Source organism: Sphingomonas chlorellae (assembly GCF_056485145.1).
Genome location: NZ_JBQXXM010000007.1, coordinates 54,089 through 111,759, shown reverse-complemented (window position 1 = coordinate 111,759; position 57,671 = coordinate 54,089). Strand labels below are relative to the sequence as shown.

General features: G+C 66.7%; 50 protein-coding genes (2 of these 50 running past the window's edge). 37 read left to right on the top strand and 13 right to left on the bottom strand.

Annotation, left to right across the window (positions count from 1 at the left end; translation table 11 throughout):
* From ACT3CF_RS16585 to ACT3CF_RS16560, 6 genes are all read left to right on the top strand, one after another.
* Positions 1-431, top strand: the 3' portion of a protein-coding gene (locus ACT3CF_RS16585) for a DedA family protein (RefSeq protein WP_478424655.1). It extends 166 nt beyond the left edge of the window; 431 of the gene's 597 nt are visible here — the last part of the coding sequence; its start codon lies off the left edge, out of view; its stop codon occupies positions 429-431.
* Positions 428-1,075, top strand: coding sequence for a phosphatase PAP2 family protein (locus tag ACT3CF_RS16580; protein ID WP_478424653.1), 648 nt, complete (start codon positions 428-430; stop codon positions 1,073-1,075). The genes ACT3CF_RS16585 and ACT3CF_RS16580 overlap by 4 nt, the downstream gene beginning before the upstream one ends.
* A 109-nt stretch (positions 1,076-1,184) precedes the next feature.
* Complete coding sequence (locus ACT3CF_RS16575; protein ID WP_478424651.1) at positions 1,185-1,637, top strand: DUF2946 family protein; 453 nt, start codon at positions 1,185-1,187, stop codon at positions 1,635-1,637.
* Between the two features lie 93 nt (positions 1,638-1,730).
* A complete protein-coding gene (locus tag ACT3CF_RS16570; protein WP_478424649.1) occupies positions 1,731-3,914 on the top strand; it encodes a TonB-dependent receptor in 2,184 nt (727 codons plus the stop codon).
* Between the two features lie 78 nt (positions 3,915-3,992).
* Entirely contained in the window at positions 3,993-4,400 is a 408-nt protein-coding gene (locus ACT3CF_RS16565) for a MerC domain-containing protein (protein WP_478424647.1), read from the top strand.
* A complete protein-coding gene (locus tag ACT3CF_RS16560; RefSeq protein WP_478424645.1) occupies positions 4,354-4,794 on the top strand; it encodes a hypothetical protein in 441 nt (146 codons plus the stop codon). The genes ACT3CF_RS16565 and ACT3CF_RS16560 overlap by 47 nt, the downstream gene beginning before the upstream one ends.
* Here the strand turns inward: ACT3CF_RS16560 and ACT3CF_RS16555 are convergent.
* From ACT3CF_RS16555 to ACT3CF_RS16500, 12 genes are all read right to left on the bottom strand, one after another.
* Positions 4,791-6,128, bottom strand: a complete 1,338-nt coding sequence (locus ACT3CF_RS16555) for a sensor histidine kinase (RefSeq protein ID WP_478424643.1) — start codon at positions 6,126-6,128, stop codon at positions 4,791-4,793. The genes ACT3CF_RS16560 and ACT3CF_RS16555 overlap by 4 nt on opposite strands.
* Positions 6,125-6,802 carry a response regulator transcription factor gene (locus ACT3CF_RS16550; protein WP_478424641.1) on the bottom strand — a complete coding sequence of 226 codons (678 nt, stop codon included), beginning with the start codon at positions 6,800-6,802 and terminating at the stop codon, positions 6,125-6,127. The genes ACT3CF_RS16555 and ACT3CF_RS16550 overlap by 4 nt, the downstream gene beginning before the upstream one ends.
* Positions 6,802-8,178 carry an efflux transporter outer membrane subunit gene (locus ACT3CF_RS16545; RefSeq protein WP_478424639.1) on the bottom strand — a complete coding sequence of 459 codons (1,377 nt, stop codon included), beginning with the start codon at positions 8,176-8,178 and terminating at the stop codon, positions 6,802-6,804. Before ACT3CF_RS16545 ends, ACT3CF_RS16550 begins: the two co-directional genes overlap by 1 nt.
* Complete coding sequence (locus ACT3CF_RS16540; protein ID WP_478424637.1) at positions 8,175-11,279, bottom strand: efflux RND transporter permease subunit; 3,105 nt, start codon at positions 11,277-11,279, stop codon at positions 8,175-8,177. The genes ACT3CF_RS16545 and ACT3CF_RS16540 overlap by 4 nt, the downstream gene beginning before the upstream one ends.
* 1 nt (position 11,280) lies before the next feature.
* Entirely contained in the window at positions 11,281-12,273 is a 993-nt protein-coding gene (locus tag ACT3CF_RS16535; protein ID WP_478424635.1) for an efflux RND transporter periplasmic adaptor subunit, read from the bottom strand.
* A gap of 104 nt (positions 12,274-12,377) precedes the next feature.
* A complete protein-coding gene (locus ACT3CF_RS16530; RefSeq protein ID WP_478424634.1) occupies positions 12,378-13,214 on the bottom strand; it encodes a protein-L-isoaspartate(D-aspartate) O-methyltransferase in 837 nt (278 codons plus the stop codon).
* Positions 13,211-14,146, bottom strand: coding sequence for a hypothetical protein (locus ACT3CF_RS16525; protein WP_478424632.1), 936 nt, complete (start codon positions 14,144-14,146; stop codon positions 13,211-13,213). Before ACT3CF_RS16525 ends, ACT3CF_RS16530 begins: the two co-directional genes overlap by 4 nt.
* The gene (locus ACT3CF_RS16520; RefSeq protein ID WP_478424630.1) at positions 14,122-15,276 is read right to left on the bottom strand and encodes a glycosyltransferase; all 1,155 of its coding nucleotides are present in this window, start codon (positions 15,274-15,276) and stop codon (positions 14,122-14,124) included. Before ACT3CF_RS16520 ends, ACT3CF_RS16525 begins: the two co-directional genes overlap by 25 nt.
* Positions 15,264-16,031 carry a DUF2334 domain-containing protein gene (locus ACT3CF_RS16515; RefSeq protein ID WP_478424628.1) on the bottom strand — a complete coding sequence of 256 codons (768 nt, stop codon included), beginning with the start codon at positions 16,029-16,031 and terminating at the stop codon, positions 15,264-15,266. Before ACT3CF_RS16515 ends, ACT3CF_RS16520 begins: the two co-directional genes overlap by 13 nt.
* 51 nt (positions 16,032-16,082) lie before the next feature.
* Positions 16,083-18,422, bottom strand: coding sequence for a TonB-dependent receptor (locus tag ACT3CF_RS16510; RefSeq protein ID WP_478424626.1), 2,340 nt, complete (start codon positions 18,420-18,422; stop codon positions 16,083-16,085).
* On the bottom strand, positions 18,382-19,314 hold the full coding sequence (locus ACT3CF_RS16505; protein WP_478424624.1) for a FecR family protein: 933 nt from the start codon (positions 19,312-19,314) through the stop codon (positions 18,382-18,384). Before ACT3CF_RS16505 ends, ACT3CF_RS16510 begins: the two co-directional genes overlap by 41 nt.
* Positions 19,315-19,389: 75 nt before the next feature.
* Complete coding sequence (locus tag ACT3CF_RS16500; protein ID WP_478424622.1) at positions 19,390-19,959, bottom strand: RNA polymerase sigma factor; 570 nt, start codon at positions 19,957-19,959, stop codon at positions 19,390-19,392.
* A gap of 158 nt (positions 19,960-20,117) precedes the next feature.
* Here ACT3CF_RS16500 and ACT3CF_RS16495 point away from each other — a divergent pair, with 158 nt between their 5' ends.
* The 17 genes from ACT3CF_RS16495 to ACT3CF_RS16415 all read left to right on the top strand — a co-directional run bounded on the left by ACT3CF_RS16495 (position 20,118) and on the right by ACT3CF_RS16415 (position 44,065).
* Positions 20,118-21,284, top strand: a complete 1,167-nt coding sequence (locus ACT3CF_RS16495) for a glycosyltransferase (RefSeq protein WP_478424620.1) — start codon at positions 20,118-20,120, stop codon at positions 21,282-21,284.
* Between the two features lie 3 nt (positions 21,285-21,287).
* Positions 21,288-22,415 (top strand): LptF/LptG family permease, encoded by a 1,128-nt coding sequence (locus ACT3CF_RS16490; RefSeq protein WP_478424619.1) that lies wholly within the window; start codon positions 21,288-21,290, stop codon positions 22,413-22,415.
* 113 nt (positions 22,416-22,528) lie between these two features.
* The gene (locus ACT3CF_RS16485; protein ID WP_478424617.1) at positions 22,529-23,440 is read left to right on the top strand and encodes an MlaA family lipoprotein; all 912 of its coding nucleotides are present in this window, start codon (positions 22,529-22,531) and stop codon (positions 23,438-23,440) included.
* A 145-nt stretch (positions 23,441-23,585) separates the two neighbouring features.
* A complete protein-coding gene (locus ACT3CF_RS16480; RefSeq protein WP_478424615.1) occupies positions 23,586-24,968 on the top strand; it encodes a glycosyltransferase in 1,383 nt (460 codons plus the stop codon).
* Positions 24,969-25,136: 168 nt separating this feature from the next.
* Positions 25,137-26,375 carry a phosphoribosyltransferase-like protein gene (locus ACT3CF_RS16475; protein ID WP_478424613.1) on the top strand — a complete coding sequence of 413 codons (1,239 nt, stop codon included), beginning with the start codon at positions 25,137-25,139 and terminating at the stop codon, positions 26,373-26,375.
* Positions 26,376-26,568: 193 nt separating this feature from the next.
* Positions 26,569-27,846, top strand: coding sequence for a reverse transcriptase family protein (locus ACT3CF_RS16470; RefSeq protein ID WP_478424612.1), 1,278 nt, complete (start codon positions 26,569-26,571; stop codon positions 27,844-27,846).
* 203 nt (positions 27,847-28,049) lie between these two features.
* A complete protein-coding gene (locus ACT3CF_RS16465) occupies positions 28,050-29,243 on the top strand; it encodes a DUF932 domain-containing protein (RefSeq protein ID WP_478424610.1) in 1,194 nt (397 codons plus the stop codon).
* A 117-nt stretch (positions 29,244-29,360) separates the two neighbouring features.
* Positions 29,361-31,466 (top strand): ParB/RepB/Spo0J family partition protein, encoded by a 2,106-nt coding sequence (locus tag ACT3CF_RS16460; protein ID WP_478424608.1) that lies wholly within the window; start codon positions 29,361-29,363, stop codon positions 31,464-31,466.
* 52 nt (positions 31,467-31,518) lie between these two features.
* Positions 31,519-31,743: a DUF6117 family protein gene (locus tag ACT3CF_RS16455; RefSeq protein ID WP_478424606.1), complete on the top strand. Its 225-nt coding sequence runs from the start codon at positions 31,519-31,521 to the stop codon at positions 31,741-31,743.
* Between the two features lie 7 nt (positions 31,744-31,750).
* Positions 31,751-32,776, top strand: coding sequence for a DUF7146 domain-containing protein (locus tag ACT3CF_RS16450; RefSeq protein ID WP_478424604.1), 1,026 nt, complete (start codon positions 31,751-31,753; stop codon positions 32,774-32,776).
* Positions 32,777-33,078: 302 nt separating this feature from the next.
* Positions 33,079-34,002, top strand: coding sequence for a DUF2493 domain-containing protein (locus tag ACT3CF_RS16445; protein WP_478424603.1), 924 nt, complete (start codon positions 33,079-33,081; stop codon positions 34,000-34,002).
* 47 nt (positions 34,003-34,049) lie between these two features.
* Positions 34,050-34,241 (top strand): sigma factor-like helix-turn-helix DNA-binding protein, encoded by a 192-nt coding sequence (locus tag ACT3CF_RS16440; RefSeq protein ID WP_478424601.1) that lies wholly within the window; start codon positions 34,050-34,052, stop codon positions 34,239-34,241.
* Positions 34,242-34,290: 49 nt separating this feature from the next.
* Positions 34,291-35,244 (top strand): HEPN domain-containing protein, encoded by a 954-nt coding sequence (locus ACT3CF_RS16435; protein ID WP_478424599.1) that lies wholly within the window; start codon positions 34,291-34,293, stop codon positions 35,242-35,244.
* A gap of 146 nt (positions 35,245-35,390) precedes the next feature.
* Positions 35,391-41,711: a hypothetical protein gene (locus tag ACT3CF_RS16430; RefSeq protein WP_478424597.1), complete on the top strand. Its 6,321-nt coding sequence runs from the start codon at positions 35,391-35,393 to the stop codon at positions 41,709-41,711.
* An 82-nt stretch (positions 41,712-41,793) separates the two neighbouring features.
* On the top strand, positions 41,794-42,333 hold the full coding sequence (locus tag ACT3CF_RS16425; RefSeq protein ID WP_478424596.1) for a hypothetical protein: 540 nt from the start codon (positions 41,794-41,796) through the stop codon (positions 42,331-42,333).
* A 90-nt stretch (positions 42,334-42,423) separates the two neighbouring features.
* Positions 42,424-43,677 (top strand): SIR2 family protein, encoded by a 1,254-nt coding sequence (locus tag ACT3CF_RS16420; RefSeq protein WP_478424594.1) that lies wholly within the window; start codon positions 42,424-42,426, stop codon positions 43,675-43,677.
* A gap of 220 nt (positions 43,678-43,897) precedes the next feature.
* A complete protein-coding gene (locus ACT3CF_RS16415) occupies positions 43,898-44,065 on the top strand; it encodes a hypothetical protein (RefSeq protein ID WP_478424592.1) in 168 nt (55 codons plus the stop codon).
* A gap of 18 nt (positions 44,066-44,083) precedes the next feature.
* Here ACT3CF_RS16415 and ACT3CF_RS16410 read toward each other — a convergent pair whose 3' ends face one another.
* A complete protein-coding gene (locus ACT3CF_RS16410) occupies positions 44,084-44,824 on the bottom strand; it encodes a hypothetical protein (protein ID WP_478424590.1) in 741 nt (246 codons plus the stop codon).
* A 486-nt stretch (positions 44,825-45,310) separates the two neighbouring features.
* On the opposite strand from ACT3CF_RS16410, the gene ACT3CF_RS16405 reads away from it, so the two are divergent.
* The 14 genes from ACT3CF_RS16405 to ACT3CF_RS16340 all read left to right on the top strand — a co-directional run.
* On the top strand, positions 45,311-46,051 hold the full coding sequence (locus ACT3CF_RS16405) for a helix-turn-helix domain-containing protein (protein ID WP_478424588.1): 741 nt from the start codon (positions 45,311-45,313) through the stop codon (positions 46,049-46,051).
* Complete coding sequence (locus ACT3CF_RS16400; RefSeq protein WP_478424586.1) at positions 46,044-46,994, top strand: TIR domain-containing protein; 951 nt, start codon at positions 46,044-46,046, stop codon at positions 46,992-46,994. Before ACT3CF_RS16405 ends, ACT3CF_RS16400 begins: the two co-directional genes overlap by 8 nt.
* Complete coding sequence (locus ACT3CF_RS16395) at positions 46,991-47,581, top strand: hypothetical protein (RefSeq protein ID WP_478424585.1); 591 nt, start codon at positions 46,991-46,993, stop codon at positions 47,579-47,581. The genes ACT3CF_RS16400 and ACT3CF_RS16395 overlap by 4 nt, the downstream gene beginning before the upstream one ends.
* 471 nt (positions 47,582-48,052) lie before the next feature.
* Positions 48,053-48,376, top strand: a complete 324-nt coding sequence (locus tag ACT3CF_RS16390; protein WP_478424583.1) for a DUF736 domain-containing protein — start codon at positions 48,053-48,055, stop codon at positions 48,374-48,376.
* A gap of 154 nt (positions 48,377-48,530) precedes the next feature.
* Positions 48,531-49,298: a DNA -binding domain-containing protein gene (locus ACT3CF_RS16385; protein WP_478424581.1), complete on the top strand. Its 768-nt coding sequence runs from the start codon at positions 48,531-48,533 to the stop codon at positions 49,296-49,298.
* Positions 49,299-49,419: 121 nt separating this feature from the next.
* Positions 49,420-49,695: a helix-turn-helix transcriptional regulator gene (locus tag ACT3CF_RS16380; RefSeq protein ID WP_478424578.1), complete on the top strand. Its 276-nt coding sequence runs from the start codon at positions 49,420-49,422 to the stop codon at positions 49,693-49,695.
* On the top strand, positions 49,692-50,222 hold the full coding sequence (locus tag ACT3CF_RS16375) for a DUF2840 domain-containing protein (protein WP_478424576.1): 531 nt from the start codon (positions 49,692-49,694) through the stop codon (positions 50,220-50,222). Before ACT3CF_RS16380 ends, ACT3CF_RS16375 begins: the two co-directional genes overlap by 4 nt.
* Complete coding sequence (locus ACT3CF_RS16370) at positions 50,219-50,791, top strand: S26 family signal peptidase (protein WP_478424575.1); 573 nt, start codon at positions 50,219-50,221, stop codon at positions 50,789-50,791. Before ACT3CF_RS16375 ends, ACT3CF_RS16370 begins: the two co-directional genes overlap by 4 nt.
* On the top strand, positions 50,788-51,126 hold the full coding sequence (locus tag ACT3CF_RS16365) for a DUF736 domain-containing protein (RefSeq protein ID WP_478424573.1): 339 nt from the start codon (positions 50,788-50,790) through the stop codon (positions 51,124-51,126). The genes ACT3CF_RS16370 and ACT3CF_RS16365 overlap by 4 nt, the downstream gene beginning before the upstream one ends.
* 5 nt (positions 51,127-51,131) lie before the next feature.
* Positions 51,132-51,839: a lytic transglycosylase domain-containing protein gene (locus tag ACT3CF_RS16360; protein WP_478424571.1), complete on the top strand. Its 708-nt coding sequence runs from the start codon at positions 51,132-51,134 to the stop codon at positions 51,837-51,839.
* A 244-nt stretch (positions 51,840-52,083) separates the two neighbouring features.
* Positions 52,084-53,823 (top strand): relaxase/mobilization nuclease domain-containing protein, encoded by a 1,740-nt coding sequence (locus ACT3CF_RS16355; protein ID WP_478424569.1) that lies wholly within the window; start codon positions 52,084-52,086, stop codon positions 53,821-53,823.
* A 12-nt stretch (positions 53,824-53,835) separates the two neighbouring features.
* Positions 53,836-55,812: a conjugal transfer protein TraG gene (locus tag ACT3CF_RS16350; protein WP_478424568.1), complete on the top strand. Its 1,977-nt coding sequence runs from the start codon at positions 53,836-53,838 to the stop codon at positions 55,810-55,812.
* Entirely contained in the window at positions 55,809-56,249 is a 441-nt protein-coding gene (locus ACT3CF_RS16345) for a CopG family transcriptional regulator (protein ID WP_478424566.1), read from the top strand. Before ACT3CF_RS16350 ends, ACT3CF_RS16345 begins: the two co-directional genes overlap by 4 nt.
* A 615-nt stretch (positions 56,250-56,864) precedes the next feature.
* Positions 56,865-57,671, top strand: partial view of a DUF6615 family protein gene (locus ACT3CF_RS16340; RefSeq protein WP_478424564.1) — the 5' portion only. It continues 105 nt past the right edge of the window; the window shows 807 of its 912 coding nt (coding positions 1-807); its start codon is at positions 56,865-56,867; its stop codon lies off the right edge, out of view.

Genomic DNA, 57,671 nt, shown 5'->3' with positions numbered 1-57,671 from the left:
CGGGCACCACGGGCGCCATGGCGGGCAATATCGCCTGGTATCTGTTGGCCCGTGCTTTGGGCGCCGATCGCCTGCGCGGCCTTGTCGAGCGGCATGGTCGCTGGCTGACGCTGCGTTGGCCGGACGTCGAGGCTGCCCGCCGGCGCTTTCGTAGGCATGGGGTGCTCTATGCCTGCCTGGCCCGGCTGGTTCCTACGGTGCGTTCGATCGTGTCGATCCCGGCGGGACTGTTGGCGATGCCGCTGCCCGCGTTTCTAGGCTGGTCGTTTCTCGGGACACTCGCCTGGACCAGTATGCTGACGTTCGCTGGCGCTTTCCTTGGACGACGATTTCCCGAAGTGCAGACACTGGTTGGCTGGGGTTCGATTGCCGTGATCGGGGCGCTGCTCGGCTGGTATCTGTGGCGGGTTGCGCGATGGCACCGTTCATGAGCGGCTGGAGGGGTCGGCCGCAGCTCGTCATCGCGGCCGTCATCGCGGTCGCTGCCGCCGCGCTGCTTGTCTTGCTGAAGCTGGCCTCGGAAATCCTGGAAGGCGAATTCGACGCCTATGATCGCGCGGCACTGATCTGGATCCGCGATCATCTCGGCGGCGTCGCCGGACTACGCGCCGTGATGCTCGATCTGACGGCGCTTGGCGACACGGCCACACTCCTTTTGGTGATGGCGTTCGCTGCGGGGCTTTGGGCCATGCTGGGCGCAAAGCGCATCGCCTTGATCCTGTGCGGGCAGGCCATCCTCGGGACGCTGATGGTCCAGGGCGTGAAGGCCGTCGCCGATCGCGCGCGGCCGGACGCCGTTCCGCACTGGACATCGTTTAGCGCGGCGAGCTTTCCGAGCGGGCATGCCGCGCTGTCGGCAATCGTGTACCTCACGCTCGCCGTTGTTGCCGCGGACCGGCTGCCGGACGTGAAAAGTAAGCGCTATCTGATGACCTGCGCGGTGCTGCTGGTCGTCGCCATCGGCATCTCCCGGCTGTATCTGGGGGTTCACTGGCCGACGGACGTCCTTGCGGGCTGGGCGTTGGGCGGAGGCTGGGCGATCCTAACCGCGTGGCTCTGCCGCCGTGTTGCCTAGGCGCTCGATGCGGAGACACGCTAAAGAGGAGCTGGCTCCCGGCATCTTCGAACGCCCGCGATCGGCTATTGACAATGATATGGTGTAACATATCAAGAAATTCTGAGCTGTGAGGGAAGGTTCGGTGAGCGGCGTTTGTCGAGACGGGGGTACGGAGCGGCGATCTAGCCGCTTGTCCGTGCGCGCGCGCGTCGCCGATCGGGCAGGTGCTGGACCTTGGCGCGCGATATTCCTGGCATTGCTGCTGGCTTTCACATGGCAAAGCATTGTTGCCCAGACCCATCGACATTTCGATGCCGTTCGCAGCTCCGCCGGCCTTGAACGCGCTCCCGATGACTTGCGGGAACGCGGGAGGCATGGGCCGGCTGAGCAGCCTGGCAATTGTCCCATCTGCAGGGAGATCGCGCACGCAGGTGCCTATCTGGTGCCAACGCCTCCCGCCATCGGGGCGCCGGTCGCCGCCAGCTTCCATGTAATTCCACCCGCATTCAACGTCCTGACCCTTACGCCGCCGGCCCAAGGCTGGCAGAGCCGCGCACCCCCGCTCCGATTCCAAGCCTGAGGACTTCGCTCACAAAGAGAGGCGCGTATTCGCGCGCCCGTGCGCCGTGGAGTCCCTGATCCCCGAAGACCAAGGTTCCTGGAGCAATTCATCATGCGTCATCTGTTTCTGCTGAGCGCCGCCACGATCGCGCTTGCCCTTCCTGCCGTCGCCTATGCCGCCGGCCCCGACACCACCGCACCGGCTGACACCGCAAAGGCCGCTCCGGCCGATGCACCCGGCGACGGGCAAAGCACCACCGGCAATCATGGCGACGAGATCGTCGTCACCGGCCTGCTCAACCAGAGCGAGAAGGACGTGCTGTCCGGCACTTCGATCGTCTCGGGCGAAAACCTGACCCGCGAGCTGCGCCCGAGCATCGGTGAGACGCTGGCACGTCTGCCCGGTGTCTCTGCCAGCTCCTTCGGCCCGACCGCCTCGCGCCCGATCCTGCGCGGTTTTCAGGGCGAACGCATCCGCGTACTGACCGACGGCATCGGCTCGATCGACGTGTCGAACACCTCGGTCGACCATGCGGTGGTGATCGACCCGCTCCTCGCCGAGCGCGTCGAGGTGCTGCGCGGCCCGTCCGCCCTGCTCTACGGCTCCTCGGCGATCGGCGGCGTGGTCAATGTGATCGACACGCGTATCCCGCGCAGCGTGCCGGAGAATGGCTACCGGTTCGACGCGATCGGTAGCTATGGCTCGGCGGCCAAGGAGCGCTCGATCGGCGGCGCCGGTGACGTCGCGGTTACCGACAAGCTCGTACTCCATGCCGACGGTTCGTACCTGAAGAGCGACGACCTGCATGTCGGCGGCTATGTGCTGACCCCGGCTGCGCGCGCCCAGGCCTTGGCGGCGGCGGCAGGTCCGACCACGCCGGACGATCCCGACTTCGCCGCGACCGCCGCGCTGAAGAACACCTTGCCGAACAGCGCCGCCAAGACCTGGACCGCCGGCGTGGGCGCATCGATTATCACCGACACCGGCAGCCTTGGCATCTCTTATAGCCATTATGACAGTCTTTATGGCGTGCCGATCCGCTATGCGCTCGAGTCTGGCGCTGGCCAGGAAGCACCGCGCCTCAGCCTGATCCAGAACCGCTTCGACCTGCGCGGCGAAGTCGATACCGGCGGCGGCTTCCTCAAGCAGATCCGCCTGCGCGCCGGATACGCAAACTATCGCCACTTCGAGCTTGGCGAGGACGGTTCGATTGGTACCGCCTTCTACAACAAGGGCCTGGAAGGCCGGCTCGAGCTGGTTCAGGCCAATCGCGGCGGCTGGAGCGGCGCTTCCGGCGTGCAGTTCTTCAACCGAGACTTCAACGTGGTCGGGGACGAGGCTTTCCTGCCCAAGAACTCCACCCAGCAGATCGGCTTCTTCACGCTGCAGCAATTCGATTTCGGCGCGCTCAGAGCCGAGGGTGGGCTGCGCTACGAGATGACCACTCAGCAGGCCAATCCGATCGATGGCGACCTGCGCTTCTTCTCGGGCAAGCGCGACTTCGATGCGCTCTCCGGCTCGGCAGGCGTGTCCTATGCGCTGGGCGACGGGGTGCGGATCGGCGTGAACCTGTCGCGCACCGAGCGCGCACCTTCGGCCGAGGAGCTGTTCGCCCGCGGTGGTCATGCCGGCACGCAGAGCTGGGAGCTGGGCAGCCCGGACTTCGCGCTGGAGAAGTCCTGGGGCCTGGAAGGCTCGCTGCACGTCCACAAGGACGGCTTCAGCCTCGACGCCTCAGCTTACTACAACTGGTTCTCCAACTACATCTCCGAGAACCAGGTCGATCCGGCGATCTGCCAGGCCGCCGCAGCGCCGAGCGGGCGCGACGTCGACCTGCCCTGCTTCCAGTTCCAGCAGGCGGCGGCGCGCTATTACGGGTTCGAGGCCGATGCCTCGGTCCGCGTCGCCAAGATCGGCGGCACCTCGATCAACCTCGACGCGCTGGGCGACTATGTCCACGCCAGCATCGTCGACGAGGGCCCCGTGCCCCGCATCCCGCCGATGCGCGTGCTCGGCGGGATCGAGGCGCATTCGGACCGGGTGACCGGCCGCGTGGAAGCCGAGCATGTGTTCGAGCAGAACCGGATCGCCGCGTTCGAGACGCCAACCAGCGACTATACGATGGTCAACGCCTCGATCGCCTTCCGGCCAATCCCGGGCAACCAGAAGATCTCGCTGCTGCTCAGCGCCAACAACATCTTCGATGTCGATGCACGGCGCCATTCGAGCTTCCTGAAGGACTTCGCCCCGCTGGCGGGACGCGACCTGCGCGCGACGGTGCGCGTCGGCTTCTAAGGCCGGGAAGCGGGAGCGGCGGCGCCGGGGAACCGCGCCGCCGCTTCCCCGCGATTGTGAGACTATTGGAGTAAAGACATGCGCTGCGGACAACCGGCGGCCGAGCCTTCCGCGATCGACTGGGTCGAGCGGATGGCGGTCGGCGCCTCGGTCCTGTGCCTCATCCACTGCGCCGGCCTGCCGCTGCTGCTTGCGGCGCTGCCCGCTTTGTCGCGGCTGGTCGCCCTGCCTGAGACGCTGCACCTGTGGATCCTGGTGCTGGCGGTGCCCAGCTCGGGGCTCGCCCTGCTGGTCGGGACCTGGGGGCATCGCCTGTGGCAGCCGCTCGTCGCCGGCGCCATCGGCCTTGCCCTGCTCGCGGCGGGGGCGCTGGCCTTCGCCGAGACGCCGCAGGAAGTGCCGCTGACCATCGCGGGCAGCCTGTTCCTGGTGTTCGGCCATGTCCGCAACTGGCGGCTGCGGCACCGCCACCACCGCCATGGCTGAGCAGCGGCGCCCTGCCGGGCAGCTGAACGAGGCGATCCTTCGCCTGCTCAAGGATGCAGGGCGGCCGCTCCGGGTGGTGGAGATTCGCAAGACGCTCGAGCTGGGCGGCGAACCTCTGGCGGCCAGCCAAGTCTTCCGCGCGATCCGCCAGCTTGCCGACCGCCGGGAGATCCAGAAGGTGGAAACTGCCCGCGGCTACGCGATGGGCAACAGCGACAGAGAGATACTCCTCTATTGCCGTTCCTGTGGGGCGGTGACGCGCATAGCCTGTACGGAGGCATTTGAGCGGCTCGACCGCCTTGCCGGACAGCATGGACTGGCGGACCCTAGGCTCGTGATTGAGGTTCCTGGTCGGTGTGGCCGGTGCGCCGAGGCAACGATCATGGAGCGCTAGCCGGGTGGGGGACCAAGCGACACCTCAACTCCGAAGCCCGGCCCAGCGAGCAGCTTCGCTTCGCCGCGGTGCGCCGCGGCAATCGCCGCGACGAGCGCAAGGCCCAGCCCGTGCCCGACCGAGGAGCGGCTCTGTTCGGCGCGGCTGAATCGCTCGAAGAGCCGGTCGCGTGCGGCCTCGGCGACCCCCGGGCCATCGTCGATCACCCGCAGCCGGACGACGCCGCCCTCACGGGCCAGCACTACTCGGACGAGGGTCCCCGGGGGGGTGTGGCGAAGGGCATTGTCGAACAGATTGGTAGCGAGCTGGAGAAGCAAGCGGCGATCGCCAAGCACCTGGATGGCCGGGTCGATGTCGGTCTCGAGGAGATGCGCGCTCGCTTCCGCGTCGGGGCGATAGGTCTCCACGAACTCCAGCAGCGCTGCGCCCAGCGCCACGGGGCGAAATTGCTTGCGCACGCCGAGCCCCTCGACCTCGGAGATGCGAAGGAGCGCCGCGAAGATCTCGAGCAACTCGTCGGCCTGAACGATGGCGGCCTCTATCGCAGCGCCGCGTTGCGTGTCGGCACCATTTTGGGCTTCGTCCAGCCGGTTGCGCAATCGGGTGAGCGGCGTGCGCAGATCGTGCGCGACATCGCTGGAGACCTGGCGCAAATTGGTCATCAGCGCCGCGATCCGATCAAGCATGCGGTTGAGCGTTTCCGAGAGACGGTCGAATTCGCTGTCCGAGGCGTCGACCGGCATCCGTCGCGACAGGTCGCCCCCGATGATCGCCAGCGCCGCGCGGTCCATACCCCGCAGCCTTGCCCTGGTGACCGCGCCGAGCGTCCACGCGCCGCCAAGGCCGAGCAGCAACATCGCTCCGAACGCACAGGTGAAGAGCAGCAGCAGGCGCCGATCGGTCTCGTCGAGCACGGCGCGGTCCGCGGACACGACGAGCAGGGCGCCGTCGTCGAGCCGCGTCGTCAGCGCCTGCCCGATGCGGCCGTCCCGGTAGGGAAGAAACTCCAGATATCCGGGCTGAGCTGGCGCGTCCGCCGCAAGCCGTCCGGCGCGGTGGCGGCCCGCGGCGTCGACGAGCAGATAGTCGAGATGCTCGGGACCGGGGATCGCTTCGCGCCGGGCAATGCCCGTGGCGATCGCCGTGGTGCGGTCCTTGCCGGGTTCGGCGAGCAGGGCGCGGGTCTCGGTGGCGGTGCGGTGGTCGAGCTGCTGCTCCAGCGCCTCATGGGTGACCTCATAGGAGAGAGCGCCGATACCGACCGCGCCCAGGGTAAGCGCGAGGCTGACCAGCAGGGCGATGCCGAAGGTCGAATTGCCGACCCGGCGCATCATCCGCCCCGGATCATGTAGCCGGCGCCGCGGATGGTCTCGATGGCGTCTTCGTCAAAGCCGGCATTGAGCTTGGCGCGCAGCCGGCTGAGATGGGTCTCGACGATATTGGTCTTGGGCTCGAAATCGAGATCCCAGACCCGCTCGAGCAGCATGGTCCGGGTAACGACCCGGTGCGGGTTTCGCATGAGTTCGGCAAGCAGGAGGAATTCGCGCGGCTGCAAGGTAATCCGCCGGCCGGCGCGCCGGACTGCACGGCGCTCGAAATCCAGCTCGATATCCCCGACAGTAAGGCGATTGGGTTCGGCAAGGCTCGCGGGCAGGCGGCGGCCCAGCGCCAGCAACCGAGCGCTCAATTCGGAAAAGGCGAACGGCTTGACCAGATAGTCGTCCGCGCCGCTTTCCAGCCCCTCGACCCGGTCCTCGATGCTGCCCATCGCGGTCAGGATGAGAATGGGAATAGTGCAGCTGCCGGCACGCAGCATCCGGATCGCCGACAGTCCATCGATGACCGGCAGCATGCGGTCGATCACCAGGACGTCGAAGCTGCCCTCGGTCGCCTGGAAAAGCCCGTCGCGTCCATCGATGGCAATCGCCACCGAATGGCCCGCCTCGCTCAGCCCGCGGGCGATGAAGTCCCTGGTTTCCTGGTCATCCTCGACGATCAGGATACGCATCAGCGTGCCTCCATGCCGGGGCCTTGCCAGCCGCCGCCGAGCGCCCGGAACAACAGGACCTGGTTGCGCGCGACCAGGAGGTCCGATCGCGCCCGTGCGAGCCGCGCAGTGGCAAGGCTGCGCTCGGCATCGATGCGGAGCAACGGGGCGGCGTCGCCCAGCCTCACGCGCGCGGCGCTGCGCCGCGCATAGAGCGCGCCGGCCGCTTCGGCATCGGCAAGGCGGCGGTTGCGTGCAACCTCGGCATCCATCTCGGCCAGCGCCGTCTCGACCTCGCGCAGCGCCCGCAACACTGCGATGTCCCAGCTCGCGAGCGCGCCGGCTTCGGTGGCGCGTGCCTGGGCGAGCTTGGCTCGCCCGGGGACGTTGGGAAGCGCCCAGCTGATCAGGGGCGAGAGCGCGGCGGAGAAATCGCCCCGCAACAGCCCGACCGCGCCGCCGAGATTGATCCGGGGGTAGAGCTCGGCATGGGCGACGCCGACCCGCGCCGCGGCGGCCGCCAGCCTGCGTTCGGCCTCGCGGATATCGGGACGCCTGAGAAATAGCGCGGTGCCGTCGCCGATCGGTGCCGCGCCATGCAGGCGGGGCACGGCGGTGCAGGCCAGCGACCAGCCGCGCGCCGCCGCGGGCGCGAGACCTTGCAGCGTGGCCAGGCGATAGAGCGCATTGTCGCGCTGCGCGGCGAAGCCGGGGACATCCGCCTCGGCGGCGGCAAGCAGGGTTTCCGCCTGCGAGACTTCGAGCGGCGAGACCTCGCCGGCCCGGAGCTGATCGCGCAGGGTCTCGACCGCGCGCGCCTGCGCGGCCGCGATCTCGCGCGCGACTGCCTCGCCGCGCCTTGCCCCGCATAGATCGACATAGGCGAGAACCGTGTCGGCCGCGACCGCGACCCGGACGCCGTCTGCGGCCGCCTCGGCGGCCGCCGCATCCGCCCGGGCGGCGAGTGCGCCGCTGCGGAGCCGACCGAACAGGTCGGCATCCCAGTTGACCGTCGCGGCGATATCATAGTCGGAGGAGGACACGGTCGCCGCGCTGGGCTGGTCTGCCGGATTGTCGATGCCGAGGCTGCTCTCGAGCGTCGCCTGGGGCAGGCGCTGGGCGCGGGCTTGGCGGAGCGCCGCACGCGCCGCGTCCAGATTGGCATAGGCAAGGCGCAGATCGGCATTTGCAGCGAGGCTAGCCGCGACGAGCCGGTCCAGCTCGGGATCGTCGAACATCCGCCACCAATGATCCGGCACCGCCGCGATCGACGCCGAAGGTAGCGCGGCAAAGGGCGCTTCGGCGCCGGCGGGCGGGATGGTGCGCGGTGCCTGGGCGCCAGGCGTGGCGCAACCGGCGGCCGCAAGCATCAGGAGCGAGGTGAAGCGGCGCATCATGCGGGCGCTCCTTGGCGGGGGGTGGAGGGACCGGCGGCGCGTGGCTCGCCGAACCGGGCGTAGAGGCTCGGCATCAGGAAGAGGTTGAGCAGCGTCGAGGAGACCAGCCCCCCCAGGATGACGATTGCCATCGGGTGCTCGATCTCATGCCCCGGCGCGTTCCCCGCCACGATCAGCGGTACCAGCGCGAGGCCGGCACAGGCGGCGGTCATCAGGATCGGGACGAGCCGCTCCTCGGCGCCGCGGCGGATAAGGGCAGGACCAAAGGCCTCGCCCTCGACATGGCGAAGATGGGCATAATGCGAGAGCAGCATGATCCCATTGCGCGCCGAGATGCCGAGCACGGTCACGAAGCCCACCAGCGAGCCCAGCGACATCGTCCCACCCGTCAGCGCCACGGCGACGACGCCACCGACCAGGGCGAAGGGCAGGCTCGCCGCCACCAGCGCGGTGATCCTGAGCGACCGGAATTCCAGCCAGACCAGCAGCAGCACGCCGACCAGGCAGAGAAGGCCGGTGGTCCAGAGCCGCTGGCGCGATTCCTTGAGCGCGGCATATTCGCCGAGCACCTTGGCGTGATAGCCCTGCGCGAAGGACAGGCCGGCGACTTTCTGCTCGACCGCGCGTGCGACGGAGCCCAGGTCCGCGCCTTTCACGTTCAACGTGACATCGATGCGGCGCACCCCATTCTCGCGCTTCACTTCGTTGGGCGCGGGCGCGATGCGGATTTCCGCGACATCGCCGAGCCGGACTTGGCTGCCATCGGGCGCCTGGAGTGCGAGGCCGGCAAGCGCGTGGAGATCGTCGCGGACAGCAGGCTCGCCCCAGAGCGCGACGTCGAAGGACTTCTGGTCGCGGTAGATCTCGCCGACCTTCTCGGCAGCGACCAAGGTGGCTGCCTGGCGCCGGACCTCCCCGGCGGTGAGCCCTAGCCGAGCCATCTCCACCGGCCGCGGGCGGATCTGGATCTGGGGGACGAGAACCTGCTGCTCCACCTTGAGGTCTGCAACGCCCTCGATCCCGGCAACGCCGGTGCGCACCCGCTCGGCTGCGGCACGCAGCTCGTTTTGGTCGGGGCCGAAGATCCGCACGACCACCGAGGCGCCGGCACCCGTCAGCACTTCCTTGATCCGCTCGCGCAGATAGGTGAGCACGTCGCGGAACAGGCCGGGATAGCCATCGATCACCTGCTGGATCTTGCCGACGCTGGCGTCATAATCGGCCGTCTCGTCGAGGCTGATCCACAGCTCGGTGAAATTGGGGCCGACCACCTCGTCGGCCGCCTCGGCCCGTCCGATATGCGCGCCAAAATTGCGTATGCCGGGGATCGCGCGCAGCTCCTTCGAGACGCGGATCGTGATGCGGTCCATCGCCTCGATCGACGTGCCCGGCTTCTCGACCCAGTGCATCAGGAAGTCGGTCTCGCGGAAATGCGGAAGGAATTCGTCCTTGAAGCTCGCATAGCCGATCGCCGCGACCGCGAGCCCGGCGGCAACCACGCTCATCGCGACGCGCGGGCGATCGGTCAGGCGGGGCAGCAGCCCGGCATAGCCGCGCTTCAGCATCCGGACGAAGCGGGTGTCGCGATGTTCGCCGAGCGGGGCCTTGGGCAGCAGCATCAGGCTAAGCGCCGGGGTGACGGTGAGCGCGACGAGCAGCGAGGCGGCGATGGCCAGGATATAGGCGATCGCGAGCGGCTGGAAAAACGTGCCGGCGAGGCCGCCGAGGAAGAAGATCGGCAGGAACACGAGCATCACGATCAGCGAGGCGAAAACCACCGCGCTGCGCACTTCGATCGAGGCGTCGAACACCACTTCGAGTGCCGGGCGGGGATGCTCGGCCTCGCCGTTAAGCCGCAGGCGGCGGGCGATATTCTCGACATCGATGATCGCATCGTCGACGACCTCGCCGAGCGCGATCACCAGTCCGGCGATCACCATGGTGTTGATGGTGACGCCGCTCCACAGCAGCACCAGTCCAGCGCCGACGAGCGAGAGCGGGATCGCGACCAGGCTGATCGCCGCCTGGCGCCAGTCCCGGGTGAACAGGATCAGCACCCCGGCAACCAGGATGCAGCCGATCGCGAGCGCGCGGGTGAGGTTGTCGATCGAGCGCTCGATGAAGGTGGCGGGACGGAAGATCGAGGTGTCGATCTCGACTCCCTTCAGCCCCGGCTTGATCTCGGCGAGCGCGGCTTCGACGCCCTTGGTGAGATCGAGCGTGTTGGCGGTGGGCTGCTTCTCGACGATCAGCATGATGCCGGGACCGTCGTTGATGATCGCATTGCCGATCGGAGCGGCATGATCCTCGGTCACGCGGGCCACGTCCCCGATGCGGATGGGTGCCCCGCCCGAAAGCTTGATAAGGGTGCGCGACAGGTCCTCGGCGGTCTGGATCGCTCCGACCTGCTGGACGGCAAGGCGCTGGTTGGGCGTGTCGACGAAGCCGCCACCGCCCACCGGCACCGCGTCGCCTGCCGCGGCGCGCAGCTCGGCGAGGGTGACGCCGGCCGTGCGCAGCCGGTCGGGATCGACCAGGATCTGGAGCTGGCGGTCGCGCTGGCCCCAGGAAGCGACATTGGCCACGCCGGACACGGCCATGAGGCGGGGACGGATCGTCCAGCGGACAAGCTCGGACAGCTGCATCTGGTCGAGGGTCTTCGAGCTGATGCCGATCTTCATCGCCCGGCTGGTCGAGGAGAGCGGCGGCAGCAGCGTCGGTGCGCGGGCGGCGGCGGGCAGGCGCGCCTGGACCTGCGCGACGCGCTCCTGGACCAGCTGGCGCGCGCGGATGACATCGGTGCCGGGCGCGAACAATATGACGACCGAGGACAGGCCGAGCACCGACTTCGAACGCAGGGTCGTGCGTCCCGGCACGCCATTGACTGCGACCTCGAGGGGTACGGTGATCAGGCTTTCGACTTCCTCGGTCGAGAGCCCCGGCGCTTCGGTCTGGATCTCGACGATCGGCGGCGCGAACTCGGGAAAGACGTCGAGGGGAACGTCGCTCGAGGCGCGCAGGCCGAGAAGGACGAGCAGGACGGCGAGCGCGAGCACCAGGACCCGCTGGGTGAGCGAATTGCGGACGATCCAGCTGAGCATGTCAGTGCGCCACGCCGAACTCGGTGCCGAACAATTCGGCGGCCCCATCGGTCACTACATGGTCACCCTGGGCCAGTCCGCGCGTCACAAGCGCGAAGCCGCCTTCGCTGGAGGCGATCTCGACCCGGCGGCGGACGTAACTATGGGGGGCGGTCCGCACATAGACCCATTCGCCGCCATAGATGTCGCGCAGGATCGCTGCCGCCGGAACGGAGAGCCCCTGTAGCGGGCCCGAGGCCATCGGCAGTGAGACCGAGACGCGCTGTCCCACACGCCAGGCGCGGTCCCGGTTGTCGAGTGCGTAATAGAGGTCGACGGTCGCGCCCAATGCATTGGCCGAAGGGGGTGCCTCGACAGGCACCGCCATGCGGGGCGAACCCTGGCCGCCAAGCGGTCGCACCTGCACCGCCGTGCGGCGGCCGAGGCCGCTCAGGTCGGAGGCCGGCACGATCACCCGCACCCAGAGGCGCGGCTGCGCGTCGAGCGATGCGATGGACGGCCCGAGCATCGCGCGCTGGCGCCGCGCGGTCACCTCGGCGGCGCGGGCGGTCGCAAGCGCGGCGGCAGCCTCGTCGCGGCCCCGGGCGCTGCCGGCCTCTTCCCGGACCAGTGCCTCGGCGCGCGCCAGGGCTATTCGCGCCAGGCGAGTCTGGGCTGCGGCGCGCAGGACCTCGCCGTCCGCGGCGACTTGCTGTGCACCGAGCTGGCCGAGATTGGTCCCGGACCCTGCCGGCACGCCGCCGCCGGAGGCGGGTGCGACGATCTCGCCTGCGGTCTCGCGCCTGGACTGGGCGTTTCCGGTGCCGACCTGCGCCGTCGCGATGCCGAGCCGCGCCTCTGCCGCCGGCGCCAGGGTCAGCTTGAGAAGCTCGGCCTCATGCGCGACCGGTTCGGCGTGCACGGCCTTGGCCGGTGAAGTGCCTGGGGACTCGGCACCGCATGCGCCAAGCGCGAAAGCAGCGAGGAACGGGAAGGGGACAAAGGCGCGATGCATGGCAGACCCGGACAGTTGACCGGGCGGGAGTAGCGAAGCGCCGTTGGGTGCAGGTCCCGCCGACTATACAATTCGTCCATCTCGGAGCGCGAGGCTTCCTGCCGCTATTTGGGCGAGGGAGCCTGGAAGTCCGGATGGGCCACCTCGTCCTCGAAGCAGAGCGGCACCTTCTCGAACAGCCCCGTCGAATTCTCCGGCCGCCTGCCTTGTCCGGTCAACGGCACGAACATGGACCAGCCGAGCGAGCATCGCGTATATTTGGCGGGTCCCGTGCGCGTCACGACCAGGATCTGCTCGGTGGCCCAGCTGAGGCCGACCGGCATCACCAGCCTTCCGCCGATCTTCAGCTGGTCCAGAAGCGGTTGCGGTACGCGGGCGGCGCCGGCCGCCACCACGATCGCGTCGAAGGGGGCGCGCTCGGGCCAGCCGGCATAGCCGTCGCCCGCGCGAACCTCGACATTCGCATAGCCGAGCGCATGCAGCCGTGTGCGCGCCGTCTCGGCGAGCTGCGGCACGATTTCGATCGAGGCGACCCGATCGGCCATCGTCGCGAGCACGGCCGCCTGATAGCCCGACCCCGTCCCGACATCGAGGACGTTGGCGCCCCGTCCCGGATCGGCTGCGGCCGTCATGATCGCGACGATATAGGCGTCCGAGATCGTCTGCTCATAGCCGATGGGCAGCGGAGTCTCGCGATAGGCGTCGGCCCTCAGGTCCGCGGGCACAAAGGCTTCCCTCGGCACCGAACCGATGGCGGCCAGCGCGCGCGCCAGCGCTGCATTGTCCGCGCTCGGTGCGGCGGCCCGAACCGCTGTCCGGATATGCCCCACCATGGCGGCGCGCGCCGCTGCGAAATTCTGGTCCTGGGCTGCCGCTGCGGTCGCCAGGAGCAGGGCGGCGATGCAGGCGAGTCCCGGCCTCCATCCTCGAACAGGGATCATGGCGCTGCGCGCCGGGCCGGGAGGAAGGAGGCCGCCGCCGTGACGCCGCCGACCACGACATGCGTCACCAGGGTCAGCGCCGCGACGAGCATGGTGGCCGCAGCCAGCCCCGAACCCGCGCCGAGTAAGGCCAGCACCAGCGGGGCGAGCAGCGCATCACGCGCCGGCACCAAAGGAAGGCGATGGACCATCATGCGCAAGGTCGCCACCGCGACGAGGATCATGGCCGGGAGGCCCGGCAGCAGCAGCTTCCAGAGCAAAGCCGTCAGCACCAGGCTGAGGACGATCCGCAGGCTGTGGAGCCCGAAGGTGATGAGGAGATCGCGGCGCGACAGTGTCAGCAGTGCCGCCGCGCGCCGCAGGACAAGGATCACGAGCGAGGACAGGATGATGACCGCGACCGAAGCGGCGAAGCTGTTGAGGAGCGCGCCGCCGGCGACCCGGTAGAGCAGCGGCGCGTTGAGCGCCATCATCACCAGCGTGGCGAGATTGCCCGCCAGCGCCGAGAGCACGGCGACGTCGCGCAGCGTCCCGAACACCGAACCCTGGAGCGGCTGGTGCCGGCGCGCCCAGAGATAGAATTGCGCATCGCCCGAATAGCCAAAGACGATCTCATTCGCGACCTGCTTGCGGAACAGCGCCGGCAAGGCGTCCGCGCGCAGCTGCCATAGCCGGCGCAGGATCAGCCATTCCATCAAGGGCCCGACGGCATAGACCAGGGCGAAGCACAGCCAGAACCAGGGGCTCGCCGGTGCCGCCTTGAAGCGTGAGGGATCGATCCCGCCCAGCTGGGAGAAGACCGCAAGGAGGATCGCGGCGGAAAGACCCAGTCCGGCCAGGGTCATCAGCCACTCGCGGGCGGAGGCGGAGACGGGCGGCAGGGGCGGCGTCTGAACGGCGAGCGTGTTCATCGGGTGGGCGGCACCGGCCATGCGAGCGCGTCGCCTTGGTCAGCGGAGGCGCCACCGCGCGCGCGGGCCTCTGCCGCTTCGGCAAAGGTGTCGAGATAGATCTGGCCGGAATGCTCGAGCGTGAAGCGGTGCACATGGGCCAGGCGGGTCGCGTCGGGCATCGGCGCGGCATCGGCCCGGGCGATTGCGGCGGCGAGCGCGTCTTCATCGCGCGGCACGATCATCCCGTACCGCCCGCCCCCGAGAAGGCTGCGCACCCCGGAGCCGCTGTCGGTAGAGATGATCGAAAGCCCGGCCGCAAGCGCCTCGACCAGCACCGCCGGCACGCCTTCGTAGCGCGACGACAGCAGCAAGGTGTCGAAGCCGTCCAGATGCGAGGCGGCATCGGGGACATGGCCGAGAAAGACGATGCGGTCCGAGATGCCGAGCGTGCTGGCAAGCGCCTCGAGCGTTTCGCGCTCCGGGCCATCGCCATAGATGGTCAGCGTCTGGTCAGGGTGCGCGCCGCGCGCGAATGCGCGCAGCATCAGTGCATAGTTCTTCTGGGAGGTGAGGCGTCCGATCGCAACGAAGTGCCTGGCGCCATCCTCCCGCTGCGGCGCCGGGCAGCAAATCCGGGCCGCCTCGATCGCCGGGTCGTGGATCACCCGGAACCTGGGGCGCATGCCGGGCGGGAGATCGCCTGCGATCGCCTCGTCCATGATCACCCAGGTCCAGCCGAAGCGCGCCTGGACGCCGAGCCAGAACCGCCAGAAGAAGCGCGCGACCGGCGGCAGGTCGTCGCGCGCGAGGTCGTTGCTGATCTTCACCACGATCGCCGGGCAGTGCCTGCCGAAGCGCAGCGCCATGGCGGCGGCGACGACCGTGTAGGTGCTTCCGGAGACGAAGAGGACATCGGGCCGGGTGCGGCGGATCTCGGCGGGCAGCCGCGCGATCATCCAGAAGGTCTCCCACCAGGCGGTACCGAAGGAAGGCTGGGGAGGGACAGTGTAGGTGAGGTCCCCCGCCAGCTCTGCCCGCAGCGGCCCGTCCTCGCGCCCGAGGAAGAGGGGCGCGTCAACGCCCAGCCTGCGCCAGTACCGCACGAGCCGCAGCGCGACGCGCTCGACGCCGCCCAGCTCGAAGCTGTGCAGAAAGGTCAGGACGCGCATGCCAGGTCCCCGACCATGTCGCGATAGTGGCTGGGGAGATGGCTCCGGGCGATCTTGCCGACGGTCCGGCGGATGCTCGACAGGGTCGCGGGCACCGTGACATCGCCGGGATGGACACCGATACGCACGATCCTCGGCAAGGGAATGACGCGCGCGACGCTCGCGACCGCGAGCGAGGAGAGCATGCGGGCCCGGGTCCGCGTCGCCCAAGTGACGACCGGTGTGTTGACCAGCACCCGCCCGGCCACTGGATCCCAGACACGCATATGATCCTCGGCGATCGGAATACCGAGCGCCTTCATCGCGCTGTGCGTCCCGTCGCCATAGAGCCAGGCGGGTGCGATGAAACCGGCGATCGGCTTTCCGGTGATGTCCTCGAGCAGCGTCCGGCCGGCCCGGATGCGGCGCTCGGCCTCCTCGGCATCCAGGCCGAGAAACTCGCCCTCGCCGGCGGTCATCTGGCTGGCCTTGACCCGGTCCTGCCAGGAGGCATGCTCGGTCTCGTCGCGGTGGCTATAGCCATGAAGGAACATCTCGATGCCGCCCTCGCTCCAGCGCCGCAGCCGCGCGGCGAAGGCGGAGCCGGGACGGATTTCGGCCTCGCGCCAGAAATCGGGCACGACGAGCATGGCAAGGCGCGTGACGCCCACCAGGGCGAGTTCTTCAAGAAGCTGGTCGATCGCCGCTTCGTGGCGCGGCGACACATCATGGATCGAGGCAAGGAGCCGGCGAGGCGGTTTCTGGGATCGGGTCACGCTGCCAGGATGCCGCCGCCGGCCGGCACCGCAGTCCGGCGATGGATTTTTTTAGAAGGCGCGCGTGATCGACAGGCTCAAGGTGCGGGGCCTAAGCGGTGTGTATTGGCGCTCGCTGCGCAGCGAGAAGGGATTGCCATAGGCGAAGCTGTCTGCTCGCGTGTCCAGCAGATTGTCGATGTCGAGCGCGATGACGATGGGGCCCGCCGCCATGGTCGCCCCTATCCGCACGAGGCCATAGCCGCCCATGCTGCGATCCAGGCCGTCGTCGAAGCTGAGGCGCGAGGGTCCGACATAATTGAACGCGGCATAGGGCGTGACCGCCTGTCCGAGCAGCCGGATGGGGCGCTCGACCGCGAGATTGCCGGCAAGGTCGGGCACCACGGGCAGGCGCCGATCCTCGGGCAGGTCCGCGCCGTCGGCCGCATGGACGAGCCTCGGGCGCTGCGCCGTGAAGCCGGCGCGCAGGCGCCAGCCGCCGCCGGGGCGCCAGGTAGCGTTGCCTTCGAGCCCGATTATGGTGGCGTCGCCGGCGTTGCGCGTTGCGATCAGGCCATTGTCCTCGAGATAGTCGGACTGGACGCTGCGCCAGCCCGTCTGGAAGCCGGCAAGGGCGACGTCCAGCCGGCCCTGGAAGAAGCCGGCGCGGCCGCCCAGCTCGACGCTGCGGACCGAGTCCCCGTCATAGCGTCCGGTCTGGTTGTTGCTGGGGTCGATGCCGCCGGGGCGGAAGGCCGTGCCCAGCCGGACATAGAGCAGCCGGTCGTGCGCGAAATGGTAGGAAAGCGAGGCGCTGGGGGTGAGGCCGATCGACGCATGGTTGGCGGTCTGCGCGTCCAGCTCCTCCTGGCGCTCGTCCTCGGTCGTCGCCCGGAACAGGCGCGCGCCGATCGCGAGCCGCAGGCGTCTCGTCAGCGGCAAGGCGCCGTCGGCGAAGAGCGCCGTCTCGGTCACGCGGCGGTGCAGGCTGAAGAAGTCGGGCACGATGCCGGTTGCTGTGTCGATCGCCCCGGTCGCGCGCGTGGCGGCGGAGACATAGGAGACCCCGGCCGTCCAGGCGAAGCTACTGCCCGGCGCCGAGGCCAGCCGGACTTCCTGGTCGAAGACCCGGTAGGCACGGCCGTCATGGTAGCGCAGGGCACCCGGCACCCCGAGCTGCGCCGCGGCGTCGGTCGCGTCGAACGCATCGTGCTGGTCCTGCCACGCATGGCTGGTCACCGCGGTGAGGCGTAGGGCGCCGACGGGGCCCGAGACGATCGCCTGGCCGAGGCCGAACGTACCGCGGCGCGGCTCGCGCTGGGTGATGCCGCGCGTCAGGTCCTCATAGTCGCGGTCGACATATTGGCTGTCGGCCGTCCGCGTCGACTGATAGGCGCCGATCAGGTCGATGGTCCATCCGGTCGCGGGGGCGACGCGCAGCGCCGCCCGCCCGCCGGCGATGCGCGTGCGGTTGACATCGGAAGGGCCGGCCGCATCGTCGATCCAGCCTGCATCGCTGCGCGCATAGCCGACCAGGCGCAGCGCGGCGAGGTCGCCGACCAGCGGCAGGTTGAGCATGGCTTCCGCGTTCGCGCCCAGCCCGCCGGAGCCGACCGCCTGGGCGCCGATGCCGGCCCATCCGGAGGTCGAGCCGATCACCGGCCGGTTGGTGACGATACGGTAGACGCCGCCGAGCGCGCCGGTGCCGTAGAGCGGGCCTTGGGGGCCTTTCAGCACTTCGACCCGGCTTATGTCGGCCAGATAGAGGCCGGGCTCCGCCGCGTCATAGGTGACGCGGCCCTCATCCACCTGCACGCTGACCGTCGATTGGCTGAAGCCGTTGAACGGACTGTCGGCCAGACCGCGAATGAAGGGCCGTTCCCGGCCGGGACCGCCCCCGGCAACACTCAGCCCCTCGATGACGCGCGCGACATCGCCGGCGCGCGCGGCGCGGTCGGGCCGGCCGGTGTCGCGCGGCGCATAGACGGCGACCGAACCCGCAATCGAGGACAAGGCCTCCGGCAGCTTGCGGGCCGTGACCACGATCTCCTCGTTCGCCTGCACCGCCGGTTCCGGCCCGGCAGGGTAGGCGGGGTGCGGCACTGCACGCGGCCGCGCCACGATCCGAAAGACCCTGGGGCCGATCCGCACCGCCCGGACAGGAGTGCCCTGCAATATCCGGTCGAGCGCCTCGCGCGCCGACATCCGTCCGCGCGCTGCATGGGTGCGTGCCGATGGCAGGCGCGCCTCATAGACGAGCGAGATGCCTGTCTGCGCCGTCAGCGCCTCGAGCGTATCGGCCAGGTTGCCGGAAGGCAGGGAGATCGCGAAGCTTTCGTCCCGCGCCTGGGCGGGCGCCAGCGGCAGGACGCTAGCCGCCAGTACGATCGACCAGCCGGATCGTCTGACCATCGCTGTCCGCATGCAGTCCCGTCATTAGCGTAAGAGTGGAAACCATCGCCGCGCGGTCGCCCGGCGAGAGCACGCCCGAGAAGGGGCGCTGCGCTGCCGGTCCGGCGATCGTCACCGGCTGCCCCGTGTACCGCGCGATATCGGCGGCGACCAGCGCGAGGGGCGTGCGATCATAGACGAAGCGGCCCCGCCGCCAGGAGGCAATGTTCGCCATGCCGACCGGCCGGAGCACGACCTTGCCGCCTTGCGCCAGCGCTTCCTGGCCGGCGGCCACCTCCGTTTCCGCGGTCTGGCCGGGAAGCTGGAGCGCGATGCGGCCCTCCTCGACGGAGACGCTGAGCACGCCATCGGCGGAGTTGACCGCGAACCGCGTGCCGACGTCGCGTATGCGGGCGCCGCCCACCTCGATGACGACACTGCGCTTGGGATCATGGCGGATGCTGAAGAACGCGCTGCCGGTCAGCTGCATGCGCCCGCCGGCCTCTGGGGCGGAAAGCCGCGAGCTGGCGCCGAGGGTGGCCGAGACTCCGTCCGCGAGTTGCACGGTGCGCGACGTGCCGGCGTTGCTGGCGAACGACGCGGTGGCCGCCTTGTCGGGCTGGGATGACTGGGAGCCGATGCCGACAGCCAGGGCAATTGCGGCAGCGGCGGCGATTCCGGACCCCAGCGCCCAAGCTGGCAGCCGGCGCCGGGGGGCGGGCATCGGTTCGGCGGGCGGAAGCAGGTCGTCGCGGGCCTCTTCGATTCGCATGTCGAGCAGCGCGATCTCGCGATAGGCGAGGCGGTGGCGCGGGTCGGCTTCCAGCCAGACCGTGAAACCTTCCCAGTCCATGTCGTCATGCTGGTGCGCCTCATGCCAGCGCGCTGCCGCTTCGTGGATATCCTCGCTCATTGCCCAATTCCCGGCATTGGCGTCGACCAACGCCATCCCTGTTCATGCATGAGATGCCGCCACATCGCCATCACCTCAGTTGTCCAGCGCTCGGCGCAGATGCGCCATGGCGACGGCGATATGCTTCTCGACGCCGCTCCTGCTTATGCCGAGGCGTGATGCAATCTCCGCATGCGGAACACCCTCGAGCTTGTGCAGGCGAAAGACGCGTCCCGCTCCTTCGGGCAACTGTGCGATCGCAGCACGCAATGTTTCGAGATCTTCGCGGGCGATTAGTGCGTCCAGCGCCTGGGGTTGCGGGTCGACGCGGTCCCCGGGGACGGTTTCGGCCTGGGCATCGCTCCAGTCTTGGTCGCGCACCTCGCGTCGCCGAGTCCGCCGAATCTTTTCGAGAACCAGATTGTTTGCGGCTCGGTAGAGATAGGCGCGGCCGTTCGCGACTGGGCCTGGGTTCATGTCGCGGATGCGCAGCCAAAGTTCCTGGAGAAGATCCTCGGCCTCGGCCGGATTGCCCGTTTGCGCGACGAGAAAGCGCCGCAGTTCGTCGCGCCGCTCCTCGTAGATTTGGGTCAGGCCGGAAGAAGGTGTCGAGATCGGTCGGCTCCTTTGGTGGCGCCGTCTGCCCCATGTCCAGGTGTCCGGCAAGTCGGGCCGTGTAGGGCCGCCCGCAAAAAATCTTCCTGTGGAACTGCGGGGGAACAGGGCGGCGGCATCCTTGCAGCAGCGATGGAAAACCGAACCGAATTCAAGCCTGTCCTGCGGCAGCCAACCTCGGGTCGCACCGATGTCAGGACCCGCGCCGGATGAGGATCGTCGATGTCAGTGCCTTCTACGCTCCCAAGGGCGGGGGGGTGCGCGCCTATGTCGATCGGAAGCTGGCGGCCGCGGCCGCGCTGGGCCATGAGATCATCGTGCTTGCCCCGGGCAAGACCGATGAAGTGGTCCGGCGCGGTCCCGGTGCTATCCTGGAAACGCTGGCCTCGCCGCTATTCCCGCTCGACCAGCGCTATCGCTATTTCGACGACGAGCGCGCGCTGCACCGCGCGCTTACCCGGTGGAATCCCGACTTTGTCGAGGCCTCCTCGCCCTGGAGCAGCGCGTCGATGGTGGCGCGCTGGGACGGTCCGGCACCGCGCGCGCTGGTCATGCATTCCGACCCGCTCTCGGCCTATCCCTATCGCTGGTTCGGCCCGATCGCGAGCATCGAGGCGATCGATCGCGGCTTCGACTTTTTCTGGCGTCATCTGCGCAGGCTGGGCCAGGCCTTTGATCTGGTCGTCAGCGCCAGCACCGAACTTGCCGGCAGGCTGCGCGGCGGCGGGATGCCCGGCGTGATCACCGTTCCGATGGGGGTCGAGCCTGGCATCTTCGCGCCCCAGCACCGGGACCCGGCCTATCGTGCGGAGCTGCTCGCCGAATGCGGTCTCGGCCCCTCCGCCACGCTGCTGCTCGGCATCGGCCGTCACGCGCCCGAAAAGCGCTGGGGCATGGTGATCGATGCCGCGCTGTCCGCAGGCACGCGTAGTCCCATCGCCCTGCTGCTGATCGGGGAGGGGCGCCTGCGCGGCCGACTGCGTGCCCGCGCCGGTGGCTCGCCGCACATCCGGATACCTGGCGCGCTCGGCGACCGGGAGGCGCTCGCGCGCCTGATGGCGAGCGGCGATGCCTTGGTCCATGGCTGCGAGGCTGAGACCTTCTGCATGGTCGCGGCCGAGGCGCGGGCCAGCGGGCTGCCGGTGATCGTGCCCGATCGCGGCGGCGCCGCCGATCATGCCGACCGTGCGCCCAGCCGGCGCTACCGCGCGGGCGATGCCCAGGCGCTGCGCGACGCGATCCTGGGCTTTGCCGGGGACCGTACCGCCCTTACACCAAGGGTGCTGGACGAAGCCCCGCGGACCATGGACCGGCACTTCCTCGAGCTGTTTGGCACCTATGCCAGCCTGCGGCCCGCAGCGACGCGCGCTGCCTGAGCGGTGCTGCGCATCCTCGATCGCTATGTCGCGGGAGCGGTCGCCCGCAACTATCTGCTGATCATCCTGGTCATCATCACGGTCCTCTCGCTCGAGAACTCCACTCGGCTGGCGAACGCGGTGACCGGGACGGACGCCCCCGGGCTCCTGCTCGGCCGGCTCATGGCGACGCTTATCCCCGAATATCTCGGCATCGCCATCCCGATCGCGACCTTCCTGTCGGTCGCGCTCGCGATCCGCACCCTCAGCCTGCGCAGCGAATGGCAGATGCTGGAGGCCGTGGGCCTGCCGCCGACCCGCTACATGGCGGTGCCGATGGCGCTCGCGCTCCTGTCCGCGCTGGTGCAGCTCGGCGTGCGGCTCGAGATGCAGCCGGCCGGCGAAAGCGCGCTCGACCGGATCTCGCTCGAGATCGTCCGCGGCTTTCACGGCGTGCATTTCATACCTGGAGAGGCGATCCAGCTGGGGGGCGATACCACCCTCGTCGCCGAACGCGCGGAGGATGCGGGGCCCGGCGTGCTCGAGAATGTCCTGCTCCAGCGCGCAAGCGATGTGTTCACCGCCGCCCAGGCGGTCGTCGCTATCGCCCCGAACGGCGATTTCGAACTCACTTTGGCCGATGGGCATTGGCTCCGGCGCGGTCCCGAGGGCCGCGAGCAGAAGATCCTGTTCGATCGCTACCATGTCCGCGTGCCGGGAATGGCCGGCTTGCCACCGAAAGGCGCCGTCGAACGGATGGACCGGCTGGGGTCCGCGGCGCTCCTCGCCGCGATGGGCGGGGAGACGGGCAGGGAACGGCCCGTCTCCGCCGCGATGGCCGGGCGGATCGAGAGCGCCTTTTTCTGCCTGTTGCTGCCGATATTTGCGATGGCGCTCGCCGCGCCGCCCAAGAGGCGCGCGGGCGCTGCGGGCCTGTTCCTGGGATTGCTGCTGATCGTGCTCCATATCAAGAGCGCCGCCGCGGTCGAGGCGGCATCGGAATTCCCGATCCTGGGCGCAGTGCTCCACGCGCTGGTCTGGACGGGGATCGCGGTCCTGCTCGCGCGTGGCAGTCTCAGGCACGGCGCAGGCTATGTCGACGCCTGGCTCGCCGCCCGCATGACGCGCTTGTCGGCCCTTTTGCGAAATTAAGATCCAGCCGCGCTTCCGCACTGCGGCTGCGCGCGCTCGCGGCATCACACCAACATGCCACAGCAAGGAGACCGGACGATGCGGATTTTTCGGGTAGCGGTGGGCAGCCCGGCGTGAGCGTTTCGACCGCGGTCGGCGCATTGCTGCTCGCTGGCGGCACGCCGGGCCAGGCGGCCCAGCCGAAGGACGTCCCGGCCCAGGCGGTGCCCGCTCAGGAGGTGCCGGCGCCTTCGTCTCCTCCCGCATCCGCCTCATCCCCGGCATCGCAGGACGATGCGGTCAACGAGATCGTCGTCAGCGCCAGCTACAGGCATACGGCAGGCGATCCGCTGGAGCGGATCAACGCGCTTTCCTTCGCGCTGACCCAGAAGGTTGACGACGCCGTCACCGCGCCTGCGTCCCGTGCCTACAAGCATGTCGTGCCGAAGCCGGTGCGCAGCGGGTTCCGGAATTTCCTCAACAATCTGCGCGAGCCCGTGGTGTTCGCGAACTATCTGCTCCAGCTGAAGCCCGGCAAGGCGGCCGAGACATTCGGGCGTTTCGCGCTCAACTCGACGATCGGGCTGGCCGGCGTGATCGACGTCGCGAAGCGCTGCCCCTTCAATCTGCCATGGCGGCCGAACGGCTTCTCCGACACGTTAGGCGTCTATGGCGTGAAGCCGGGACCCTACATCTTCGTGCCCCTGGTAGGCCCGACAACGGTTCGGGATCTGGTCGGCGGCGCAGTCGACCGGCTGGCTTCGCCATTCGCACTCGGCGGCCCTTTCCGCTCGAAGCCCTATCTGATCGGCACCAATATCTACCGCGTGCTCGACCGGCGGGCGGAGCAGGAGGACGAACTCGCCAGGATCAAGGAGAGCGAAGACCCCTATGCCGCCCGGCGCGACCTGTTTCTGAAGAAGAAGGAAGAGCGGCTGGAGCGGATCAAGGGCGGGCCGGCCTCCGATTCTGCCGCGCCCCAAGACGCGGTGCCGGCAGCTGGCCCACATGCGGGCGGGCCCCGCACGTGTCGCGGCCGTTCCTGACCTGACGCGACCAAGGGATACTGTGGCGGACCTTTTACCGCGAGCCCTGTGTATCCCATCGCTTTTCCGGCTTGCCGCCGTCTCAATCGTCGAATGCCCTGGAGGTTAATCGCTTGTCAGACCTGCTTATAATGGAACTCGGTTGGTGAGAAATGGTGCGACGGTCGTCCTCACCACCACCGGCACGCTCGGGGACCTGTTTCCGCTGCTGGCTATCGCAATTGAATTACGCAAATCCGGCTTCGACCCGATCATCGCCTCAATGGAGGACTATCGCTGGGCGGCGGAAGCAGAAGGTTTGAAATTTCATGCCGTTCGGCCGGGCAACCGGGAGTTGATGGCGGACGGGCTAAGTGAAGCCCAGGTCGCCAAGTCGGTGACCGCGGATTTGCGTGCGGGCTTTACGATCATGCTGCCGCATCTTGCTGCGACCATCGAGGATCTGGCGCCGCTGATCGCAAAGGCCGACCTGGTGGTGGGCGGTACGCTTTCAGCCGTGGCTCGCGTTATCGCCGAGGCGCACAATGTCCCGATCGTGACCGTGCTGCTTCAGCCCATGGCATTCCTGTCGGCGGATGCGCCCCCGGTGATGCGCGAAGTGCCGCTGCTCCCGCAATTGCGGCGTAGCTTTGGCCCGTCGGTCGTGCGTGTGCTCTACGCCATTGGCAGTGCGCAGGGCCGCAAGCGCCTGCGCCCGGTACGTGCGCTTCGGCGCTCGTTGGGCCTTCCGAATGTACGCGACGAACTTATCGATGGCGTCCGGCGCTCCGAGCAAATCTTCGCAATGTATCCGCCTGCGTTCGCGCCCTTGCCGGCCGACGCCCCGCCCCATGCCCTGGGTGCCGGCTTTGCCTTCTACGATGGCGGCAAGGGCGGGCATGCGATGTTGGACCCGGCGCTGGTCGAATTCCTGCACCACGGGCCACCACCGATAGTCTTCACGCTGGGATCTTTCATGGTCCACGCGCCTGGCAATTTCTACGAGGCCGCGGCGCGATTGGCCGGGGATCTGGGCCGGCGCGCTATCCTGCTTGTCGGACAACATGCCTTGGCGTCGATGCGGACGCTTGCCACGGCGGAAATCGCGGTCGCCGCCTTCGCACCCCATTCGCTCCTGTTCCCGCATGCTGCCGCCGTTGTTCATCATGGGGGCATAGGGACCATCGCCCAGGCGCTGCGCGCCGGGGTGCCGCAGCTTGTCTGCCCCTTGTTCGGCGATCAGTTCGACAATGCGGCCCATGTCCGGCGGCTGGGGGTCGGCGACGTCGTTTCGCTCAGGCGCTTCGGCGCAACTGGCGCGGAGGAGCCGCTGAAACGTTTGCTGGCGTCAAAGGCTGCGGCGAGCAGAGCTCGCGCGCTCGCGGCAGCGATGACTGGGCCGGATGGGCCGGCGATCGTTGCCGCATGGATTGTGGAGCGTTTTGGGCGAGACTCCCACGATTCAACCGGGTCCGGACTCTGTGCGCGGCATCCAGTCCTTCACGATCGAGGACGAGACCGGCGTCACCAACGGCACCCTCTGGCCTGACCGGTTCGAGAAGCAGTGCCGCGCGACGCCATGCCGATCAGCGGGCCGGCGGGCAAATAGCGGCGAGCCGGCCGCGAATTTGAACGTTGATCCACCCCATGTCGGGTAACGGTCGCGAAGTGGCGCGAAACAATTGACGGACACGGTACAACGAGGTCCAACACACTCATGCGCATTTCGGACAGCGAAAAAGGGCAGGCTTGGCTGTCACAGTTCCGGTCGGCGGACGTGCCGCTCGCCACGCGTCTCCTTGATACGCTCCTATTTGTCTCGACGGCCGAATTCCGAAACTGGATTGCCGGGGAGATCATTCGCGAAGCCGCCTTCGGTCGGCTGGCTCTTTACGGAGAGCGTGAATTTCCGCCGCTGGCGCGCTTCTTCAACACACTTCAGCCAGGCAAAGTAAGGCGGGCGATCGGCAAGAACGGACCGCCACTCGTCAAGCCGACGCGCGGTTCGGTCTATGTCGGAAGCGAGGGTATCGTTGCCCAGTTAGTAAGTGAGCTGGCCCAGCGGCGCGATGTCGATGCGCTGCTGACTCCCGGCCCGGATCGACTGCGGCCGATGAAATCGCGAGGGCCGACGCAGCGGCTCGCCATCGTGACAGACCTCATAGGCTCCGGCAATCGCATCTACCGGATGTTGGACGCGATGTGGCGGACAGAGACGGTGCGAAGCTGGCATTCGCATCGCAAGGTCAAGCTCGAGGTGCTGGTGTTCACCTATGCGTCCAGCATCGAGGGCAAACTGCGCGTAGAGGACCATCGCCTGAAGCCGAGGGTGATCGTCCGGCATGTTGCACCCACGCTTGAGGACGTCGACGACGACCCGCTTGCAGTGAGAACATTGTGCAGGTTCTATGAACCCATTCCCAAGCATTCCAGTGCGGGGCCTCTAGGCTATGGCGATGCCGGGACCTTGGTAGCTTTCGGGCATGGGTGCCCAAATACCGCGCCCCCTATGCTTTGGCATCGCGGACGAAGTGGCGGCCATCTCTGGGAGCCGCTGTTTCCGGAGAGGTCCGGCGTGGCCTTCGATCTTCTTGAAAAGCCGGCCGAGATCACGGTTTTCAGAGAACGGCTCTTGTCGCTGGGGCAACCCACCCTTGCCGATCCGGGCCTGCTTGCGCGTTTTCCGACGCATGCCCGGGAAGCATTGCTGGTCCTGGCGGCGGTGTCACATGGATTGCGCGACGATCTCGGCCTGGCAAGCAGGACCGGTCTTGAGGTTGCGCGTATCGATAGCCTGTTGGCGACCTTCAGGTCCGCGGGCTGGATCGGCGCGTCCAATAGCATCACCGCGAAAGGTCTCGCGGAACTCCGTGCCGCCGCGGGCACAGTTTCTCCTGCTCGTGACATTCCCATGGACGGCGTTTCGGTATATTTCCCGTCGTCGCTGCGGGGTTAAGCCGGCCACGAGAGATGCTCGTGCTCACGAGAGCGATTGGACGATGCCGAGAGGTATTTGTCCAATTGGGTCAGGATTGCCGAAGCCCTACGGTCGAGCCACCGCCCTTACTTCGTCTGGGCGCACCTCGTCTTCACGCCCGAAAGCCGGGCTAACGAGGCGCGCCCACACGAACCCTATCGGGTCAAAGTCGATGCCCAGTTTTTCCCCGCAGCACTATAATCGAGTCGGTCGAAGCCTGAATGTCGATCCCGTTGTTTTGGGCACTGCCCTGGCAGTGGCGAACCGAATCACCGCCGGGGCACCAGATCGCGCCGTTATCTTCACCCTCCGCCATCTCGCCGCGCTAGGCGGGATTCCGTATCGCGTTCTCCGCGACTGGGTAGGTCGCCGTGGACCGGAACCCTACCGTGAATTCTTCGTGGCAAAGAAGGCCGACCGGCGAAAAACCGCGAAGCCCGCCCTCCGGCCAAAGCGGCGGATTGCGGCACCCGCTCCGGCCTTGATGCGACAACAGCGTTGGCTCGTCGCGAGAGTATTGCACCACGCTCCCCGTCACGTCGCAAGCATGGCCTTTCACAAGGACTCAGATATCGTCGAAGCGGCGCGACTGCATTGTCGATGCCGGTGGCTGATCAAGATGGACATCAAAAACTTCTTTGAGTCGATCTACGAGCCGAAGGTCTTCCAGGTATTCATGGAACTTGGATATCCGCGCCTGCTTGCCTTTGAGCTCACGCGCATATGTACGCGGATAGTCCCGAACGAGCATTTTTTCTGGGAAACCGAGCAGGCCTTCGGTCTATTTCACCCGGGGCGCGGTCCGAAATTCTACAGTCGCGTTCGAGTAAGGCCGGATAGAAGAGGCCGACGGAGCATCAACCGGCGGGACCAGGACATCGAGTGGGACATGCCCGACATCGGTGGCGGTCTCGTGCCACTTCCGCTTGGCAGCCTGCCGCAGGGCGCTCCGACCAGTCCGCTCCTGGCCAATCTCGCAGTTCGCGAACTCGACGAGCGCCTCACCCAGCACGCGCTGGATCATGACATGGTCTATACCCGTTATGCCGATGACATCGCATTATCCACGCAGCGGAAGGACTTTTCTCGAGAGGAGGCGGTTACTGTGATTGGCAAGGTCCTTCGCGAGTTTGAACGCGAAGGCTTGCGTCCGCACCATGCAAAGACCCGTCTCATTCCGCCCGGTGCCCGAAAGCTGGTGCTTGGCCTCGCCGTCGATGGCAGCTCTCCCAGACTCACGCGCGAGTATCGCAACAAGTTGCGTCTTCATGCACATATCTTAGGAACGCGAGGCATCGCACCCAGCGAGCACGCCGCAGCGCTCCGTTTCCGATCGGTCGTAGCGATGCGGCGCCATATCGAAGGAAAACTTGCCCACGCATCTCGTGTCGAGCCGAAGTTCGCAGCGGCAATTTCGTCTCAGCTCAATGACGTGGATTGGACTTTGTAGGGGTCGGACAAGGGGCCTTGGCGCGACGTTTGATGGGATAGGGGAAGGTATTCCCCTGACTGCGCGCGGGATCGCGCAGTACCCCTTCTGCGGGGGCAGCGCCCCCGCAACGCCCCCGCACGAGAGAGGTAGAGGAGGGCCGGGCGGCCGTGACGGGCAGGGGTCGGGAGAGAGTCTCACGGCGCCCGTCGCGGAGACGTTCCATGACCATCATCGAACATTCCCCGCCGCTGTCGCGGCGGGCCGGCTTCAAGGTCGACATCACCCGCGGCCAACGCATTGGCCGCGTGTCTTCCGAATGGTTCTCGCGGCCGGACGACGAGCGCTTCCTGTCGCTCTCCGAGCTGCATGCCGCGGTAGAGGCTCGGGCTCAGCGCGCCAGCACCCGCACGGTGGAGTCCCGCGAGGTCCGGGTGGACGCGAGCCGCGACGATCCCGAACGGCTGGCGCTGATCCTTCCTGGGCGAGGCGAGCCTGTCGCGCCGACGCACTGGTCGTTCGGGCAGTTGGCGAGCCTAGTCGGTGCACCGTCGGGCTATCTGCGCCAACTGCCGGCACCGCTTGCCGGCATCAATCTGCAGCACGGCCTGATCAGCCACCGTGGCGAACTGATGAAAACGCTCGAGACCGAGGACGGACGCACCGAGCTCCGGGCGGTCACCGGGCCCGACTATGGTCGTATCTGGGACCACGAACTTGTCGCCGCGGTAATGAAGATCGCTGGCAATGGCACCGGAGACACCCGCTGGAAGGTGCCGGGCCTGCTCGACTGGTCGACCATGACCCACAACCCGTTCGTGGAGGTGACCAAGGACACGACCACGCTCTACGCCAGCGATCGCGACGTCTTTCTCTTCCTCGTCGACGACATGCAACCGATCGAGGCGGGAAAGCTGCCGAACGGCGAGCCCGACCTCTTCTTCCGCGGCTTCTATTGCTGGAACAGCGAGGTCGGCTCGAAAACGCTCGGCATGGCCAGTTTCTATCTCCGCGCCGTGTGCATGAACCGCAACATCTGGGGGGCTGAAGGCTTCGAGGAAATCAGCATCCGCCACTCCAAGTTCGCCGCGAACCGCTTTGCCCACGAAGCAGCGCCGGCACTCGAGAATTTTGCCAACTCGTCGCCGGCCGCCTTTACGGCTGGGATCGCCGCGGCGCGGGCGCGCGTCGTCGCGCGAACCGATGACGAGCGGCAGGATTTCCTGCGCAAGCGCGGCTTCTCCAAGGCGGATACGAGCCGAATCATCAAGACCGTGCTCGACGAGGAGGGGCATCCGCCGGCTTCGATCTTCGATTTCGTCCAGGGCATCTCTGCTCTCGCTCGCGACAAGCCGCATCAGGACGCCCGGCTCGAACTGGAAGGGAAAGGGGCAAAGCTGCTGGCCGCGGTCCACTGAGCGTCCCCTTAGTGCAACGCGGCGCGGCTCTCCTTCCAGAGGAAGAGGGCCGCGCCGCTGCCATGGCGGGTGGAGGTCGGGAGAGAGTCTTCCGGCCGCCCGCCATGGAGAAATGTCATGGCCAAGTCTCAACCCAAGCTGGTTCTCGCGCCCGCGCAGGGCATCCCCTTCAACCAACTGGTCCTTTCCCAGTCCAATGTCCGCCGGGTGAAGAACGGCATCACGATCGACGATCTCGCGGCCGACATCGAGCGGCGCGGGCTGCTCCAGGGTCTGAGCGTCCGACCCCAGCGCGACGGCGCGGGCGGGGAGACCGGCAAGTTCGAGGTACCCGCGGGCGGCCGGCGCTTCCGCGCGCTCGAAATCCTCGTCAAGCGCAAGCGCCTCGCATCCGACGCGATCGTCCCTTGCGTCGTCAAGCCGGCCGACGCCTCGGTCTCGGCCGAGGAGGACAGCTATGCCGAGAACATGTTCCGCGAGGCGCTGCACCCGCTCGACGAGTTCCGCGGCATGAAGACGCTGGTCGACCAGGGCGACGACATCGAGACCGTCGCGGCGCGGTTCCGGGTGACGCCCGCGGTGGTGCGCCAGCGCCTCAAGCTGGCCTCGGTCTCGCCGGCGCTGCACGAGGTCTATGCCAGCGAGGGCATGACGCTCGAGCAGTTGATGGCGTTCAGCGTCTCCGACGATCATATGCGCCAGGAGCAGGTCTGGGAGCTCGTCCAGACGCATCACAACCAGTCGGCGCACTTCATCCGTGCCCGGCTGACCGAGACCACCGTCGCCGCGCGCGATCCGAGGGCCGCCTTTGTCGGCATCGACGCCTATGTCGCGGCCGGCGGCTGCGTGCTGCGCGATCTGTTCGAGGAGGATCGCGGCGGATGGCTCCAGGATGCGGCCCTGCTCGACCGCCTCGTGCTCGAGAAGCTCGGCGCCGATGCCGAGCGGATTCGCGCCGAGGGCTGGAAATGGGTCGAGGTCACTGTCGATCTGCCCTACGACTTCGCCTATCGCCTGCGGCCGATCGAGGCGATCCACACGCAGCCCACCGAGGCGGAGCTGGCCGAGGTCGCCACGCTCAAGGCCGAAGCCGAGGCGATCGAGGCCGAATGGGCCGATGCCGCCGAGGTGCCGGACGATGTCGATGCCCGCGTGACCGAGCTGGACGAGCGCATCGCGGCGCTTGCGGGCGGAACCTGGACCTACGCGCCGGACGACATGGCGATCGCGGGCGTCTTTGTGTCGATCGACCGTGACGGTGCGCTCGAGATCGAGCCTGGCTGGGTGCGACCCGAGGACGAGCCGGCCATCGAGCCGGACTCCGAGGCAGGGCAGGGCGGCGAAGGCCAGGGGAATACCGGGGACGGTGACGCCGACGCTGCACTGCACCAGGACCACGACCAGCACAGTCCGGCGCCGGGCGACGATGAAGAGGAGGACGACGCCAAGCCGCTGCCCGATCGCCTCGTCACCGAGCTCACCGCCGAGCGGACCATCGCGCTGCAGTATGCACTCGCCGGCAACCCTAGGGTCGCCTTCCTCGCGATCCTGCACAATTTCGTGCTCGCCACCTTCTATTACGGCCGCACGGAGAGCTGCCTGGCGGTCAGCCTCAATCGCGTTACGTTCGGCTTCCAGCCGAGCGGCATGAAGCACAGTCCGGCCGCGCAGGCGATCGAGACCCGTCATGCCGAATGGGACCAGCGGCTCCCCGAGTCCGACCGCGATCTCTGGGACGCGCTTCTCCAACTCGAAGCGGACGAGCAGGGCAAGCTCTTCGCGCATTGCGCCGCCTATGCTGTCAACGCGCTCTATGAGGTCGCGCCCCGCTACGACAATGGGCGCATCTCTGCCCATATGGTCGAGCGGCGTATCGCGCACAGCGACGTGCTGGCGCGAGCGGTCGGGCTCGATCTGGTCGGCGCGGGCTGGAAGGCCACCGTCGAGAACTATTTCGGTAAGGTGACCAAGGCTCGAATCCTGGCTGCCGTCGCCGAAGCCAAGGGCGACGAGACCGCGGCAAGGATCGACCATCTCAAGAAGCCCGATATGGCCCGCGAGGCCGAGCAGCTGATGCAGGATGCGGGCTGGCTGCCCGAACCGATGCGCACGCCCGAGTTGCCGGCTCAGGCCGAGCTGCTTTCGCCGACCGGCCCTGTCGACGCGCCCGCCTTCATCGGCGAGGGCGACGGTGCCGAGAATCTGGCGATCGCCGCCGAGTGACCACGGAGCGGGGCGCGACAGCGTCCCGCTCCTTCTCCCAGAGGAGGATGACATGGCGATTCCGACCAGCTTCCGCACCAATTTCGATACCCTGCTGCGTGCCGCCGCGGACGGGAATCTCGCGCTTCTCGAATGCGCCGACGCCAGCACCGGCGAGCCCCGCTACGTGCTCTGCGCCGTCGGGTTCGATGGCGCGGGCTATTGCATGACGCCGTTCGGTCATCTCGCCGACGGCAACCCCTTCGACCTTTACCGTTCACCCGCGGGCACGAGTTGAGGCGGTCATGCAGCACCCTGCCCGGGCGATCGCGCGCGACCTAGCCGGCCAGGCGGAGCGCTTCTGCCGTCGCTATCTGTCCAATGGCCGGCGCGAGGGCAGCTATTGGCTGGTCGGCGATGTCCGCAATACGCCAGGGCGCAGCCTCTATGTGCGCCTGCGTGACAGTCCCGACGGCACCGCCCGCGCCGGCAAATGGAGCGATGCCGGGACAGGGGAACATGGCGATCTGCTCGATATCCTGCGGTCAACAATGCCCACAGGCCGCCTGAGCGAGGCATTGGTCGAGGCGCGTCGGTTTCTCGCCGTTGCCGAGCCTCATTCTCCTGCTCCTGTTCTCACGGGGCCGAAGGCGCTGGTCGGCTCGCCAGATGCCGCCCGACGCCTGCTCGCTCTCACCTGTTCGATTGGGGGCACCATCGCCGAAGCCTATCTTGCCTCCCGAGGTATCGCCGGGCTCCCCAACCTCGGTTCGCTCCGGTTCCACCAGCGGTGCTGGTATCGGCCCGCACGATGCGATCCGGTCGGCACCCCTCGGGCCATGCCGGCAATGATCGCTGCGGTGACGGATCTTGCTGGCACGGCGACTGGCGCCCATCGCACCTGGCTCGTGCCAGACGGCGCAGGAAAGGCACCGGTAGTGCATTCGCGGCGTGCCATGGGACATCTGCTCGGCAATGGTGTTCGCTTCGGCGCCGCCAGCCCGGTCATGGCTGCCGGGGAGGGGATCGAGACCATCCTCTCGCTGGTCTGCGCCGTCCCGACCATGCCGTCGGTCGCGGCGCTCTCGGCCGCCCATCTGGGGGCGCTTGCCTTCCCGCCCGGGCTTCGGCGGCTCTATGTGGCGCGGGAACCCGATGTCGCCGGCCGCCATGCCTTCGCACGCCTGGCGGCTCGGGCCACCATGTCGCGGATCGAGGTGCTGCCGATCGACTGCGCGCGCGCGGATCTCAACGCGGACCTGACAGCGTTCGGCCTCGACGCCCTGCGCGAGCATATCCGCGCCCAGCTCGTGGCCGACGATCGCCCCTGACGCCCGTCGAAGCCTGTCCAGACGGATAGCCCGCGAGAGCCCGCGTCACGCGCCTTCCCAGAGGGCGACGGGGCAGCGGCGCGGGGTCCGGCGCAACCCTTCGCCCGGCTATTTTCCGCCGCGGGCGTACCGCCCGCTTTGCATCGCGAAGCAAAATAGCCGGGCTGCCGGGCCCTCCGCTGCGCTCCGGCTGCCACCGGCGATGCCGGACGCTCCGCTTGGCCGTGCGCAGGCCCTCCCGCCGCCGCCTCTTGTCGCCAGGAAGGCCGCGATGGACGCGGCCACCGGCAAGGAGCTTTCCAATGGACGCCATGCACGACATTGCCGATGAGGGCGGATCGCAATTCGGCCATTTGCTGGAGGAACTGGAACTCTACGGCCGCAGGCCGTTCGACGATGATCTCGATCCTCGGCCGTTGCCCGAGGGCCGGCTGGTCGAGGCGACCGCCGCTGACACCTTCGATGCGCTGGCCGCCTGCCTGACCGACACGCGGCTGGAGCCTGAGCTGGAGGAACTGCTCTGGGGCCTCACCAACGTTTTCCACCGCGCGTCCGAGCGCGTCGAGCGAGACCTCGATGCCAACGAGCTGGCCCAGAAGCGTTCACAGCGAGCGCAGGACGGCTCGGAGGTCGCCTCCGTCGAGCTCGAGAAGCTGGTCGCCGAGGGGCGATCCATGATCGAGCGGCGCGATGCGATGGAAGCGTTCCGCGAGGCGTTTGCCGATCAGTTTCGCACCTGGTGCCGCAAGCCTTGGCTGCCTCGCAGCGGATCGATGCTGAACCGGCGCGCGATGACCGCCGCGGTGATCGAGAGCCGCGAATTCGTGAACGACCGGCGCTGGACCGATGCGAAGCTCCTGCTGCCCCCGGGGGAGCGCATCTACGTCAGCGGCGGGGCCGACTATGGCGATCATCGCAAGATCTGGCAGGTTCTCGATGGCGTGCATGGGCGCCACCCGCAGATGGTGCTGCTCCACGGAGGGTCGCGCACTGGTGCCGATCACATTGCCGCGCTTTGGGCCCGTGAGCGCAAGGTGCCGCAAGTGCCGATGCCGCCTGACTTCACGAAGCACAGCCGGGCGTCGGCGCCGTTCAAGCGCAACGACAAGGTCCTGTCGATCCTGCCCCGCGGCATCATCATTTTCCCCGGCGGCGGCATCCAGGACAATCTCTTCGACAAGGCCCGCATCGCCGGCGTGCCTGTGATCGACCATCGGCGGCGATGATCGCCGCTGCCACCTTCAAATCAGCTCAACTCTCGATGGAGGACGTCATGGACGACGATCTGCGAAAGCTTCGACGTGCGCTCGACACCATGCCCGAGCCCGAACGCCAGGTGTTCGCACGGGCTCGATTCGAACAGCTCGGCCATGTCGCCATCGCCGCCGCGCTCGACCTCAGCATCTCCGAGGTCGAGCGGCGCCTCGCGTCGGCGATGCTGCATTTGATGACGGCCGAAGAATGATTTGGCCGCCACGTTGAGGAGGTCGCTCCTCGCCGTTAGGAGTATCCCGATGCGGTTCGATCTCGATCATCTTCCCGAAGCTCAGCAGGCCGAGCTGGCACGTGTGCGCGAGACGCTGATGCGCGAGTTCACCCAGGCGATCTCGACCTCGACCCAGCCTTGGAAGAAGAACGGCAAGATCCTCAAGATCATCCTGTTCGGCAGCTACTCCCGCAGCGATTGGGTGGATGACCCAGAGAATGGCTACCAGTCGGACTTCGACCTGCTGGTCATCGTGAGCCATGAGGACCTGACCGATATTGCCGGTTACTGGTACATAGCCGAGGATAAGATCCTGCAGGATCCGACTGTCCAGCGCCCCGTCAATATCATCGTGCACACGCTCGATGAGGTGAACAAGGCGCTTCAGCGCGGTGAGTATTTCTGGGTCGATATCGTTCGGGATGGCGTCGTGTTGTACGAGCTGCCCAACCATACGCTTGCCGCGCCGAAGCCGCTGACGGCGGCGGATGCCTATACTATGGCATCGAGCTATTTTGAGGAGCGCTTTGCTGACATCCAGGTCTGGATTGACGAGGCTGAAGCTCACCGCTCCAGCGCGGATGATCCCGTCAGGCGACGCCGCCACGCAGCGTTCCGCCTACATCAGGCCACGGAGACGGCATATGCCTGCTTTCTGTTGGTGCGGACGCTCTATTTCCCGAAGTCGCACAACATCAAATTCCTGCGCTCGCTGTCGGAGGATAAAGAGCCGCGATTGGTTGCAGCTTGGCCGCGCGCGACCCGCATCGATCGGCGTAGGTTCGAGTTGTTGAAGCGGGCCTATGTCGAGGCGCGCTATTCGCCGAGCTACGAGATCAGCGCAGGCGATCTCGATGCTCTCGCGTTGTCGGTAAGTCACCTGCGAGACATTGTGGAACGCCTTTGCCGCGAGCGCCTTTCGAAGCTCCAGGCTGACGCGGATCTCAAAGGCGATGGCTCTGACCGCCCTGATGGTGGGTGATTACGCCAGCATCATCGTTATGATCCCCCGGCGAGATCGCCAGAAACCCACGTTGCGGCCATTTTGGGACTAGCTGCTGTGGACGATCTTTGGGAACTGTACCGCGGAGGTGGCGCTGTCCCGGTCCCACTGGTTAGATGTTAGCGATGACCGCGATCATTGGCGTCCGCCCCAGCCGAGAAGGAGACCAGTTCCACTATTACTGGGCTGCTCGGCAATGTTTGCGTCTTCTCCCGCTCGACACTGATCTTGTCGCCGTTTCGATCGAGGGGCCGGCAGTACAGGATGGGGCGCAGATCACCGAAGGCATCGATTCCATCGATGTGGCTGAGTATCGCGGTTCGACCGACCCGAAGACGGCGACGCACGTCAAATACATCCAGCTCAAGCACTCCAGCCTTCGGACCGAAGATGAGTGGATCGCGAGCGATCTGGGCGGAACGCTTGAGAACTTCGGCGATCGCTATCTGAAACTCGTCGAATCCTTCGGCGAGGCGGATGTCGCGCACCGGTTCTCGTTCGAGTTCGTGACCAACCGACCTTTTGCCAAGTCGCTTGAGCAGGGGTTGAACCAGCTCCGATCCGGCGAAATCGCTGCCAGGGGTCGTGCCGCGGCTAGGGCCATGAAACTCGACGAGGATGCCGCCCAAGGGTTCGCGCGCATTCTCACCCTGATCGGCCGCACCGAGGACTATCTAAAACAACGCTCGCTCTTGCACGATGACGTGTCGGGCTATCTGCCAGAGGCCGACCGCGACGCTCCTTTGCAGATGAAGAATCTTATCGAGAAGCGGGCGACCACGGAGTTTGCGCACCGGCCTGAAATCAATCGGTACGATGTGCTGGAGGCTTTGGGCACGCGCGCCGAGAAGCTCTTTCCCGCCGAGCCTCGGATCGAGCTGCCGGCCGCGATCGTGCCGCGCAAACAGCTCCAGGATCTCGCTGACCAGGTAGTGGCGGGACCAAGTCTGTGCGTGATCCGGGCCGATGCCGGGGTCGGCAAGTCGGTGCTTTCCACCCAACTGGGGGCCTTGCTGCCGGCGGGGAGCCAAACCTTCGTGTACGATTGCTTCGGCAACGGCGCTTATCGCGGCGCTAGCGGATCTAGACATCGGTGCCGCGATGGGCTCGTCCAGCTGGCGAACGAAATGGCGGGCCGGTCCCTGTCCGAACCGCTCATCCCAACCCCAAAAGCTGATGCGTCCGCCTATATGAGCGCATTCATCGCGCGGGCAGAGCGCGCCGCTGCGTTGCTCAAAGAGCAAGCCCCCGACGCGCTGCTTTGCATTGTCATTGACGCCGCGGACAATGCGCAGATTGCGGCCGATGAATTGCCCGGCGAGCCCAGCTTTCCCCGCCTCATGTTGCGGGAGCGCTGGCCAAGCAACATGCGGGTGGTGCTTACGGCTCGTCCGCACCGGGTCGATATGCTGGATCCGCCCAACACCGTGCCGCGTCTCGACCTTCTGCCCTTCGACATTGGCGAGACCGCTCAGCACCTGCGGCTGTTCTTTCCGGTGGCCACGGACCAGGACGTTCAGGAATTTCATCGCCAGACTTCTTTCAATCCGCGTGTTCAGGCGACGGCTCTTGCCCAGTCCGGCACCCTTGCGGAAATCCTGCTGGGTCTGGCCGGTGAGCCTCGTACGGTAGATGACCTGATCGGCGATTTGCTCCAGGCAGCTATCGATAAGGTCCTGTTTGAGGCACCCGAAACCGAGCGCGAACAGATTGATAGGCTATGTTCTGCGCTTGCGACACTCCGCCCCTTCGTGCCGCTCGAGATTGTCGCACGCGTAGCAGAAGTGCCGATCGCGTTGGTCCGGAGCATTGCGAACGATCTGCAACGCCCCCTCATCGTGCGCGAAGAAGCAATTCAATTCCGGGACGAGCCGACCGAGACCTGGTTCCGCGATCGCTTCCGCCCGACCGGAGCGCAGCTCGACACTTTTATCAGGCGCCTCCTGCCCGCCGCTGCGAGCAGCGCCTATGTCGCCGCCGGACTTCCACAGCTTCTCCTTGAAGCCGGCCGCTTTGACGATCTAGTTCGCCTTGCGCTCACCGACGATGCACTTCCGGAGGAGCCCGCAATGGCACGCCGCGACGTGGCGTTGCAGCGGCTCCAGTTTGCGCTGAAGGCGGCGATCCGGGAAAAGCGCTATCTCGATGCCGCCAAGCTTGCGCTGAAGGCGGGCGGGGAAACGGCAGCGGATGCGCGACAGCAGAAGCTGATTTCCGCCAACACCGATCTGGGATGTCACTTTCTCGAACCCGAACAGATGCTTGAACAGGTCACACGCCGCCTGATCACAGGCGGTGAATGGCCGGGTTCCGAGCATGGCTATGAGGCGGCTTTTCTATCGGGCCGGCCGGGTCTTGCTGGTGACGCGGGCAGCAGGCTGCGCCTTTGCTTGGGTTGGCTCGACCAGTGGGCGAAGTCGGCGCGCGCGGGCGAGACGAAGAAGCAGGTTGAGGACGCCGACGTTGCCGAGATGGCGCTTGCCAGTCTGAATCTTCACGGCGCCGAGGGATGTGCCAAGTATCTTCGGCGCTGGCGGCATCGCGAGCGATCTTTCAATGCCGGGGAGATAGTGGTGTCTCGGCTGATCGACGCCGGTCGGTTCGACGCCATCGACAGTTTGGCCGTTGCTGCTGGCAACGATCTCGGCCTGCTCCTGGCCATCACCTCTGAATTGGCGAAGGTTGGGCGCTATCCGCCCGCAGCCGCGGTCACTCGCTCGGTCCGGCTGGTCGCCAGCAGGCATGTTAGAATCGCAGCACCGGCCCGTGGATTCGGCGGCGATATCCGCTTGCTCGGCGCGATCACCGACCTGGTGGTTGCAGGGCTCCGCCAAGGCGCTGCACCCCGGCGAGTTCTGGCAAAGACCCTGACCCGCTACTTTCCGGATAGGCCGCCAAGCCTCGAGGGTCCGACCGCAAATTACCAGAATAGCCGGTCTATCTATCTCGGTGCCTATTGCCTCCGCGCCGCCCTCCGCAACGAGACGGTGACTGCCGAGAGGCTAAAGCCTCTCGAAATGCGGCCTTCCAGGGCCAAGCAGAACGGTCTCCGGCATCGGAAAAAGTCGCGACGCCGATATATTGCGGACCATAGCGAGATAGCGCGATTCGAAGAGGCGATGGCAGTATTGCTGCCATGGCACCTGCTCTTGGCCGAACTGCGGGTGGGGCGCGTTGGTTTCGGCGACCTTGCGGCACGTATTGCGGCAACGGCGGAATTATCTGCAACGGGCAGCAAGCGCATCTATGATGATCGCCGTGCGCCGCATGACGAGGTCGCCCTGCTCTGGGGAACGATCGTGCTGAGCGCTGCCCAGCCCGCAGCGCACATCGAGCCATTCGAGGCTTGGCGAAACCGATTGTCGCGCCCCTTGTTCACGCCAACGCTGATCGCGCTTTCCCGCCATGCCGGTCGGACCGACCATTGTGCCAAGCTTTGCCTCGATCTCGGGCGCGCCGCATTCGGACTCATGGCCGGCGAGCGCGAGGACGCCCACCAAATCGCCGAGGTGTTCGTCGAGGTGGCTCGCGCCGTATTGCTCGTGAGTCTCGGTGAGGCCCGCGAATATTTCGAGCAGGCGATCGAGGTGTCGGGGAAAATCGGCGAAGAGAATCTTCATCGCTGGACATCGCTCTGTGATCTTGCATCTGGGGCGGGTTCAGACCGAACCGACCGTCCCGAACTGGCCTATCGCTTTTCGCGCGTGGCCGAGCTGGTCTACGCCTATACCCAGAATTTCGATTGGAGCGAGGCGGTCTCGGCGCTGGTCGCGCTCTCGCCGCCTTCGGGGCCCACGATATTGAGCCGATGGATCGACCGTCGCTTCGCGCGCCAGAACGATACGCTTGGGTATATGGTTGCAGCGCTGCGATCCCGAGGCGCAATCGATCCCCGCGACGCGCTGTCCTTCCTTCCCGCGCATGCGCTTCACGGGCGCGCCGGCACGTTGCGCGCCGCGCTCCTTGCCGCCAGCCAGGGGCCGGAGCGTGAGCGGATCGCATCATTCTTCATGCGCTATGTCTGTCACCTCTATTCTGGCGACGGTGACTGGCGGGCGGTAGTCAAGGTGTTCGAAGACGCCGGAGTGGACGCGGGCCAGGCGAAAGATCTGGCGGTAGAGGCGGAGCGCGCGGCGGCGGTGAAGGCCGCCGCCAAGGCGAAGGCCGAGACGCCACCCTTTCGAGTTGATCGCACGGAGCGGGATTGGGATGCGGTGTTCCAAGGGCTCGCGCTGACCGACGCCGCCGAGCTTGCCCAGGCCTATGGTCGGCTCAGAAGTGGCGAGCCGCCCTTTTTCGTGGAGGTCTTCTACCGCGAGGCGATTTCGCGCGTAGCTCAGGGGCAGGAAGCAGCTTTCATTGGAGCTCTGGAAGCGGCCGGATTTGCTCGGCTCTACGATACCAGGGAGCTCCTGAGTGAGCTGCCCGAAAGCTGGCGGCAAAGCCTCGCCGTTCAGCGCGCCATGCGGCGGTTCCTGAAAGGGCTGGCCCGGCGGGAATGCATGTCGATCACCACCAACATGCAATACCCCGCGATGCCTTGGGATTTGCTCCCCCAATTCGGGCTGACGCGGGCGGATATTTTTCGGGAAGCCGTCACTGCGATGGGCGATACGGCGCTTCCCGTCAGTTATGGCGATCTCTTCGATCTGGTTGGCCTCCTTTCGACGATGATCTCGGCGGAAGATGCCGCGGAAGCGCTTGGCTATGGGCTAGGGTTGATGGAGCCCCTGTTGCTGGAGGGAGACGACGGTCCTTGGCGGCCCGATATCGCGCCTCCCTCGACGGTGCCAGAGGCGCTGGCTGGCTTTGTCTGGGCCGCGCTTGGATCGCCTTGGGCGGAACGCAGATGGGAAGCCGCGCACGTCGTGCGCGCACTATGCTGGCTGGACCGTCCGGCGGTGCTCGATGCGCTGGTCAGTGTGGCCGAATCCGACGAGGGGCACGCCTTTGCGGCTCCCGATCTCGTCTTCTACGCACTGCATGCCAGGCTCTGGCTGACCATCGCATTGGCGCGCGCCGCCGAGGAGAGTCCGGCTCCCGCCTCAAGATTCCTGGCGCTCATCGAATCTGCGGCCGTGCGCGCGAATCCGCATGTGCTCCTGCGCGAATTTGCGGCGCAGGCACTGCTCGAATTCCATTCTCAGGGCCAGATTGCGGTGGACGATGATCGAATCTCGGAGCTTCGAGCAATCAATGTCTCGCAGCTTTCCCCCGTACCAAGACGCAGCAGTTCAGGCGCATTCGACAATATGTGGGATGTCGGGCCCGGCTTCCGCTTTGATCCCGACTTCGGCAAGTCTTGGGCGGGGCCGCTCGGTCAGGGATTCCGGCTCGGTGCGAAAGACGTTCAGGCGGCGACGGCAGAAATAATCGCTCAACTCTGGGGAGCGGAGGAAACGGGATCCCACGAGCAGGATCAGCGGGAGGTGCGACGCCAGTTCAATGATGAGCGCGACTATCGGTTGCAGTCGGACTGGCCAAAGGTCGACGAGCTGCGCTTCTATCACTCAGTGCACGCGATCATGATCGTCGCGGGCCAGCTGCTCGATGCCATTCCTTCGGTTGTTTCCGATGATTCCTGGGGCACCTTCGACGCTTGGTTGGGGCGATATCGCCTCAGCCTGGAAACCGGTCTCTGGCTCTCGGACCGGCGAGACCCAACTCCGAAAGGGCTATGGCTCGACTTGCCGGCTGGTGAGGCTGAACGACGATTTGACGCTAGTTTGATGGAATTGCTCACCATGCCGGGTGGAGCGATCATCGCTTCTGCGGACTGGGAAGTACATCAGGACACCATTCAGCAGCATGTCAGTGTCGAATCGGTTCTGATCAGCGCCGACCGATCAGAGGATCTCGCGCGGGCGCTGCAGACCGCAATGGACCATCACGACTATCGTCTTCCAACCGGCGAAGGGGACTCCGACGAGATCGACGAGCATGGTTGGTTCCTCCGCAGTTGGCTTCGCTCAGACGAGCGAGAGCGCAGGCTGGACCGGTTTGATCCGTGGGCGGACGGCCTTCGTGCGCGCGTCCCGGCGCCTGGCTCAATTGCGGTGGACGCGCTGTCGCTCACCCCTGATAGAGCGCAACGCTCCTGGTTAGATCCCGAGGCCATCCCTTTGATCCGTGCCGAGATATGGAGCGATGGAGAGGAGAGCGACGATCAGTCGCTTCACGACCGTGGACGGCGCCTGTGCGCCACGCGCGCTGCGCTCGACCGACTTATGGAGCGAACCGGTAAGCACCTCATGTTCGAGGTTAGATTGCGGACCAACCGCCTTGAGACGCGCTATACACGGCACAGGGACAAGGAGCAGTTCGATGCCGTCAGACTCACGCGATTCCTCATCCTTCGCCCCGGAGAGGCCTTCGAGCGCGCGCCACGACCTGCTCGAACTCGGCGACGCGCTGGTAGGTCAACTGCATCTCGACCAATCCAATGACATACTCGGGCGCTGGATGGCCCATCGCTTGGCACGCCTAATTCGGGAGGCTGAGGCCGCTACGGGTGGAGAGAAAGAAGCCTTGGAGCAGCGCTGTTTCGAGGCAGTGCTGGAAGTGTGGAAACATCGTAACTGCATGCCGCAAGGACTTCGTCCGTTCGAACCCGCGGAGCGACTGCTCAGCATTGTCGAAGCTCTGGATCCCGATGCCCCGCGGCCCTTTTACAGCGCCGCTGGAATGCAGTGGGACGACCTGGATCCGCCGGATCGGCCGACAGATGACGAGGTCCGGCGGCTGGACGTCGTCAGGCAGTTCGATCACGCAGCCCGTGTAATAATCCGGCATCTTCTCGGACGTGCGGTCGAAGACTTGCCTGACGACACCCGCGAATGGGTGCGGCGGGCGCAAGGAGCGGGCGTCGAAGGGATCGACATCGTCACTATCCGACGCCTGATCCTGGCTGCAGATTCTTCTTCTGCCGATGCTGCCGAGCAGAGCCGAAAGGAAGGTGAGATTCGAAAGTGGCGCACACGCGTCGAGGAATTGGACCGTTTTCTGGATGTCGCCGAGAATGTGCGGATCGACCTCTTAAAGCGTTTGGATGAGGCCGAGGGGCAATAACGGATCCATGCTCCGACAAAGCCTGAACCGGCGCGCGATTCAGAAAATGGGCGGCAGTAGCCAATCCGGCGGAAAGGTACCGAAGGGGATATGATCCCGGATCGACAGAGGCGCGCATTGTTATTGGTAGGGGCTGGCGCTTCGATCGACTTCGGCGCGCCATCGACGCCCGCTCTCACCGAGCGGATCGCGAACGCTGTCGCCGCGGACGAGTGGATGCGGATATCCGGTGGCGACGAGGCTTTTGCTGAGATCCGGCGGCGCCTCCAAGCATATTACAAGGAAGGTACGGCCGCCGTTTCATTCGAGCAAATCTATCACTGCGCTCATGAGCTGCTGTTCTTGTCTCCCTCCTCAAGCGAGGCGGTCAATGCCTATCGGCCGGCGATGGGACCATTTATCGAATCAAGCTTCAACGTCGATCGCAAGGCGCTCAGGTCGCTGGTTCATTTCATGGCGGACCTGATTTTTGCCGAGATCGCCAGTGCGTGCGCGGAGCCGCGCGCAAGCCTCGCCCCACTCGGGAGGTTTCTGGAGCGCACGCGAGCTACGCATGCCACCCGGATCTACACGACCAACTATGATGACTTCATCCTGCAGTCGGCACCGGATCTCTTCACGGGATTTGACTCCGAGCCGAGTTCGGAACCGAAGCGGTTTGACGGATGCCATTTCTGGGACGCTCCCGAAAGGGACTGCGTCTTCCACCTCCACGGCAGCGTTCATCTTGGTTTTGCCAGCGGCCGCACGGATGCGGCGCTCGGCGAACTTTTTTGGTATGACGACCGCGTCATTGCCCAGCTCAACGCCTCCAGGCACGGCTCGGGCCGCCGGCGGCTGGACGGAACTGAAGTAGAGCTCTCTGCCGTCGTGACGGGCTTGGACAAGCTATCTCGCCTTCAACAGCGGCCCCTTTCATATTTCTATTCCGCGTTGGCGCAGGACGCGATGCGCGCAGATATCATAGTCATCATTGGCTATGGCATGGGCGATCTTCATCTAAACAATTGGCTCAGTGAGGCGAGATCCCGTGGCCCGGTGCCGCCCATTCTGTTTATCGATTACTGGGGGGACGGGTTCGTGAAAACTGCAGCCCATAGTCTGCAAGACCCGAAGATCATTGAACTCTGGCACTGTTTGCGCACCAATGTCGGGTATGAACCTCACCGAGATCATCATGAGCATGCGGGCTGGACAGTAGACGCCAACCGCACCTGTGCCGTCTGGGATCGGGGGTTTGAAACCTTTCTGGCGACCGACCCGGATCTGAATTCCCTCATCCAGGACCTTGGGCTCCTGCCTTGGGAGCCACCGCAGCCAACGCTTGTCACCTTCCCGGATTGACCTCGTGGCGCTTGATACCGGCAACGCTGGGTCCCGCCCCGCTCTTGGAGGCACTTCCTTGGCCCGGCCCACGGCCTGACGCCATCAACCCGTAAAGGGTCCGCTATGCTTTGCATGCGGCCGCTTCGCCTGCGGCTGCGCGGTGATTGCGGCCATGCGCCGGACACTTCGGGCGCCTGTCGAGCGGGGCGGTCCCCGCTTCCGCACAGGAGCTACGGAGATGCCGCTCAACCTCGCCCAGAAGAACGCATGGAACCTCGCGCGGACCCTCATGACCATCGTGATCGTCTTCCGGATCGATGGCCGCCACTTCGGTGTCGTCGAGGCGCAGGATTTTGACGGTGATCCCGAGCTGATCGTCCGCGAATATGATCCTTTTACATGTTGACCGCGATGCCGGTGCGGATCAATCGGTGGCGCCGGAGGGTTTCGGTTGTCCCTCTGGCGCCAGCGATCGCCAGAAGTTGCAGCTGAAATTGTTCAACCATCGGCTATGGCGATCCGGTTTCGCCTGAAACGTCTTGGGGATGGTCGAAGCATCGCCGCCCGACTTTAGAAATTCGCGGACGGAGTACAGCGCCTGTTGCCGGAGCTGTTCCCAGTGGCGGAAAAGCAGGTCCTGCCGTTCTCGCTCGAGCTTCGCTGCACTGGGCTTCCTCCTGGGTTGAGGCAGCGTGTAATCGGGACTCATATCGACATCGTGGACGAAGGTGATGGAATCGAAAGTCCACGAATCCTCAACGGCCTTGCGCCATTGATAATCGACGCGGAAATCGATCCGGTCGTGAAGCCTGTGCGGCGGAATTACATACTCGCTGACACGAAAGAGCTGGAGTTCCTTCTCCTCGGCTACCATGCGATCGATTGTGGCGCTTATCGCATGCGTGAGATCCCAGCCTGAGCTCCACACACGCCCCCTCAGGTCCTCGCGCTTTTTCGCTGCCTTGGCTTTCGCTAGCTCGGTCAGATCGCGTTCGAACTTACGGAGCTGTTGAGCGACATAGGGGCCACACGCTGCAAGATGCAGGGGATAGAGCCCCGACGCGCGCTCGAACGTGCGCGCTTCTTCGACAAGCCGCTCGACCTCGCGGATATCGACGCGCCGCAGCGCTTCCTTTTCGCGATCGGAAAGATAGAGTTCGCCCACGGTAGCCCCACTTTTCGGTTGTCGCGGCGGGGCGGAATGAATCCCAGCGCACCGCCGACATTTACCGATTGGACGCGAACGCGTTCGTCCATGCAAGGGGCTCGATCCAGTTGCTGCCCGGCAGTCGGCGCGCGGTCCCCTGACTCACCTGGTTCGATTCCGCGCGAGGTTCGCCTGGCATTCCTATCTTTCCGCGCCGCCCCTTGGCCTCGCTGAGGAACGCGTGGAATCTTGCGCGAATCCTTATGATCATCGTCATCGTCTTCCGCGTCGATACCCGCCATTTCGGTGTCGTCGAGGCGCAAGAACTCGACAGTGGTCCAGACCTTATAGTTCGCGAACATGATTGCTTCGAATGCTGATGCGGACGGCCTCCACGGTCTGTGCCGCAGTTCCCGCGATCGACTGCGGCCAAGCTGAAGGGTGCGTGACGTGGCGTGACGGGTCGGTTTCCGTGTCAGTCGTCATCGACACGGGAGACGGGTTATGATTGCTTGTGCTGCGATGGATGCGACTGCCGACAAGATCAAAGCGATGCGCCAACGTCACGGCCTGACTCAGGAAGATCTCGTGGCCAGATCGGGCGTGAGCCTCGCGACCGTCCAGCGCGCCGAACGGGGAGCACCTCTCTCGGCTGCCAGCCTCGCTTCGATCGCCGCCGCTTTCGACGTTCCCGCAAGCGAGCTTGCCGATGATGCTTCGGAACTGTTTGAGCCCTATCTTCCGCTCTCGACGATCGACAGCGGCCGCGGTCTAGTAACGTTGCTGCGCGCCAGCGTGACTATGCATTTCAGCTTCTGCGAGCTCGATAATCTCGAAGATGCGAAGGCGATTGAGGCGTTCCACGACTTCTGCCAGACGGTCATTTCTTTCGAAGGCCCAATGTCGCCGATCGCGCAGGTTACCCGCGAACTCGATGCCAAGGATCATCTGAAAGCGCTGGCCGCACGAGGCTTCATTGTTGGGGGCGCCGCGCTCGAGATCACCGCCCACGAGATCGACGACGACGGTGGAATGGGCATGGGTATCCTCATGGGCACCTGGGATGAAACCCGCACGGTATTACGGATCGGCCGCTCCGCCGAAGATATTGCTCAAGCCCATCTGATGGAAGAGCTTGGCCCCTATGAGGTTCCGAAGGGTGGCATGGTCTATCCGCCATCTCCACCCGACGATGGGGGATGGAACGCATTCGCTGCAGGATTCGATATGGAAGGGGATGCGTGATCCGATGTTCAATGTGATGGTCACTGCCCGGGACAACGGATGGGAAGAGGGCGTCTATGTCTGGGACCAGTCGCGGATCCTGGAATATACCGACGTAGCGACGCGCGAACGCCTGATAGCACTTTCAAACGAAGCGCTAGAGGAGCTTTCCCGCCTTCCTACGCTCTTCATGTATGAACAGAACACCGACGGCGTTCCCCGCTTGGGCAAGATCAAGCGCATCCAGCAGCGCGGTTCGGACTTTCGGGTGATCTTCGAGTTCGAGGACGATGTGCCGCCGCTGACCTCGGAGCAGATCGCGGGAATCGCGTGGGATCTCCATCTGGACGACTTTGAATTCAGCCGAACGCACTGGGCGGTCAAGCAGGGCGACCTTCACGCCATCCTGCGTGAAAATGGGCTGATCCCGTTGGCTGCCCCGAACATCGTTCCAGTCGCGCCAGCAGTGCCCGCTGCCATCGACGTCGTGCCCGCGAAGATATTCCTCGTCCACGGCCGTGATGATGCTGCCAAGCATGCCGTCGCCCGCTTTCTTGAGCGCCGCGTAGGCCTAGATGTCATCATCCTCAGCGAACGCCCCAACCGCGGCCGATCCATTCTCACCAAGTTCAAGGAGGAGGCGGATGGCGCCGCCTTTGCCGTGGTTCTGATGACGGGGGACGATGTCGGAAGCCTGCGCCCCCAATTGCTGCCCCAGGGCGCTCAGCAGCCCGCGCCCACCCCGCGGCCTCGCCAGAACGTGATATTCGAAATGGGCTTCTTTATCGGACAGCTTGGCGTTGAGCGCGTGTGCGCGCTCGTTCCGCCCGGCGTTGAGCGTCCCTCGGACTATGATGGCGTGGTCTATGTCGAATTCGACGCGCAGGAAGGGTGGCAGCGCAAGCTGGTGAACGAGTTGCATGCTGCGGATGTGCCAGTTTCGCAGAATTGGTGGCAAGCATGACGAGGCGGCTGCACCGCAGGCCGCCGCTTCCCTTCGTGCCGCGCTGGGCAGTCGAATATATGCGGCTCAGCGCCATCGCATTCGAGGCCGGCTTGATCGACGCGGAAACATATCACGCTCGCCTGCGGCGCGTGTTTTTCAACGACGAGGAAATATCGGCCGGACCACAAGAGAATGGCCATGAACCGGATGGCGCGGAAGACATGAACGGCGACGGGCCGAAATGTTCCGGCCCACCTGCGCCCGGCCTGCCGGTGATCCATTTCAGCCTGCCGCCAGGGTCTCCACAGACGGCCTGGGTATTCACGAGCAGTGATTCCGATCCCCTGCCTTCTATTCCGCACGGACATTGGAAGGACCCGAACAGCGACCGGAAGCTCGATCCCTATCTCGGCTATATTTATCACAAGAGCCGGAAAACGGGCGAACGGTTGAGCTGGAAGGAATGTAATCGATTCTGGCGCAATGCAGCGTTCCGCCATTTCGCGGAGGCTTGTCTGCGTGCTGCTCTTGATGATCCCCGCATGAGCGCGAGAGCACATATAACGTCGCGCGGTGTCAGCGACCCCTTCCGTCTGCCGCGTTAGGTAGAGCAGGTCGAAGGCTGAGCCCGTCGCATGGTTATGGGTAGGGACGCCGTTCGCGGCGGGCACGACTGCCCCTTCGCATCGCATCTGCAAGAGAGCCGGGGTGCGCTGTGCCGTCAGATTGCCGATGGGAATGATCGGCGCGTTGCGCGAAGCGGGAGGTTCGAACAAACCTGCCCCCCGCAGGACCGAAGTGGCGCGCCGCCGGTCAATCTTCTTTCTGGTCCGAGTTGCCCCTTGGCCTCGTTGATGGCGGTCTGGCCGCATGACGGCTGCGCCTCGACTGACTGGCCGCAACTGCGTCGCGGACTTTCTTCCCCTGGGCTGCGCCCATTCCTCGCGAGGCAAGAAAGCCCGCTTTGGCAGTCCTCCGCTTTGCTTCGGGCTCACGCTGCGGCGTCATTCGCACCCGGCCTTCTGACGCCATCGAGGCCGCATCGGGCGGTCTCGGGAACAGAAGGAATTAGTGTCATGGCGAACATCGGCAGCTTCAAGAAGGTCGGCGAGGAATATCAGGGCTCGATCGTCACCCTCAGCGTCCAGGCGAAGGGCGTCCGGATCGTCCCCGAGGAGAACCGCCCGAACGAGAACGCGCCCACCCACCGGGTCTATGTCGGCCGCGCCGAGATCGGTGCCGCCTGGGCCAAGCTCTCCGCCGAGCAGCGTCCCTACCTCTCGGTCAAGCTCGACGATCCGAGTTTCCTCCAGCCCATCTTCGCGAACCTCTTCGACGACGAGGGCGCCGACACCTACAGCCTGATCTGGTCGCGCCCGCGCCGCGCCAGCAACGACTGAGCGACCAAGGCGCCCTGCCTGACGGCGGGGCGCCTTTCGCGTGTTTGAACCGCGGAATGGCTTTTTGCTGTGCGGTTGGCGGGGGCGGCTTGTCCGGCCGCCGGGACTTCGAAGGGCCGGGCGGTGGCGGGAGGCTCGGTGCGGGAATGGTCCCGTGCCGGAGCGTGCCGTCGCACCTTCTACGCCTCTGCCGGCGTTCGCCGCCGAACGGCTCGACAAGCATGATCGGGCCGATTTCGCTCAGGAGTTCCTGCGGCGGAACCCGGACTATCGGGCGGCCTGGACTGCGTGGTCGGCGGATGCCGAAGGGTGCCGGCAAGGAGAGGCGGGGGCCGGGCGGTGGGGGCTGGTGCGGTTCTTCGATCCGGGCCGGCCGGTGCGGGCCGAGCCCGCGATCTGGCTGCCGGGCTGCGCTTCGCAACTCGTCTCGCTGGTCGCGGCGCCCGCCGATATTGGCGGCGCGGCGGCGTTGCCGCCTGCGCCGCGCGCCGCCGATTTCGTGTTGGGGGGCGAGCGCTGGATCGTCGTCGATAGCGGCGGGGCGCGGCACCGGCTTCGCGTGATCGGGGATGGCGAAGCGGCGCTCGCCATCCTGTTGCCACCGCGCGGCGATGCGCTTTGCGTCGCCGCCTGCGATGCGGCGCGCCGGTTCTTCGCCGGCCTTGGCGGCGGTGCCGCCGCGGCCGCGCTGCGGCCCAGCGCCTTGCAGCGCCGGCGCCTCGCGCTGCTGCTGCGCGTGCTCGACGCCTGGCGTGGCGGCGCCAGCAATCGCGCGATCGGGCTCGGCATCGTCTATCCCTGGCTGGGCGAAATCGACGCCCATGCCTGGAAGGGCATGAGCGAGCGCCGGCGCGTCCAGCGCCTCGTTGCCGAGGCGCGGACGCTCGCCTCGCACGGCTATCGCGCGCTGCTGCGGGGCTAGGGGCGACAATTTCGTGCCTGCGGTTTTGACCGCTCCCTCGGGCCCGCCGTCTGCCGCCATTGGATGCCCGTGATTGGAACGGGCCCGCCAGACTTGCCGGGCCATTGCTCGGAGAGCCTGGATGGACGGCGATACCCCTCAGCGCCTGCTGCGCACGCCCGATGCGGCCCTGCTGCTCGGCCTGTCCGCCCGCACGCTGGAGAAGCATCGCTGCTTCGGCACCGGTCCCGTCTATCGCAAGCTCGGCGCCCGCGTTGTCTACGATGCCGAGGACCTGCTCGCCTGGGCCGCGCAGGGCTCGCGCCGCTCGACCCATGACGGCGCCGCCGGTATCGTCCATCCCGCCAAGCGGATCGACACCAGCGTGCTCGAGCGCAAGGGGCCCGTGCGGCGATGAGCGCGGCGCCTGCCTCGATCGGCGCCGCGCCGGTTGTCCGCTTGAGCGAACAAGCCTCTCCCCAGCCGGGCACGACCAGCGTCGAGCTGACCTGGATCGCGCAGGAGACCGAGCGCTGGATCCGCTTCGGCGCGCCGCTTCGCGACCAGGTGATCGATCGCCGTCGGCGCGTCCTGACCTTCGCCGCGGGCAGCGTCTTCGCGTTCGTGCGCTGGGCCTCGAACGACTATGGCACCGTCCTGTCGCGGCTCGATATCGTGCGCGCGGTCGCGGCCGGCCAGGCCTATTCGACGCTTCCCTGCGTCACGCCGGGCGGCGAATTGCTCCTCCATCTCGGCGGCTGGCGGCGCGTGCGCGCCGGCCTGGCCGTGATCGATGCCGTCGAGGATCTCGGCATCGATCCCTGCGCGGTGGCGCCCGATTACTGGTGCCACGCGCATAATCGCCTCATGGTCGGGCACCGCCCGCGGGCCTATTCGCCGGCACGCCACCGCGCCTGGCAGCTGCGCCGCGAGCTCGGCGCATGAGCCGCTTCTGGATCCTGCTCGGCGGCTATGCCGCCATCGCCGGCCTGGTCATCCCGGCCTTTGTGCAGCCGGCGCCGCGGTTGGTGTGGAACGCCAGCGCCAGCGTGCCCGTCGGACTCTATGCCGCGCGTCCGGCGCGGACGGCGGCTCGCGGCGCGCTGGTCGCGGTACAAGCGCCCGCGCCGATCGCGCGGTTCATGGCCGCGCGCGGCTATCTGCCGCTGCGCGTGCCGATGCTGAAGCATGTCGCCGCGACCGCCGGCCAGCGCGTCTGCCGAGCCGGCGTCCATATCACGATCGACGGCATTCTCGTCGCCGAGGCGCGGTCGTTCGACCGTGCCAACCGGCCGCTGCCGGTCTGGCGCGGCTGCCGGATCGTCGCCGCCGGCGAGGTTTTCCTCCTCAATCCCGGCTCGGCCGACAGCTTCGACGGCCGCTATTTCGGGCCGGTACCGGCGCGCGGAATCGTCGCCGTGCTGACGCCCTTGTGGACCTCCGGCGGCGCGCCGGCGCCGGCCAAGCGCCCGCAAAGCATCCCCCAAGCGAAGACCGAAGGAGCGATACGATGATCAGGATCGGTGAATTCATGCCGCGCGGCGACGGCTTTGTCGGCAGCCTCGTAACCCTCGGGTTCGACACCGAGGTGACGATCGTGCCGGCGCTGCGCAGCGAGACCAAGAACGCGCCCGACTACCGCGTCCATGCCGGCGACAGCACCGAGGGGCCCGAGATCGGTGCCGGCTGGAAGCGCAGCGGCGAGCGCGCCGGCGCCTATGTCGCCATCGTCATCGACGACCCGCAGCTGCCCCGCGCGATCCGCGCGAACCTCTTCCGGCCGACGGTCGAAGGCGGCCCGCATAGCTTGTTCTGGCAGCGCCGGCAGGTCCGCCGGGACGCGGACTAGGCGCCGTGGCGCGCATCGGTTCCCGCCGGCTTGCCCGGCTGCTGGCCGCGGTGGCGACCACCTTGCCCGGCCTCGCCTTGCTGCCCGCCGGGGCCGCCCGGGCGGCATGTCCGGCAACGGCGCCCTTCGACCAGCCGATCGCAGCAGCCGCGGCGCGCTTCGCCTTGCCGGCGCCGCTGCTGCGCGCGGTGGTCGCGGCCGAGAGCGACTTCGCCGTGTTCGCGGTGTCGCCCAAGGGCGCCATGGGGCTGATGCAGATCATGCCCGATACCTGGGCCGATCTGCGCCTTCGCCATGCGCTCGGGCGCGATCCTTTCGACCCTTGCGACAACATCCTGGCGGGCGCCGCCTATCTGCGCGAGATGCTCGATCGCTACGGCGATCCGGGCTTTCTCGCCGCCTATAATGCCGGACCCGGACGCTATGAGGCATATCTGCGCGGTGCCCGGCCCTTGCCGCTCGAGACGCTCGCCTATGTCGACAAGATTGTGGCGCGCATGGGTCGCAACGGCGCTTTGGCCGCGCGCTCCTTGCCCGATCGCGATGCCTGGCGGCGCGGCGATCTGTTCGTCGCGGCCTCGAAATCCGGGACGGAATCGGACCCGGAATCCGCGCCGCGGATCCCATCGGTGGCGCCCGAACAGGCCGGTGCACGCCCGGCTGAACCCGCGCGCGACACGCTGTTCGTCGGCCGGACGGGCGTTCCGAAATGAGTGCCCTCGGCCTCTTTCATTGTCTGCGATTGGACCTGGACCAGGTCGGCCGGGGAGGCGGGATAGGGGCAGCAGGGAAGGGCTTTCCGGGAGGGCGAGATAAAAGCAGCGCCGTCGGCTTGGCTGCAAATGGTTGTAGTAGCTGGCGAATTTACGCCGTCGCCCCGCTTGCCCTGCCGGCGCCCGGCGGCTTTTCTTCAGCTATTTCAACGCCTCAGGCGCTGGCAGTGTGTCGGGAGCCGGCATGATGGGCACCGAGGACGATTTCCGGGTCCGGCCCGGCAAGATCGGCAACCGGGGGGCGCGGCGCCTGCGCTCGCAGAGCCTGGCTGCGCAGGTCAAGCGCGCCGCCGCGCGGGCGGGCCTGGCCAGACGTCCGGGGCGCGCAAGCCATGGTACCGGACGGCTCGGTCGCGGCCGGGCGGCGGCGCTGGTCGGTCGCCGGTCGCCGGCGTCGCGCCGGGTCGTGATCAAGGCGCGGGTGGTGCGCCACCACGGCGCCCATTTCCGCGCCGCGCCGCTGGCCCGGCACATCGCCTATCTCGAACGCGACGGTGTCACCCGCGACGGGCGCGACGCCTGCATGTTCGACGCGCGCGGCGAACAGGCGGACGGCAAGGCCTTTGCTTCGCGCTGCGAGGAGGACCGGCATCATTTCCGCTTCATCGTCTCGCCGGAGGATGCCGGCGAGCTCGCCGACCTGCGCGGCTTCACCCGCGAGCTGATGGACGATGTCGCCCGCGACCTCGGCACCCGGCTCGACTGGGTCGCGGTCGATCACTGGAACACCGACAACCCCCATGTTCATGTCCTGGTGCGCGGTGTCGGCGAGGATGGCCGCGACCTCGTGATCGACCGCGACTATATCGCGCACGGCATGCGCGACCGGGCGGAGGCGCGTGTCACCCTCGAGCTTGGGCCGCGCTCCGCGCAGGAGATCGAGCAGGCCTTGCAGCGCGAAGTCTCGGCGGAGCGCTGGACCGGCCTCGACCGCCAGCTGGGCGCGCGGGCGGACGATCGGGGCGTGGTCGATCTCCGGCCCGAGCAGGGCGGGGCACCGAGCCGGCGAGACCGGTTGCTGACGGGCCGTGCCCAGACGCTCGAGCGCCTCGGGCTCGCGACGCCATCCGGGCCGGGGCGCTGGCAGCTGAAGCCCGGCACGGAAGCGGTGCTGCGCGACCTCGGCGACCGCGGCGACATCATCAGGACGATGCACCGGGCGATGCACGCGGCGGGCCACGCCGTCCATGACAGCCGGCTCGCCATCCATGGCGCGGTACCGGGTGAGGCGGTGCTTGGACGCCTGGTGGATCGCGGGCTGCAGGACGAGTTGGCCGGCACCGCCTGGGCGGTGGTCGATGGCGCGGACGGTCGCCATCATCATCTACGCTTCGCCGATATCGCGCTGACCGGTGACGCGGCGCCAGGCGCGATCGTCGAGCTGCGCCAGTGGCGCGACGCGCGCGGGGCCGATCGCGCGGTGCTCGCGGTACGCAGCGACCTGGCGCTCGACCGGCAGGTCTCGGCGCGGGGCGCGACCTGGCTCGACCGGCAATTGCTCGCCTCGGATTTCATCCCGGCGACGGAAGGTTTCGGGGCGGAGATCCGCGCCGCCATGAGGGCCCGCGAAGACCATCTGGTGCGCGAGGGGCTGGCCGTCCGGCGAGGCGGCACGGTCCGGCTGTCCGCCAATCTGATCGAGACCTTGCGCGCAGCGGAACTGCGCGAAGCCTCTGCCCGCATCGCCGCACGGACCGGCCTGGCACCCCAGGACGCGCTGGCTGGCGCGCCGGTCGCCGGCGTCTATCGCGAGCGCCTCACGCTCGCCTCGGGGCGCTTCGCGATGATCGACAATGGCCTCGGCTTCCAGCTGGTCCCGTGGCGACCGGCGCTCGATGCGCATCTGGGCCAGCATGTCACCGGCACCATCGCCCCGGGCGGCGTCGATTGGGCCCTGGGCCGCCGCCGCGGTCTCGGGCTTTAGGAGGAGAAGTCCATGCAATCCTCGAAGATCCTCTGGGGGCAGGTCTGCGTCGTGCTGGGGATCGTGCTCGCAACGGTCTGGGGCGCGACGCAGTGGACCGCCGCGGCGCTCGGCTATCAGCCAGGGCTCGGGCCGGCCTGGTTCGAGATCCATGGCTATCCCGTCTATCCGCCGCCGGCCTTTTTCTGGTGGTGGTTCAGCTATGACGCCTATGCGCCCGATATCTTTCTGACCGGCGCCTATATCGCCGCGTCGGGCGGGATCGCCTCGGTGATGGTCGCCGTCGCCATGTCGGTCTGGCGGGCCCGCGAGCGCCGGGCGGCCGAGACCTATGGCTCGGCCCGCTGGGCGACGGCGCCCGAAGTCAGGGCGGCCAGACTGCTCGGCGACGATGGCGTCGTGCTTGGCCGGCTTGGCCGCGACTATCTGCGCCATGACGGTCCCGAGCATGTCCTGTGCTTCGCGCCGACCCGCTCGGGCAAGGGCGTTGGCCTGGTCGTGCCCTCGCTGCTGACCTGGGCCGGCTCGGCGATCGTCCACGACATCAAGGGCGAGAACTGGACCCTGACCGCGGGCTTTCGCGCGCGGCTGGGCGCAGTGCTGTTGTTCGACCCGACCAATGCGGCGTCCTCGGCCTATAATCCGCTGCTCGAGGTGCGCCGCGGCGAATGGGAAGTGCGCGACGTGCAGAATGTCGCCGATGTGCTGGTCGATCCCGAAGGGTCGCTCGAGCGGCGCAACCACTGGGAAAAGACCAGCCACGCGCTGCTCGTCGGCGCGATCCTCCACGTCCTCTACGCCGAGCCCGACAAGACGCTTGCCGGGGTGGCTGCCTTCCTGTCCGATCCCAGGAGGCCGATCGAAGCGACGCTGGCTGCGATGATGTCGACAAGGCACCTGGGGGAGGCGGGGGTGCATCCGGTCGTCGCCTCGGCCGCCCGCGAGCTGTTCAACAAGTCCGAGAATGAGCGATCCGGCGTGCTGTCCACCGCCATGTCCTTCCTCGGGCTCTACCGCGATCCGGTGGTCGCGGCGGTCACCAGCCGGTCGGACTGGCGGATCGCCGACCTGGTCGATGGCGTCCGGCCGGCGACGCTCTATCTGGTCGTGCCGCCTTCCGACATCAGCCGCACCAAGCCGCTGATCCGGCTGCTCCTCAACCAGATCGGCCGCCGTCTCACCGAGGAGCTGCGGCCGCGCGCGAAGCGCCACCGCGTGCTGCTGATGCTCGACGAATTCCCGGCGCTCGGCCGGCTCGACTTCTTCGAGTCCGCGCTCGCCTTCATGGCCGGCTATGGCCTCAAGGCATTCCTGATCGCCCAGTCGCTCAACCAGATCGAGAAGGCTTACGGCCCCAACAACGCCATCCTCGACAATTGCCATGTCCGGGTGAGCTTCGCGACCAATGACGAAAGGACGGCCAAGCGCATTTCGGACGCGCTCGGCACCGCGACCGAGATGCGCGCGATGAAGAACTATGCCGGGCACCGGCTTTCGCCTTGGCTCGGCCACCTGATGGTCTCGCGGACCGAGACTGCCCGCGCGCTGCTGACGCCGGGCGAGGTCATGCAGCTGCCGGCCGATGACGAGATCGTGATGGTGGCAGGCGTGCATCCGATCCGCGCCAGCAAGGTGCGCTACTTCCTCGACCGGCGGCTGACCGAGCGTGTCCTCGGCCCGCCGACTCTTGCTTCCGCCAACGACGCGCGCTCCAACGATTGGACCGACATGCCCGCGCCCGCCCGGCCTGCCGCGACCGAGGGCCGGCAAGGACAGGGCGGCGACGCTGCGAATGGCGGTATTCGCCGGGAGCCCGAACTGCCGATCGAGCAGGAGATCGCGCCGCCGGCGCCGGCAGTGCCTCCGGGCGAGTTCGAGTTCGACGATGGCGCTGCCGACGATGCAGCCGGCGCACGCCGGATGGACGTCCGCATGCGGAGTTCGGCGCGGCAGGCATCGCTCGATCCCAAGGACGGGATCGAGCTGTGAGCGGGCTACGCATCAAGCATACCTTTCGCCTGCCCCCTGCCTTGTCGAAGGAGCTGGCCGACTATGCGGCGCGCAAGCGGGTACCCCAGGCGCTGGTCGTGGAGACCGCACTGACCTCGTTCCTGTCGGGCGACAGCGCCGAGCATCTCGAGGCGGTGCTAAGCCGGCGCCTCGACCGGATGACGCGCCAGGCCGACAGGCTCGCCTGGCACGTCGAGCTGGGCAACGAGACCCTGGCATTGTTCGTCCGGTTCTGGCTCGTCAACAATCCGCCGCTGCCGGACACCGCGCTCGCCGCGGCGCAGGCGATGGGTAAGGAACGCTGGGAACGGTTCGTCGAGACCTTGAATCGCCGTATGGAATTCGGGCCCCGGCTGAGAAATGAGATCTCCGAGGATACCGCGCCAAAGGCACCGGGCGGTAGCGCCCGCGTGTGAGGGGCCTTTCGGCCCACCGATATCGAGGTGCTGATCTCCGACGAAGGTGCGTGGTCCCTCGGAGCTTCGGCTCGGTGGCGCATTCTCGACCGAACTGTTCTCGAAGTCACTGGTCGGCAACCCGCCGTGTCAGATCCGATGCGCCTTCAACAAGGAGATCTTCGTCTACGTCAATCACGGCCGGGACGATTAAGGCAGGTCGGGCCGGCGCCAATATCCACCGGTGAACGTCGGAATTCTCCGGTTCCTGGTAGACGCGCGGGCGCGATTTTCCTGTGCACGTATGGGCTTTCCACAAGTGCGGCCTGTTGACGTAGGCCACTGAAACCGCCCACACACTCCGAAGGAGTTGCGCCATCCAACCCCAGCATGGATTTTTAAGCTGGAGTTGCGCCGTGAATAAGTGGCAAGCCCTCGTGCAGATCGTAAAGTCGTTCAACGAGCGAGGATCTACCTTACTCGCTTTCCTGGCCGTATGCGCATTTGTGGTAGTTCCCATCCTAGTGGGCGCGCTCATCACACTGGCCTTTGGCCATGTTCCAGCGATGATCGGCCAGGTCGTCGCGCTTGCGCACTAGCCTGCCCAGGTGACGTTCATGCGAAAAGGGGGGTGGATTGCCGATCGCGCCAGTCTTCAAGTCGCCATGTGATCTTGCCTCGCGGCTGCCGCCGATGATCGCCGAGTTTCTCGATCTGGAGCAGCATCTCAAGCGGCGCTTCCGCGAGGACAGCATCACCGACATCCTGATCGCTTCGCTACTCTCGCTGCCGGGCAGCGATGTCGTGGTGCTGACGCCACCCGAGGCCAAGACAGGTGGTGACTTCGATCTTGTCGTTGTCGATCCGGCTACCGACGATGCCATCCAGTTTCGCATCCAGGCGAAGCGGCTCACGCCCCACGGTCATAACTGGATGATCGGTTCCTACGCGGAACTCGCGCACCCTCACAATAGCGGTAACCAGTCTCGTTTGTTGGTCGGTGGGCTAGGCAGGGAAGCGATCCCGACGATCCCGCTCTACGCCTTCTACAATCCTGCACATGTCTGCACCGCCTCCGGCGACACGGTCTCCGGCATCGAGCTGGCGAGCGGCTGGGAGATCCGTGAGCGCGTAAAGGCGATGGTCCGGGTCAAGCCCAAGCGATTGCCCTTCAAGCGTATCGGCTCGCTTCAGCCGCTCTTCTTTCCGCTTTCGACGATCCTCTGCCCGCCACGCCCTGGCGGCGGCCCGGAGATACCCTTGCCCGCCGAGGTGCGAGCTTCGGTTGAAGGCGCAATCGAGTCGCGCAGCGGACTGGCGGGCTACGGCCAAACGCTGCGCATCCCGACCGCTTCCGAGCTGCGGGCACTCGGCGGACTGCAGACCGCCAATCGCACATTTCGAGAAACCCAGCCCCAATCCGACGCGCCTCAGATCCCTGCA

What these genes read in the sequence shown, in the direction of transcription:
- ACT3CF_RS16580 (WP_478424653.1), top strand. Translation starts at nt 428, where the DNA reads ATGAGCGGCTGGAGGGGTCGGCCGCAGCTCGTCATCGCGGCCGTCATC.
- ACT3CF_RS16570 (WP_478424649.1), top strand. Translation starts at nt 1,731, where the DNA reads ATGCGTCATCTGTTTCTGCTGAGCGCCGCCACGATCGCGCTTGCCCTT.
- ACT3CF_RS16565 (WP_478424647.1), top strand. Translation starts at nt 3,993, where the DNA reads ATGCGCTGCGGACAACCGGCGGCCGAGCCTTCCGCGATCGACTGGGTC.
- ACT3CF_RS16560 (WP_478424645.1), top strand. Translation starts at nt 4,354, where the DNA reads ATGTCCGCAACTGGCGGCTGCGGCACCGCCACCACCGCCATGGCTGAG.
- ACT3CF_RS16555 (WP_478424643.1), bottom strand. Translation starts at nt 6,128, where the DNA reads ATGATGCGCCGGGTCGGCAATTCGACCTTCGGCATCGCCCTGCTGGTC.
- ACT3CF_RS16550 (WP_478424641.1), bottom strand. Translation starts at nt 6,802, where the DNA reads ATGCGTATCCTGATCGTCGAGGATGACCAGGAAACCAGGGACTTCATC.
- ACT3CF_RS16545 (WP_478424639.1), bottom strand. Translation starts at nt 8,178, where the DNA reads ATGATGCGCCGCTTCACCTCGCTCCTGATGCTTGCGGCCGCCGGTTGC.
- ACT3CF_RS16540 (WP_478424637.1), bottom strand. Translation starts at nt 11,279, where the DNA reads ATGCTCAGCTGGATCGTCCGCAATTCGCTCACCCAGCGGGTCCTGGTG.
- ACT3CF_RS16535 (WP_478424635.1), bottom strand. Translation starts at nt 12,273, where the DNA reads ATGCATCGCGCCTTTGTCCCCTTCCCGTTCCTCGCTGCTTTCGCGCTT.
- ACT3CF_RS16530 (WP_478424634.1), bottom strand. Translation starts at nt 13,214, where the DNA reads ATGATCCCTGTTCGAGGATGGAGGCCGGGACTCGCCTGCATCGCCGCC.
- ACT3CF_RS16525 (WP_478424632.1), bottom strand. Translation starts at nt 14,146, where the DNA reads ATGGCCGGTGCCGCCCACCCGATGAACACGCTCGCCGTTCAGACGCCG.
- ACT3CF_RS16520 (WP_478424630.1), bottom strand. Translation starts at nt 15,276, where the DNA reads ATGCGCGTCCTGACCTTTCTGCACAGCTTCGAGCTGGGCGGCGTCGAG.
- ACT3CF_RS16510 (WP_478424626.1), bottom strand. Translation starts at nt 18,422, where the DNA reads ATGGTCAGACGATCCGGCTGGTCGATCGTACTGGCGGCTAGCGTCCTG.
- ACT3CF_RS16505 (WP_478424624.1), bottom strand. Translation starts at nt 19,314, where the DNA reads ATGAGCGAGGATATCCACGAAGCGGCAGCGCGCTGGCATGAGGCGCAC.
- ACT3CF_RS16495 (WP_478424620.1), top strand. Translation starts at nt 20,118, where the DNA reads ATGAGGATCGTCGATGTCAGTGCCTTCTACGCTCCCAAGGGCGGGGGG.
- ACT3CF_RS16475 (WP_478424613.1), top strand. Translation starts at nt 25,137, where the DNA reads ATGCGCATTTCGGACAGCGAAAAAGGGCAGGCTTGGCTGTCACAGTTC.
- ACT3CF_RS16470 (WP_478424612.1), top strand. Translation starts at nt 26,569, where the DNA reads ATGCCCAGTTTTTCCCCGCAGCACTATAATCGAGTCGGTCGAAGCCTG.
- ACT3CF_RS16465 (WP_478424610.1), top strand. Translation starts at nt 28,050, where the DNA reads ATGACCATCATCGAACATTCCCCGCCGCTGTCGCGGCGGGCCGGCTTC.
- ACT3CF_RS16460 (WP_478424608.1), top strand. Translation starts at nt 29,361, where the DNA reads ATGGCCAAGTCTCAACCCAAGCTGGTTCTCGCGCCCGCGCAGGGCATC.
- ACT3CF_RS16455 (WP_478424606.1), top strand. Translation starts at nt 31,519, where the DNA reads ATGGCGATTCCGACCAGCTTCCGCACCAATTTCGATACCCTGCTGCGT.
- ACT3CF_RS16450 (WP_478424604.1), top strand. Translation starts at nt 31,751, where the DNA reads ATGCAGCACCCTGCCCGGGCGATCGCGCGCGACCTAGCCGGCCAGGCG.
- ACT3CF_RS16445 (WP_478424603.1), top strand. Translation starts at nt 33,079, where the DNA reads ATGGACGCCATGCACGACATTGCCGATGAGGGCGGATCGCAATTCGGC.
- ACT3CF_RS16440 (WP_478424601.1), top strand. Translation starts at nt 34,050, where the DNA reads ATGGACGACGATCTGCGAAAGCTTCGACGTGCGCTCGACACCATGCCC.
- ACT3CF_RS16435 (WP_478424599.1), top strand. Translation starts at nt 34,291, where the DNA reads ATGCGGTTCGATCTCGATCATCTTCCCGAAGCTCAGCAGGCCGAGCTG.
- ACT3CF_RS16430 (WP_478424597.1), top strand. Translation starts at nt 35,391, where the DNA reads ATGACCGCGATCATTGGCGTCCGCCCCAGCCGAGAAGGAGACCAGTTC.
- ACT3CF_RS16420 (WP_478424594.1), top strand. Translation starts at nt 42,424, where the DNA reads ATGATCCCGGATCGACAGAGGCGCGCATTGTTATTGGTAGGGGCTGGC.
- ACT3CF_RS16415 (WP_478424592.1), top strand. Translation starts at nt 43,898, where the DNA reads ATGCCGCTCAACCTCGCCCAGAAGAACGCATGGAACCTCGCGCGGACC.
- ACT3CF_RS16405 (WP_478424588.1), top strand. Translation starts at nt 45,311, where the DNA reads ATGATTGCTTGTGCTGCGATGGATGCGACTGCCGACAAGATCAAAGCG.
- ACT3CF_RS16400 (WP_478424586.1), top strand. Translation starts at nt 46,044, where the DNA reads ATGCGTGATCCGATGTTCAATGTGATGGTCACTGCCCGGGACAACGGA.
- ACT3CF_RS16395 (WP_478424585.1), top strand. Translation starts at nt 46,991, where the DNA reads ATGACGAGGCGGCTGCACCGCAGGCCGCCGCTTCCCTTCGTGCCGCGC.
- ACT3CF_RS16390 (WP_478424583.1), top strand. Translation starts at nt 48,053, where the DNA reads ATGGCGAACATCGGCAGCTTCAAGAAGGTCGGCGAGGAATATCAGGGC.
- ACT3CF_RS16380 (WP_478424578.1), top strand. Translation starts at nt 49,420, where the DNA reads ATGGACGGCGATACCCCTCAGCGCCTGCTGCGCACGCCCGATGCGGCC.
- ACT3CF_RS16375 (WP_478424576.1), top strand. Translation starts at nt 49,692, where the DNA reads ATGAGCGCGGCGCCTGCCTCGATCGGCGCCGCGCCGGTTGTCCGCTTG.
- ACT3CF_RS16370 (WP_478424575.1), top strand. Translation starts at nt 50,219, where the DNA reads ATGAGCCGCTTCTGGATCCTGCTCGGCGGCTATGCCGCCATCGCCGGC.
- ACT3CF_RS16365 (WP_478424573.1), top strand. Translation starts at nt 50,788, where the DNA reads ATGATCAGGATCGGTGAATTCATGCCGCGCGGCGACGGCTTTGTCGGC.
- ACT3CF_RS16355 (WP_478424569.1), top strand. Translation starts at nt 52,084, where the DNA reads ATGATGGGCACCGAGGACGATTTCCGGGTCCGGCCCGGCAAGATCGGC.
- ACT3CF_RS16350 (WP_478424568.1), top strand. Translation starts at nt 53,836, where the DNA reads ATGCAATCCTCGAAGATCCTCTGGGGGCAGGTCTGCGTCGTGCTGGGG.